The organism is Martelella lutilitoris (genome assembly GCF_016598595.1).
In the GTDB taxonomy this organism is placed as follows: Bacteria; Pseudomonadota; Alphaproteobacteria; order Rhizobiales; family Rhizobiaceae; genus Martelella; species Martelella lutilitoris_A.
On sequence record NZ_CP066787.1, the window covers coordinates 110,177 to 166,348 of the forward strand.

A 56,172-nucleotide genomic window follows, 5' to 3' on the forward strand; every position below is an offset into this window, starting at 1 on the left:
GTATCGGTTTGTATCGTTGACCTTCCGGCGCAGGAAGGCTTTAGCCCATCTCCTGTATGCTTGGAGATGCAACGAAAATGAATGAATCTGAAACTCCTGTTGAGAAATCGAGCACGATGCCGGTGATGAAATACGCCATGTGGGCCTGCTGCGCGGTAATGCTGCTTCCAATCGCAGCGTTCGTGATGACGGGGGGACTTGCGGGCGGATTGACCTCCGGGCTCTACGTCTTCGCACCTCTGCTTTTGTGCGTCGCCGCACATTTGATCATGCATCAGATGATGGGAAAATCATGCCATGATACGAAGAGCGAGCGGACCGATGATGTTGCGATCCAGGTGGATCAAAAAGTAGCCGCCAATTAGGCCGGGGTGAGATTGGGTATCGTTCGCCGTCTTCTGCCGCTTTGGGCGATGCTCTTACTTGGCGCCTGCGCCCAGACCATCGCGCAATGCGAGCGAAGCGGTGATGTCCGGCTCTCTTCGAGCGGTCAGGTGGCCGACCTGCCTGCAGGTTGTGAGGTAAAGGAAATAACGGGCAGTGGGCTGGCAGTGCTTGAATGTCGGGACGGCAGGGAGGGCTTCGCCTTCGCTTTGGAATAGTTGTGAAGGTGACGGGATATGATTGAAGGACGGCGGAATACATTGGCAGTTCTTGCGACTGTTGCGGCCGCCTACGCCGGGTTTTGGTATTTTCCGGAACTCGGTTCGACCGAACTCAACTTCGAGGACGTTCAATACCCGCGGGGCTTTCGCAGGCTGTCCGCCAGCGAAAGCTCGAGCGGCTTCGATCTCTTCATCGGAATGAACGCCATGGGTCCGGATAGTCTGGCGGATGCCGAAGCGCGGGTCAGGGCAGATATCTGCGGTGCGCTCTACGGCGATGACCTGTCTGCAACACAGCGCGTTCCGGTGGCGTTTTTTACAGAGTATTATTGCCCTTATTGCCGTGTTCAGACCAGGACGCTTGCGGCGCTCGATGCACGTCCCGACAGCAACCTGCGTGCCATCTGGCACGAATTGCCGCTTCTCGGGCAATCGTCGGAGGTCGCGGCCAAGGCGGCGCTGGCGGCGAAACGCCAGGGTGCCTATGTCGCATTTCATGAACGGCTCATGAAATCCTCGTTTGTGGCGACACCGGAATATTTACAGGCTTTGGCGCGAGACATCGGTGTCGATCACCAACGTCTGATTACCGACATGCGAAGCGCCCCTGTTACCGAAGAATTGGAAAACAGTGCTGCTCTCGCACGGGTATTCGGCATTTTTGGAACGCCCGCCCTGATAATCGGGCGAACGATCATCCAGGGCCAGATCGATGAGAAGACCATTCTGCGTGTTGCCGAGATGGAAATCGAGGAAGATTGGACGTCCCAGTGTCAGACAGCGTGATGAACAAATTCTCGCGGCTTTTCGTCGCAAAGCTGATTCTGCTGGTCTGCCTCGGTTTTCTCGGCGCGGGGCTGGCCAGTATGTCGAACGCCGCCGAATCCGGGAGCTTTTCCAACCCGGCTCTCGAGGCGCGTCTGATCGCAGCCGAAAACGGAGTCGGCCCGAACGCGACGTCCCTGTCCGCCGGGCTGCATCTGGAGTTGGGCGAGGGCTGGAAGACCTATTGGCGGTCCCCGGGCGAGGTCGGCATCCCGCCCTCGATCGACTGGGCGGGATCGGAGAATGTGGAAGAGGTCGAATTGCTCTGGCCCGCCCCGGAACGGTTCACGGCCTTCGGGATCGAGAATTTCGGATATCACGACGAGGTCGTATTTCCGCTGCGTATCGCATTGTCCGACCCCGGCGCGCCGGTGCGATTGAACGCCAATGTCACGCTTCTGACCTGCTCGACCGTTTGCGTCCCGCAGGAGTTCACACTGACCCTGTCGCTGCCACGAGCCAGCGGAATCGACGCGGATGCGGCGGCGCTCATCTCGGCCTATGCCGAAAAGGTGCCGGAGGAGGGGGCTGAGAGCGGTATCTCGATCCAGTCGGCCTATCTCGACCCGGACATGACCGCCCTGACGCTGGTCGCACACAGTGAGCGTCCCTTCGCGGGCCCGGATGTCTTTCCCGAACTGGGCGCGGGCACGGCATTCGGCAAGCCGGATATTCGTCTGGGCGACGGGGGCCGTCTGCTCTGGGCCCGATTGCCCGTTCTGAGCGCGGCCGCGGATCTGCCCGATCTGCGGATCACCGTGACCGATGGCGACCGTGCGGCCAGCCTGTTCACGGAGTTGGCCGATGCAGCACCGCAGCCGCCCTTCGCCCTGGACCGCGTGCTGCCGGGTCTGGCGGAACTGGCCTGGATCGCCGCAATCGCCTTCCTCGGCGGTCTTGTCCTGAACGTCATGCCCTGCGTGCTGCCGGTGCTCTCCATCAAGCTGTCCTCGGCGATGAAGAGCCGCGACCAGGGCGTGGGCCGTATTCGCAAGGGGTTTGCCGTCTCCGCACTCGGCGTTCTGGCGTTCATGTGGTCGCTCGCCGCTTTGACCCTCGCGGCGCGCGGTCTGGGGATGACCGTGGGCTGGGGGCTGCAATTCCAGAACCCCGTATTCTTGGCGGTGATGTTCATTGTCCTGGCCGTGTTTTCCGCCAACCTTTTCGGGGCATTCGAAATCGAGCTGCCGTCTTCCTTGCAGACCCGGCTCGCCCGCGCCGGCGGTGGCAAAGGCTATAGCGGCGACTTTGCGACAGGTGCCTTTGCCGCCATCCTCGCGACACCCTGTTCGGCGCCGTTCCTGGGCACGGCTGTTGCCTTTGCGCTGGCCGGGCGGCTGCTCGATATCGCGGTGATCTTCACGGCCCTGGGGATCGGTCTGGCCTTGCCCTATCTCATCGTTGCCGCGTTTCCGGCGGCGATCTCGCGCCTGCCGAAACCGGGCCGCTGGATGCTGTGGCTGAAGATCCTGCTGGGGCTGGCATTGGCGGGCACAGCCGGCTGGCTGTTCTGGGTGCTGATCGGTGTCGGTGGCATGACGTCCGCGCTTGCGGTTCTGACAGCCAGCGCAGTCCTCGTCGTGATTCTGTCTTTCAGTCGCCTGGCCGCAGGTGCTCGCTTGTCCGGGGCTGCGGCCACGGGCGCGTTGGCCATCTTCCTGGCGGGATTCCTTTCTGCGGCCGGCACGCCGAACGCCAAGCCGGCGACGGACTGGGCCGCATTCGACCGTCGAGAAATTCCGAAGCTCGTGTCGCGCGGAGAGGTGGTTTTCGTGGATGTGACCGCCGATTGGTGTCTCACCTGCAAGGCCAACAAGGCGCTCGTGCTTGACCGCGCGCCGGTTCGAACGGCCCTTCGCGCGCCGGGCGTGACGGCGATGCAGGCCGATTGGACCCGGCCCGACGAGGCAATCTCGCGCTATCTGGAGACCTTCGACCGCTACGGTATTCCGTTCAACGCTGTCTATGGACCCGGCGCTCCCGAGGGTATCGTCCTGCCCGAGCTCCTGTCGTCCGAAGCGGTTCTATCAGCGCTCGAGAAGGCGGCGGAGCGCGCGGTGGCGTCGGGCGGATAGGGCGCGCTCTTCATGTGGGGAGGCATCAATAAACTGCCACGGAAAGGAGGTTCGATGAGTTCCGAAACAGAATTCCATATTCGTGGACACGGATCGCACATGCCGACAAGCGGGCGGGGTATGGTCATCTCGGCCTGGCTGACCGGCGTCTATTTCATCATTGAGCTTGGTATCGGGCTCTGGACCGGATCGATCGCTGTCCTGTCGGATGCATTCCACACGTTTTCCGCCGTGGGCGGAATCCTCGTCGCCGTGGGCGCGGCCCGGCTTTCCCGGCGGCCTGCCGATGCAACATTCAGCTTTGGCTGGTACCGCTCCGAAATCCTCGGCGCGCTGGTGAATGGCGGGTTCCTGGCCGGAATGGCCTTCGTCGTTATCTATATGGCCGCGATGCGGCTGAACGCGCCCATCGACCTGCCGACAGGGCCAATGCTGCTTGCTGCAGCCGGGGGTCTTGTGACGGAGTTCATTTCGCTTGGCCTCATCTGGAAACAGAGCCGGAGCGACATGAACGTGCGCGGCGCGCTCTGGCACATCATCCAGACCTTCGTGGGCAGCCTGCTCATCATCGTCACGGCGCTGGTGATCCGCTTTACCGGTTTCCTGATGATCGACCCACTTCTGGGCATGGCTTTCGGCTTCGTGCTGCTCTGGGCCAGCTGGGGCATCCTGCGGGATGCGGCGCGGCTCTTGATGGAGGCAGCGCCGAGCGAGATAGATTTGAACTCGGTGATCGCGGATCTGGAAGCGCTCGACGGTGTGCACGACGCGCATCATGTCCACGCATGGACATTGACCAGCGGGCGGAACGTGTTTTCGGCGCACCTTCGCGTGGGTGACGGCGTGGACCCGCAGGCGGTGCAACGACGGGCGCACCGCTTGCTGCGCCGCGATCACGGCTTCTTCTTCGTAACGCTCCAGACTGAAACCGAGTGTCTGGACGAGTCGGGTGCCGAGACGATCGATATCACCTCGGGCCATCAGGTCGGCCATGTCTGACGGTTCGCTCCGCTTGTGGCTGGCACGCAAGCTGATCGGGCGCATCGTCGCCCGGGCGGCGGGGCGCGGCCTTGCCACGCGCGGCCTGCGCGACACGGAGGGGTGCGAGATCCGTTGGCTGACGCCCGAAATCGAGGCATTCGTGGTGGCGATGACCGCGGAAACCGTCCGCCTTCGCCCCCATGCGCAGCAGGCAGAGCTTCCGACTTTCGGTAGCCGGCTGATGGTGGAAATGGCGATCTGGACGATTGCAGCCGACCGCAGCCTGCGCGCTTGTGGCATCGCGCCCGAGACCGCGCGACAGGTGGTCGCCGATCTCGGCTGGGACATCTACCGGCGGATGCTGGCGCTCAGCGCATTGCCCGTGCGCCTGCTCACCCGCGATTCCGGCCGTCGGCTGCGCTGGACCATCCGCGCGCTGCTGGTGTTTCCCTTCGCGCCCTCCGGTGCGCCGGGTTACGCCGTTCGGGTCAGCCGGGACGGGGACGACCTGTTCACGCATTTCACCCATTGCCCGCCGCAGAGCTTCGTGCGCCGCATCGCCCGGGCGGAGGACGATCCTGAGTCGCTGGAGTCGTTCCGGCAGAGCTGGTGCCGCTACGACTGGCCCGGTGCCGACGTCATCGCCGGGGATGGCCAGCGCGGTCACTATCGCCGCCGGCGTACTCTGTCCCATGGCGACCCGGTCTGCGACATGTGCTGGATCGGGAACGCGAGCCGCGACGCAATAAGTGGCCAGGAGGACCGCGACGAGCCGGCGGCGTCCTGAGAGCGTGAACGAGAGAGGATCAGAACCGACCCATGCGCACCATCCTGTTACTGCTTCTCATCACCTTCTCGGAGGCGACAATCGGCGTCTTCGTCAAGCTGACAGGCGGTCTGATCCCGATCCACACGGTGAATTTCTACGCCATCCTCACGGCCGCGCTGTTCCTCATGATTCTGATGCCGTTCGCAACCGGGAACCCGCTTCGCGTTCCGTGGAAGAACCTCAAGGACACCGCCATCATCGGTATGCTGATCGCCACCCAGATCAGCGTCTTCAATTACGCCATGACCCTGGTGCCGATTGCCAACGCGGTCATTTTCTGGAGTATCGCGCCGTTCTTCACCTTCATATTCTCGGCGCTGTTTCTCGATGAGAAAGCAAGCTGGGGTCACTACCTGACCTTCGCGGTCGCCATCATGGGCATTGTTCTCGCGAAACCGCTGGAGGGCGGATACATGGTCGGAAATCTTGTCGCGCTTGCCGATGGGGCGATCTATGCCGCGATGATCACCTACATGCGCCACGAAGGCAAATCCGAGACCGGTAACGACATCGCCTGGTCCATGCTTGTTGCCGCCCTCGTGCTGTCGCCGGTGCTGGTGATCTTCGGACCCGGCGACATCATGGCAATGACAGTCAATGAGCGGATCGGCATTGCTGCTCCGGCCGGGCTCTGGGCGCTGATGCTGGGACTGGTCTCTACCGGGTTCGCCTATTTCGGCATCTCGCTTGTGCTGAAGACGCTGAACGCCAACGTCTATTCGCTGGTCGACATCATCGTATCGCCGGTGGTTGCGGCAACGCTGGGCTTTCTCGTATTCGGAGAGGTCCCGGCGACGGGCATGATCTATGGCGGCGCGTTGCTTCTGACGGCCGGGTTCGTCCTGACCCGTCTGACCACCCGGGACGATCCAAACCTTGCGGCGCATCCCTGTCAGTGCACCTGATCGCATTGGCAGGGAAACCATAGCGCTGTTTCGGCCTCAGCCGGGCAGCTCTGACATCGCCTGCCGGATTTCCTGCGCACGCGGGTCGTCGGGAGGCAGGGTCTCGGCGAGCCTGTTGGCGGTCAGATATGCCTCCCGCGCCTTCGCCGCCTCACCGAGGACGCGATAGGCGTTGCCCAGTCGCATCCAGCCATCCAGGTCATCAGGGTCGTCCCGCAGCCGCTCGGCCAGCCGCTCAACCATCGAGCGAATAAAGGCGGCCCTGTCGTCCTCGCTCATGTCCGCTGCGGCGGCGACATCGCCCGCGGTGGGGCCCGGCGTATCGCCGCCAGCCGTGGGCGCGAATGCCGCGAGGCTGACCGGCTCGCGGCCGAGCGTCTCGCCGATGCTGTTGGCCTGCGCGACGAACGCCTCCATCCAGGGCGCGGGGCCATTGGCCGCGTCCAGCCGGGCAATCAGCAGATCGTGGGCCTCCGCGCCGTCGCCCGCCTGATCGAGCGCGATGGCCTCGTAGTACGTGGCCGCCGGATTGGACGGATCCATGTCGCGTGCCCGTCCGATGGCCGCGCGGGCCGCGGGCGTCACGATCCCGTCATCCGCGGCGATCAGCGCCTCGGCGTATTGCGACAGGATGGCCGAACTGGCATCCGGGCGCTCGGTCACGTTCTCCATGGCGGATACCGCATCCCTGTAGCGGCCCATGCGCATGTAGGTTTGGCCAAGCAACATCCACCCCTCGGTCGGGCCACCGCCCGGATCGCTTTGCAGGCGCTCCAGCAAACGTACCGTCAACCCGGCGATTTCAACCTGCTGGTTTCGCTCCGCCTCACGCTCGGCGAACGCGATGCTCGGCATGTCGGGCGATCCCAGTTGCAGGTAGAGCGCTGCCGCGGCCACAGGCACCGTCAAGGCGGTCGCCCAGACGACGACGCCGGCGGAGCGACCCGACATGGCCGGCCGCGCGCGTTGGCCTTTCCGTTCCAGCGACAGGATACGCCGCTTGATCTCGATCCGGGCGGCGCGGGCTTCCTCCGGCGAGATCAGGCCGCGTTCCGCATCGGCGTCCACCTCCCGCAGCTGATCGGAGAGGATGGAAATGGAGCCGTCGGTTCGGTCGGAAACCTTCGATCCGAAGGACCGCAGTGGAAGCAGCAGGAAACCTGCGGCAAGCAGCGCCAGAAACGCAAAGACAATCCAGAGCATCACGGCTCATTCCTTTCGCGCTGCGCCAACAGTTCGGAAACCCGGCGCTCTTCTTCGGCGCTCAGGCCTGCCTTCGCCTTGCGCCGACCGGACCTGGCAAGGACCGCGACCACACCGCCGGCCCCCAGCAAAAAGAGTGCGAGCGGCGTCAACCAAAGAGCATAGGTTTCCGGTTTGAATGGCGGTTTCAACAGGACATAATCGCCATAGCGCGCCTGAATGTAATCCAGCACCTGCTGATCGGTGTCTCCGGCAACCAGCCTTTCACGGACCAGCAGCCGCAGATCGCGCGCAACGCCCGCGTTCGAGCTGTCGATGTCCTGGTTCTGGCAGACCACACAGCGCAAGTCTTTGGAGATCTCTCTCGCACGGGTCTCAAGGATCGGATCAGCCAGCATTTCGTCGGGTTCGACGGCATGGGAGGCAAGCGGCAAGGCGATCACGATCAGGATCGTCAGCACGACAATTCGGATCATGTTCCCGCTCCTGTTGCAGCACGTGCCTGCGCGAGCGCGGTTGCGAACTTCTCTTCCGCCTCTGCGCCGACGACCGGGCCGACATAGCGGAAAAGAACCGTGCCGTTGCCCGAGACGATGAAGGTTTCCGGCACGCCTGAAATGCCCCACTCGATCCCGGCGCGGCCGTTCAGATCGGATCCGATCCGCTCATAGGGGTTGCCCAGGTTCTCCAGCCAGGCGCGCGCGTCCTCGGGCTTGTCCTTGTAGTTGATGCCCATGAGTCGCACGCCGCCCTGTTCGACCATTCGGGTCAGGACCGCATGTTCGGCCCGGCAGGGGACGCACCAGGAGGCGAAGACATTGACCACGACCGGCGCAGGATTGTCCGTCAGGTCCGCCCGTGACAGGCCGGGCACACCCACGTGATCCACCGGCGCCAGATCGAATTCCGGTGCCGGCTGAGAGATCAGCACCGACGGGATCGCGTTCGGGTCGCGGCTTGGATTGAGGCCCCAGAGAAAGAAACCGCCGACAATCAGCGCAATCAGGATCGGCAGGGCGGCGAGGGCTCGGGTCATGGACTTACTCCGCCGGCGTTGCTTGTGGTTTCGGAATAGTAGCGCGGCGCGGCGCACCGACCCGCAGGCGCCGATCCGAAAGCGACAGACCGCCGCCCAGCACCAGAAGCGCCGCCCCGATCCAGATGAAATTGACCAGCGGCTCGTAGAGGATTCGCAAGGTCCAGGCCCCAGATTGCGCCGCGCCCTCCGCGGCCGGCTCGGCCAGCGAGGCGTAGAGGTCGCCCGCCAGCGTCGAGCGGATGGCAGATTCGGTGGTCGTGCTCTGGGCGACCGGATAGAAACGGCGCTCGGGGTAGAGTGTCGTGACGGGTGCACCATCGCGCGTGACCACCAGCGTGCCGCGGTCGGCGACATAGTTCGGACCCTGCACCCTTTGGACACCGTCGAAGCGCACGTCGAAACCTGCGATCTCGGTCACGGCGCCGGATTGGACGAAAACAATTTTCTCGGATTTCCAGGCGCTCGACCCGACGAAGCCGAAGACCGCCACGGCAAGTCCCGCGTGTGCCAGCGTCATGCCGTGGGCCGCGCGGGGCAGGTTGCGCGCCCTCCGAACAGCCTGCGCGAACGGCACATCGAAGAGTCTGATCCGGGCCGCCCATTCCCGCAATGTCGCCAGAAGGAGCCAGGTGGCTATCGCGATTGGAAGATAGGCCAGGGCGGGCCCGCCCTCGGTCAGGTACCAGACCGCAAGTGCGGCCAGCCCTGACAGCAGCGCGACAAAGCGCAGGCGCTGGAATACCCCCTTCAGGTCGGCGCGTTTCCACGACAGGAGCGGCCCGACGGCCATGATCGCCAGCAACGGCAGCATGATCGGTATGAAGGACGCGTTGAAGAACGGTGGTCCGACCGAAATCTTCTGATCGGCCAGGGCTTCGGTGAACAGCGGATAGAGCGTGCCGACCAGCACGGTTCCGGTGGCCACGACCAGCAGCAGGTTGTTGATCAAGAGGCCACCCTCGCGACTGATCGGCGCGAAGAGGCCGCCGCCTTCCATCGACGGGGCGCGCCAGGCATAGAGCGCGAGCGAGCCGCCGATGGAGAGGCCCAGCAGGCCGAGAATGTAGAGGCCTCGTTCGGGATCGACGGCGAAGGCGTGGACGGATGTCAGAAGGCCCGACCGGACGATGAACGTGCCCAGCAGAGACAGCGAGAATGTCAGGATGGCCAGCAGGATCGTCCAGCTTTTGAAGGCATCGCGCTTTTCGGTGACGATGGCCGAATGCAACAGCGCCGTGCCCAGAAGCCAGGGCATGAAGCTGACATTCTCCACCGGATCCCAGAACCACCAACCGCCCCAGCCCAGTTCGTAGTAGGCCCACCATGATCCGAGCGCGATGCCCGCCGTCAGGCTCATCCAAGCCGCCAGCGTCCACGGCCTGACCCAGCGGGCCCAGGCCGCGTCGACACGGCCCTCGATCAGTGCGGCAACCGCGAAGGAGAAGACGATCGAGAACCCGACATACCCGAAATAGAGAAGCGGCGGATGCATCGCCAGCCCCACATCCTGCAGCAGCGGATTGAGGTCGTTGCCATCCAGCGGCGGCGGGAACACACGTTCGAACGGGTTGGAGGTCAGCAGCAGGAAGGATAGGAATCCCGTGCTGATCCAGGCTTGCACGGACAGGGTCCGCGCCTTCAGCGCATCGGGAATGTTCGTCCCGAGCAGGGCGACACCTGCGCCGAAAGCCGCGAGGATCAGCACCCAGAGCAGCAGAGACCCCTCATGGCTTCCCCAGGTCCCTGCGATCTTGTAGAGCATCGGCTTGAGCGAATGCGAGTTCTCGACGACATTCGCCACCGTGAAATCGCTGACCATGAAGGAGCGCATGAGGGCGGCGAACGCGATACCGATGAAAACCAGCTGAGCGAGCGCCGATGTCCGCGCACTCCGCATCCAGACCAGATCGCCGCGCGAGGCGCCGAGGATCGGTAGAACGCTTTGCACCAGGGCAATGATCAGCGCCAGTGCCAGCGCGAATTGTCCGATTTCAGGTGTCATGTCGATTCCTCGTCAATCTCTCGTTTTGGCGGTGCATGCCGCCTTCCCGGACTGGAACGTCAAGTCCGGTATCGGCACCCGGTCTCACATTGCCGTTAGTTGGATCATTGCCGTTTACCCGGTCCGGCCTACGGCATTACGGCGAACTGATGGGCGGTACTGTTCGTGGCAATCGTCTGGCGAAGCTCCAGCGTCTCGGGATCGAGAATCCACAGTTCCGGCTTGCCGGCACTGCTCACCAGCAAGGCATCCTCAACGCGCGCCATGTGGTAAGGTTCAGGTCCGACGTTGACTTCCAGGCGTTCACCGGTCGACCGGTCGACACGCACAACGAGATTGCGTTCACGCGCGCTCGACCAGATCGCGTCCGGGTCAACCGCTACGCCATGCAATTCTCCGCCGATGTCGAACCTGTCGAGGATCTCGCCGCTGTCGGCATCGACGATGGAAACGGTTCCGTTGAAGGATTCGCTGACGATCAGTTGACGGGTATCGGCATCGAGCTGGATGTGCTTGGGTGGCCCCTGCAGCTTGAAATTTCGCGTCACGATCCCGTCCTCCGGATCAAGCACACTGATCGTTGCGTTGCCGGCGTTGGAGACAAGGAAGTTTCCGGTCTTCGGATCGGCGACCGCATATTCCGGAATCGGGCCGGTGGCGACCGTCGCGGTGACCTGGCCACTCTCAAGGTCAATTACCGAAACAGCATCGAGCCCGGGGTGGGTCACGGCGGCAAACCGTTCATCCGACGAAATCCCGACATGGTGAACGATGCCCGGCACCTCGATTCGGCGCCGAATTTCGCGACTGTCAGCGTCAACCAGCGTTACCAGACTTACCGCGTCCGGCTTGGCCGTGTTTCCACCCCCGTGATGGGCCGCGTGCTCCTCTTCCGAGACGGCGGCCGGCTTGGCCACATCGCCGGGTGTGGATTCCGACAGGCTGCCGGCCACCAGTATGCCCCGTTCGGGCGCACCGGCGAGACCGTGGACGTTATCGAGCCCTTCGATGCGACCCATCTCATTGAAGGATCGATCCAGATGAAGCACTGTTCCGAGCTCGCCTTCGGGGATGTAGACGTCGGCAATCGCGGCGCTGCCGGTCATCAAGACCGCACTGAGTGTCAGGGTCGTGATGCGCATGATGTATTTCCTTTCATGGGTGTAATTGCGTCTATCGAGAACGTACGGACGGGATTGCGACTATCAAGACAGCCTCGCGGCCTTTCATGTAAGCGTTTGTCGCAATGCCGGAGCCTGTTACAGTGAGAGACAATTTTTTCGTGTAAAGACGGGCAAACACCGACGTGCCGGGCTGACGAGGACTCCGACCGGCACTTTCAGTACCGGTCCGGTTCCGTACACATCATCGTTTTCGGGCCTCCAGTTTGGCCAGCCGCCGCTCGAATTCATCCTCGTCGATTTCGCCGCGGGCATAGCGTTCACGAAGGACATCCATCGCAGTCTGACCATTCCCGGTGTCGGAGCGGTTGGAAAAGCCGCGAACCGCAAGAAAAATCAGACCGATGATAAGTGCCCAGAAAATCACCATCATCAGGCCTCCAAAGATACCGTGCCCACCCCACATCATGTGGCCGGAGCCATCGTAGATATCGGCCATGCCCGGCGTTGCGACGAAGAGGAGCGATCCTGCAGAGATGACTGAGCCGTTGAGTTTCATGTCGTTGTCCTTTCCTGTTTCAGGGGTTCCGGTCCCAGCGGCAGCGTCACGGTCGCCACGAGGCCGCCTTCTGCCCGGTTGGTGAGGCCAATGTCCCCGCCATGCGCCCGGACGATCGTCCGGGCGATGGACAGTCCAAGTCCGGTGCCGCCGGTCTCTCTCGAGCGGGATTTCTCAAGCCTGAAATAGGGCTCGAAGACCTGTTCAAGCTCGCCGTCCGGTATACCGGGGCCATTGTCAGCGACGCGGATAATGGCGTGATCGTCCTCGCGTCCATAGCTGACATCAACCATTCCGCCATAGCGTTCGGCATTGTCGATGAGGTTGCGAAGCGCGCGCCGGACTGATTGCGACCGCAAGCGCAGGTGAATGGTTTCGCCCTCCTTCAGAGAAAAACCGTTCAGCATATCGGCGCGGAGTTGACCCAGAAACGCGCCCATTTCGACGGTCTCGTAGTCTTCCGAGCTTGTGATCCCGCGCGCGAAGGAAAGCGTCGAGTCCACCATCTCCTGCATCTCCTCGATTGAGGTTATGAGGCTGTCGCGTGTTTCCCGCTCGTCGACCATCTCCGAGCGAACGCGGAGTGCCGTGAGAGGCGAGCGCAGGTCATGTCCAAGGGCCGCGAGAAGCCGGGTCCGGTCCGCGAGGAAGCGGGTCAGCCGGGCCTGCATCCGGTTGAATGTCCGGGTCAGGTCGCGCACCTCGGCGGGTCCGATCAAGGGCAGTGGTCTGACATTTTCGCCGCGCCCGAGACTGTCGGCGGCACGGGACACGCGCAAGAGCGGGCCAGTCAGACGGGTCAGAAGAAACCAGCAGGCGGCAACAAGAATAATGGCAGCCGTGAGCCCGAAGCTCAGGAAAGAGGCCCAGGGCCATTGCAGGGGCGGGCGCTCGAACCGCGTGCCGACATTGAGCCACTGTCCGCCCGTCAGGGCGATGGACAGCTGCATCTCGATGGCCGACAGATCGCCCCGCATCATCGCCAGATGCATTTCCGCCATCTCGGGCGCCATATGCGGCATCGGAAGGATGCCGTGATCGACCTCGTGCACCTCCACGCGAATTTCACGGTTGTCCTTGGCTCCGAGAAGACCACGCACTCTTGCCTCGATAGCACCGCTGTCCGCGTGGCTGTCGTGATCGACGGTCGGTGTATCAGACAGGTCAAAGCGCACCAGCGGTGAATTCGCCGCGCGCAGAATGGCCGGTTCCAGCGTTGCCGGCGCTTCCTCGATCAACCGCGCGACGTTCGCGGCCCGCCCCGCTGCCTCGAAGCCGAGCGCGGCCCGCACGGCCAGGCCGCGCTCGTCAACGAACAACCAGAGGCTGACCGCTTGGGCGGCGGCGAGTGCCGCGATGATTAACAGGACCAGTTGGCCGCGCAGACTGTCAAAGAAGCGCCACATCAATCCAACTCCGTCACATCGGCGGCAAGGCAATATCCGCCACCGCGCACGGTCGTGATCAGCCGGGGCCTGGATGGATCGGCCTCGATCTTTCTGCGAAGGCGGCTGATCTGATTGTCGATCGTCCGATCGAGCGGGGAGGCCGCGCGCCCTGCAGTGAGATCGAGAAGCTGATCACGGTTGAGGACGAGGCGGGGCCGTTCGAGCAAGACAACCAGAAGCTTGAGTTCCGAACCGGTGAGATCGATTTGCGCACCGTTTTCATCGGTCAACAACCGGCTGTCGGTATCGAGAGTCCATTGTGCGAATGCGATGCGTCTTCCCGAGAGTTTTCCGGCATAGGTCTCGGGCAGGGATGAACGCCGCAGGATGGCCTTGATCCGCGCAAGCAGCTCTCGCGGATTGAATGGTTTGGCCAGATAGTCGTCCGCGCCGATTTCGAGCCCGACGATGCGATCCGTCTCTTCGCCAAGCGCCGTCAGCATCAGGATCGGTACGCCACCCGTGGATGACAGACGGCGGCAGACCGACAGCCCGTCCTCGCCGGGCATCATGACATCCAGAACGATCAGATCGTACTGACCCATCGCGAGCTTGGCGTCCATCTCGACCGCATCCCGCGCCGAGGTCGCACGCAGGCCGTTCTTCTCCAGATAGCGCGAAACCGAGTCTCGGATTTCGCGATGATCGTCGACGACGAGGATATGAGGCTGATCGTTCATGTTCTTCCTTCTAACGGTTGCCGCATTGGTTTCCCGAAGAGATTTGTCACGAAATGTAACAGGGGCGGCGCTTGTGACACGGCGATACAATACCGTTGTTTCCTCGCATTTCATCACGGCCTAACGCTGCCATATGAAATCTATCGAAACCGAAACATGAGGAGATAACGATGACCCGCAAAACCCTGCTCGCAGCGACCGTTTTGGCCGCAACTGCAATCGGAGGAGCCGCGATCGCGGATTCCAATCACGGACATGGGGGCCAGTCCGGCCCGAAGGATCGCGCTGGCATGATGCAGGGCGGTTCCGGAATGATGGGCAACATGGGCGGCATGTCCGATATGATGGGCATGATGAAGCGCATGCACGGCCAGATGATGGGCGGCGGCATGATGGGCGGAATGGGTCCGATGGGCGGCGGAATGATGCAGATGTTCGACGCTGACGGCGACGGCACGGTGACGCCCGAGGAAATGCGCGCCGGACTGCAGGCCAAGCTGACCGAATACGACAGCGACGGTGACGGCACCCTGTCTATCGAGGAATTCGAGGCGCTGCACAGCGCGATGATCCGCGAGATGATGGTGGATCGCTTCCAGCATCTGGATGCCGATGGCGACGGCGCCATCACAGCCGAAGAAATGGCGGCGCCGGCCGACAAGATGGAGCGCATGCAGAAGATGCGCGACGCAATGGGGCAGATGCAGCCCGGCGAGAGCCCCGGCATGGGCGACGGCGACATGATGAACAACGATTGAGCGCTTTCGGGCGTCGGCCTATGGGCCGACGCTCGTATCCGGCACCGAGGCACGGTTTGCGAAACGGTGCTGACCTTCCCTGCTTTGACGGAGGCAGACCTCATGAGCCTTGAAATGATGACCGTTTTGCTGGTTCTCGCGACAACTGCGATCATGCGGGGACGGCTCAAACCGATCAGGCAGTCGTTCGAATAACCGAAGGAGATTGAAATGAATTATACCTATGACCGCTCACTCATAGGCGTCAGCATCGACGACGCGGAAATGCGCGTTCGCGCCGCCCTAGCTGATCGGGGTTTCGGTGTTCTTACCGAAATCGACGTCAAGATGACGATGAAGCAGAAGATCGACGTCGATATGGACGGCTATCGCATCCTTGGCGCCTGCAATCCGCAAATGGCCCACAAGGCGATCGGGATCGAACCGCGCGTGGGCGCGATGTTGCCATGCAACGTTATCCTGCGCGAAACGGACGGCGGCACCGAGATCAGCGCCATCGATCCGGTGGCGTCAATGCAGGCAATCGACAACGATCAGCTCCATGAAGTCGCGTGCGAGGTGCGCGACATGCTGCGCGAGGCCGTCGATGCTGCATGATCGCCATATCGTTGACCTTCCGGTCACTGGAGGGCGTATGCATCGGGGAATCGGGTTCGAACCCCAGTAACCGGGAGACAAGGCGGTATGGTGGCTGACAGCATCCAGGATACAGAAGAATCCCCAACCTTCGGCGAGGGCTTCTGGGGGCCTGGCGCTGTGGGTGCCGTCTTGTTTCTGATCGCCGCTCCGGTGCATCTACTGGTGCCCCATCAGATATCGGTGGCGATCGCCGCGGTAACGTTGGCGCTGATCGGCGGAGCCTACATCGGATTTGGTGCGACCGCCAATTCGCTGAAACGCTTTTTGGCGGAACTGGCGGTCGCAGCCCTGTTCGCGGCGACCGCGCTGGCCGGATTGCTCTGGGCTCCATTGGCCTTGCCTGTCGGGTTCGCCGCACATGCCGCGTGGGATCTTCTGCATCACAACAGGGTGTTCGGCGCGCCGGTCCCGCGATGGTACATTCCGTTCTGCGTCGTCTTCGAGCTGTTGGCGGCAGCTTTTCTCTTCGTGCTGTATGTGCCGTGAGGCCGGGAATACCACGGTTCGTGTTCGGGCGAACCGCACAATTGGTTGCTGCGGCACTGCTAATCTTCGCCATCGTCGCCCTGGCCTTGGGTCCGCTCGCCGACGTCATCGAGAGCTTCGACGGCGAGAGAATCTCCGGCTGGATCGAGGCTGCCGGCATATGGGGACCGATCCTCATCGTCTCGCTCATGACGATCGCGATCGTCGCGACGCCTATTCCGAGCGCACCGATCGCATTGGCGGCCGGTGCCGCCTACGGGCATACTTTGGGGACCGTTTACATCGTTGCCGGAGCCGAACTCGGCGCACTTGTCGCATTCGGATTGGCGAGGGTCCTCGGGCGCGACGTGCTCGTCGGATGGCTTGGCGACAAGGTGGATGCAGGCTGGCTCGGCTCTCAGAACGCTTTGACTTTCACCGTCTTCGCCAGCCGTCTGATGCCGTTCATCTCATTCGACATTGTCAGCTACGCGGCCGGGTTGAGCCGCCTTCACTTCTGGCGTTTCGCACTCGCCACGCTTGCGGGGATCATCCCGGCCAGCTTTGTGCTCGCCCATTTAGGCAACGAGGCGGTCAGTGGGCCTTCTTCCCGCGCAATCTGGGCCGCGATCGGGCTGGGAGCGTTGACGTTTGCACCTCTTCTGATTGTCGCCGTCAGGGACTGGAAAAAGCACCGGATGACCCATGACTGATCGCCGAAAATCTCGCCTGCCGTTTCGTCGACAGGCTTCCTATCACCTCCGGCGCGCAGCCGCCGTGGCCAATCAACCGCAAACACCAGATCAGGACCTACAGATATGTTGACCGCCGCAATTCCATTTCCCAACATCGGCCCCGATCTTTTCTCTATCGAGATCGGCGGGTTCACGTTGGCGCTGCGCTGGTATGCGCTCGCTTACATCGTCGGTATCCTGATCGGCTGGCGCATCTGCGTCGCTGCCGTTGCGCGCCCTGCGCTGTGGCCCGCTGCCGGGCCGCCACTTGATCGCCGTCAGATCGAAGACCTGCTGACCTGGATCATTATCGGCGTGATCGCTGGTGGCCGACTGGGTTTCGTGCTGTTCTACCAGCCCGAATATTACCTGGCCAATCCGCTGGAAATACTCATGATCTGGCAGGGCGGCATGTCCTTCCACGGCGGGTTCCTCGGCGTCGCCGTTGCTGGCCTGGCATATTGTATTCGTCAGAACGCATCCATGCTGAGCACGACCGATCTTCTGGCCATCGCTACACCACCGGGGCTGTTTCTGGGGCGGATTGCGAATTTCATCAACAACGAACTCTGGGGGCGGCCCACGGACGTGCCTTGGGCCGTGATCTTTCCGGGCGAGGTCGCCCAGACCTGTCCGGGCATCACCTCGATATGTGCCCGCCACCCCTCGCAGCTTTATGAAGGTCTGCTCGAAGGGCTGCTGCTCGGGTTCATCCTTCTTTACCTCGCCTGGCGCCGGGGCTGGCTCAGGATGCCCGGCGCGCTGACAGGTGTTTTCCTGACCGGCTACGGTCTTGCCAGAAGCTTTGTCGAGTTGTTCCGGCAGCCCGACATGCAGTTCGTGACCTCCGACAATCCGATCGGCCATGCCCTGCACTTCGGCGATTGGGGGCTGACGATGGGACAGGTTCTTTCTGCGCCAATGATCCTGGTCGGGCTGGCGCTGATCCTTCGAGCGGTGAACGGATCCGGGGGCGCAACCGGGCAACGATCGAAAAAAACTGCCTGACCTCGGCAGCGATCTGCAACTGGTGATTGGGAAATAGGATGGCCGCAAAGTCACTTATGAATCGATTGACGGCACCCATGAACTCGATCGTCCGTGGTACCGGGTCGATGCGAAGGTGGCGGAAAACGAAGTTTATGGGTCCAGTAATGAGACAATACGTCGGGCAAATGGGGGCATGGAATCTCACCGTTCTTGCCATCATAATTGCCTCTTGGGTCATATATAGATATTTTGCACCAAGTAACTGGCGGGAGTGGGCCAGTGCCGGCATCGTGCAAGCGTTTATCATTTCACTTTACGCCGAAATGTACGGCTTCCCTCTTACAGTATACCTTGCTGTTCGATTTTTCGGAATGGACAGGGGCGATCTCACGACCAACTTGTGGTCAAGCCTTCTGGGCTTCGACGAGGCCATGGTTCTTGCAATGCTATTAGGCTATGCGCTCGCGCTGGTCGGCATTTGCCTCATAGTGGGAGGTTGGCGCGAACTCTACAGGAATCGAAAGAAAGGTACCCTTGCGACGGGTCGCCTTTATAAATTTGTCCGGCACCCTCAATATTTGGGTCTGTTTATCGTCCTATTTGGAGAGGGAGTGGTGCATTGGCCAACACTACTATCTGTTTCTTTGCTCCCGTTCATCATGTTCTTTTACATAGCATTGGCGAAAAGGGAGGAGGAGACTCTGGAACGATTGTTCGGCAAACAATATGCGCTGTATAAGCAGGATGTTCCTGCGTTTGTTCCGCGTTGGGATCAGCTTCGAGACGCTGTGATGATATGGATTTTGTTCCGAGACTAAACGACAGATGCGACCGCCCCAGCCATTCGGCGGAGCAGATGTTCTGGTCTGCGAGTCCACCTATGGCAACCGGTCCCATTCCGACGTGGACCCAGAAGCCGAACTGGCACCGATCCTCAAACGCACCTTTGCCCGCGGCGGCACGGTGCTGATCCCGTCCTTTGCCGTCGGACGGGTGCAGGGGCTGATGCTGCACATTGCGCGATTGATGGAGCGCGGCGATATTCCCTATGTCCCGGTGTTCCTCAACAGCCCGATGGCGGTGAATGCGACCGAGATCTATCACCGTCATCACGCCGAGCACCACGTCAGCCGCGAAGACTGCATTGCGATGTTCGAGATCGCCAAGAGGGTAAACACGGTCGAGCAATCCAAGGAGCTGAACACGCGCCAGGGCCCGATGATCATCGTCTCCGCCAGCGGAATGCTGACCGGCGGGCGTATCCTGCACCATCTGGCCAGCTTCGGCGGCGATCGGCGGAACGCGATCTTGCTCTCCGGTTTCCAGGCCGGTGGCACGCGCGGCGCGGCGCTGGCCGGAGGCGCGCGGACATTGCGCATGTTCGGACGGGAGTTCCCGATCGAGGCCGAAGTGGTTCAGCTCCAGTCCTTTTCCGGACATGCCGATGCCGATGAGATCCTGCGCTGGATGTCCGCCGGTCCCGCCCCCGAGATGACCTATCTCACCCATGGGGAACCTGTCGCCGCCGATACCCTGCGATTTCGCGTCGAACACGAGCTAGGGCGATCCGTGCGCGTGCCCGAACATCTCGAACCCGTCTACCTGGACAGGCCGCGATGACCGAAACGCTTGCCCTCGTTTCCTCCGGCATCGACACCTACCGGCAGCCGGTCGTCTATATGCAAGAAGACTGTCACATCTGCCGTTCCGAGGGGTTTGCTGCCCAGACACGCATACGGATCGACCTGAAGGACCGCTGGATCATCGCGACCCTGAATGTCGTCGGCCGCGGAGCATGGCTTGCCGTGGACCAGGCGGCATTGTCCGTTTCCGCCTGGGCCGCGCTTGGCGCTGAGATTGGAGACGACGCCGCTTTCTCGCACCCTGAACCGCCCGCTTCCGCGTCTATGATCCGGGCGAAAGCCTATGGCGAAAGACTGGATCAGGCCGGTTTCGCAGGAATCGTCAGCGACACTCTCAACAGTCGGCTTTCGGATCTCGACCTTGCCGCCTTCGTGACCGCCTGCGCCGGCGACAGGCTGAACGAGGCCGAAACCGTGGCGCTGACCCGCGCCATGAAGGAAGCAGGGCAGACGCTCGACTGGGGGCAGCACACTGTCCTCGATAAGCATTGCGTCGGCGGATTGCCGGGCAACCGCACGACACCCATCGTCGTCGCCATCGTCGCGGCGGCGGGGTATCTGTTCCCCAAGACGTCCAGCAGGGCGATCACCTCGCCGGCGGGGACGGCCGACACGATGGAGGTCATGGCGCCCGTCGCGCTTGACGCCGCCGCGCTGCGCCGGGTGGTCGAAGCCGAGGGCGGTTGCCTCGTCTGGGGTGGCGGGCTCGCCCTCAGTCCTGCCGACGATCATTTCATCCGTGTCGAACGCCCCCTCGATTTCGACTCCACCGATCAACTCGTTGCGAGCGTACTGTCGAAAAAGGCGGCCGCCGGTGCCACCCATGTTCTGATCGACATGCCGGTCGGACCAACGGCCAAGGTGCGGTCTGCCGGAGCGGCGGAGGCTCTCGGGATACGGCTGTCTTCGGTGGCCAAGGCCTTGGGTCTGAACCTGGCGCTGCATATCAGCGACGGCATGGCTCCTGTGGGACGCGGCATCGGCCCGGCATTGGAAGCCATGGACGTGCTGGCGGTTCTGCGGCGCGCGCCGGACGCGCCTGTCGATCTGCGCGCACGGGCGCTGGATCTGGCCGGACATCTTCTAGACCTGGCACCGGACGCCGTTGTGGGGCAGGGTCGGGTCCGCGCGCAGTCGTTTCTCGATAGTGGTGCAGCGGAGGCAAAGTTCATGGCAATTTGCGCGGCGCAGGGCGGTTTCCGCGAACCCGGAACCGCAGCGCAGCAGATCGAAATACGCGCCCCCCATGCGGGCCAGTTGACCGCCATCGACAACCGACGCATCGCACGCATCGCCAAGCTGGCCGGTGCCCCGCGTCAGAAGAGCGCAGGCGTCCGCCTTCTGGTGCGGATCGGGGATCATATGGACAAGGGCCAGCCGCTCTATGAACTCCATGCCGAGACACCAGGCGAACTGGCCTATGCCCTGGCCTATGCCGAGTCCCAGACCGGCGTGCTGACGCTGTCCGAGGCAGTGTCATGATCCTTGTCGCGTTTCCCGAGATGAGGCCGCTTGCCGAAGACCTGGCACTCGCGCTTGGGGCGGACCTGCTCGCTCTCGGCTGGCACCACTTCCCCGATGGCGAAAGCCTGATTTCGCTGCCCGGCGATCTGGACGGGGCCGATGTGGCATTTCTGGCGACTTTGCGCGATCCCGATCGCCTTGCCCTGCCCTTGCGCTTCGCCGCGGCGACGGCGCGCGAGATGGGCGCGCGTCGCGTCGGATTGATCGCGCCTTATCTTGGCTACATGCGGCAGGACCATCGCTTCGAGCGCGGGCAGGCGGTAAGCGCACCGCTGTTCGCGCAATTCCTGGGGGAAAGTTTCGACTGGCTGGTGACCGTGGATCCGCATCTGCACCGCATCGCGCGGCTGCAAAATGTCTTCCCGATGCCTGCCATTCGCGCCGTATCCGCCCCGCTGCTTGCGACCTGGATCAGCACGAACCTGCCAGACGCCGTTCTTCTGGGCCCTGACAGCGAAAGCCAACAATGGGTGGCTGAGGTGGCCCGGCTGGCCGGACGGCCCTATGAGGTCTTGCGCAAGGTGAGATCCGGTGACCGCAGTGTCGATGTCAGTGTGCCCGAAAGCGCGGCGCTGCGCGAAGGCACACCGATGATCCTCGACGACATCGCGTCTTCGGGGTCCACGATGGCTCGTGCCGTCGAAAGGTTGCTTGCGGCCGGAACCGCCGCGCCTGTCTGCCTGGCTATCCATGCGGTCTTTGCGCACGGCGCTCAGGACGCCATTCTGTCGGCTGGTGCGGCAAGGATCATCACCACCGACACCATACCCCATCCAACGAATGCGATCGGAATTGCCGGTTTATTGGCCGAAGCGATCCTTTCTGTGGTGACAGCCCTTGACCTTCCAGTTGCCGGAACAATTAGGCTGGACCCGAATCACGCCGAGAGGACAACCGAATGAACGACCAAGTAAGCCATGCTTCACATGAAACCGAATCCAACATTTACGCCTGCCCGATGCACCCTGAGGTACGGCAGAACGGTCCGGGCGATTGCCCGAAATGCGGGATGCATCTTGTGCCCGAGGCGGAGCTCGACAGCCATGCCGGGCATGATCACCACGGTCATGACCATAACGCTGGTGCCGCCCCGGCGGACGGCAGATACGATACCGTCCCGGAGGGCTATGACGGCGCCGTCTACACCTGTCCGATGCACCCGCAGGTTCGCCAGGTCGAGCACGGCTCCTGCCCGATCTGCGGAATGGGGCTGGAGCTTGAGTCCGGGGTCCCGATGGACGACGGCCCGAACCCCGAACTGGTGGATTTCACCCGGCGTTTCTGGGTTGGCACGGTACTGACCATTCCGCTTCTGATCCTCACCATGGGTCCCTATCTCGGCTTCCCGGAAGTGCGAGAGATTCTCGGCGAGCGCGCAACCCTCTGGATCGAGTTGGTTCTCGGAACCCCGGTTGTTCTTTGGTGCGGCTGGCCGTTTCTGGTTCGGGGCTGGAATTCGTTCCGGACGATGAATCTCAACATGTTCTCCCTGATCGGTATGGGGGTAATCGCGGCCTGGCTCTTCAGCGTCGTCGCCGTTCTGGCACCCGGCATATTCCCGGACGGATTTCGCGACGCCGAAGGTCATGTCGGCGTCTATTTCGAGGCGGCGGCGGTGATCGTGACGCTTGTGCTGCTTGGCCAGGTGATGGAATTGCGCGCCCGTGAAGGCACTGGCAAGGCGATCCGCGCGCTTCTCGACATGGCGGCAAAGACCGCGCGGGTCATCCGGGACGACGGATCCGAAGAGGAGATTCCGCTGGAGGATGTGCAGGTCGGCGACCGGCTGCGCGTGCGTCCCGGAGACAAGGTGCCGGTAGATGGCGTGGTTCTGGAAGGCCGGTCCTCAGTCGACGAAAGCATGATCTCCGGAGAACCCGTGCCAGTCGAGAAGACCGAGGGCGACCCGTTGACCGGTGCCACCATCAACGGCACCGGCAGCCTCGTGATGGAGGCGACGCGGGTCGGATCCGACACGATGCTGGCGCAGATCGTCGAGATGGTCTCCAACGCGCAACGGTCGCGCGCACCGATCCAGAAGTATGCCGACAAAGTGGCGGGATATTTCGTTCCGGCCGTGATCGGTATCGCGCTCCTGTCCTTCATCGCATGGGCGATCTGGGGGCCCGCGCCTGCGCTGTCCTACGCATTGATCTCGGCTGTCGCCGTGTTGATCATCGCCTGTCCCTGTGCGCTCGGCCTCGCCACGCCGATGTCGATCATGACGGCGACGGGGCGGGGGGCCCAGGCCGGGGTACTTATCAAGAACGCCGAGGCGCTGGAGCGGTTCGAGAAGGTCGATACCCTGATCGTCGACAAGACCGGCACGTTGACGATGGGCAAGCCGCAGCTTGTCGCCGTCCTGCCGCAACCCGGTCACGACGAGGCCGAGGTCCTGCGTCTCGCCGCATCGCTGGAGCGCGGATCGGAACACCCGCTTGCCGAGGCCATCGTGCGCGGCGCGGAAGAGCGCGATGTGAAGATGGCGAATGCCGACGACTTCGAGGCGGTCACCGGCAAGGGCGTCAAGGGGGTCGTCGACGGCAAAGCGGTCGCGCTCGGCAATCTGGCGATGATCCGGGACCTTGGCCTTGAGGCGGGCGACCTGACCGCCAAGGCAAATGCCCGTCGCGACGAGGGCGAGACAGTAATGTTCGTGGTGCTGGATGGCAAGATCGCCGGTCTTGTCGGGGTCGCTGACCCGGTGAAGGAAACCACACCCGCCGCCATCAAGGATCTGCATGAATTGGGGTTCCGCGTTATCATGGCGACCGGAGACAACGAACGCACGGCCAAGGCCATCGGCGCGCGTCTGGGCATAGACGAGATCCGGGCCGATGTGCTGCCGGAGGACAAGGCACGGATCATCAAGGAATTGCAGCAGCAGGGCCGCAAGGTCGCGATGGCCGGCGATGGCGTCAATGACGCACCGGCCTTGGCACAGGCCGATGTCGGCATTGCCATGGGCACCGGGGCCGATGTGGCCATCGAAAGCGCGGGCATCACACTGGTCAAGGGCAACCTCGACGGTATCGTGCGCGCTCGGCGGCTCGCACGGGCCACCATGCGTAATATCCGGCAGAACCTGTTCTTCGCGCTGATCTACAACGCCTCTGGCGTGCCTGTCGCGGCGGGGGTGCTGTTTCCGTTCTTCGGCATCCTCATCAGCCCGATGTTTGCCGCCTTCGCCATGAGCGCCTCGTCGATCTCGGTGGTGCTCAATTCGCTGCGCCTTCGCGGCGCAAAGATCTAGAAAGGAAGCCACAACGTGACCCATCAACCTGATCCATCACATGTTAATCAAAGTCAATCGGAGCATGCCCCCCGCCCGCCCTCATTCTGGCGATCACGCGCCGGCATCTATCTGATCGTTGCGCTGGCAGTTGGCGGCCTTCTCCTGGGTTACGAGCACCGGGTGCACATCCTGAGCAGCGGATTGCTGATCTGGCTGCCATTGCTGCTTTGCGTTGGAATGCACTTCTTTATGCACGGCGGTCATGGAGGCCACGGCGGGCACGGTAAGGGAGACGACCAGTAATGACCGATGCAGGTGCTTCCTATGGACTCTGGCTGCTAGTATTTATCAATTCGGCGGTGTTCATCATTTTCGCCTTCAGTTTCTTCAAGCCGCAGACAAAACGCGACTGGCGCAGTTTTGGAGCGTTCAGCGCCTTTGTCGTAGCTCTCTTCACCGAGATGTATGGGTTCCCGTTGACCATCTTCTTTCTTTCCGGCTGGCTGCAATCGACCTGGCCGGAGGTAGACTGGTTTGCCCACGACAGCGGACATCTCCCCGAAATGATGTTCGGCTGGCAATCGAACCCGCATTTCGGGCCGTTCCACCTCCTGAGCTTCGTCTTTATCGGCGGCGGCTTCTGGCTCATATCCGTGGCATGGTACCATCTGTGGAACGCGCAGCGTCAGGGGTTGCTTGCGACGACAGGCCCCTATGCCCGCATTCGCCATCCCCAGTATGTGGGGTTCGTGCTGATCATGCTGGGCTTTCTCGTGCAATGGCCGACCCTCCTGACGCTCGCGATGTTCCCGGTGCTGGTCTGGATGTACGCACGGCTTGCCCGCGGCGAGGAGGGGGACAGTCGCGCCCGTTTTGGCGAAAGCTGGGACAGGTATGCCAGCCGGGTTCCGGCTTTCATACCAAACGTCAACACTCTGCAGAATGTTGAACGCTGATTGGAAGCGAAAGCCGATCTGATGTGCTATTTGCGTGCCTAAAACATCTTTGGAAGACTGCAAACATACGGTATCTGAAACCATGATGAAAAAACCCGCCCTTCTGCGGCGCGTACTAATCATAGGAACGTCCGTGCTGACGGGATACCTGCTGCTTGCTTCGTGTGCCGAGTGGTCGGAGATGCACCGCTACAACCGAGCGCTGGGGGATCTTTCACTGCTGCTCATCGTTGCTGCAATGGCGATTGGGCCGCTCGCACGCTTGTCGTCTACGCCCTTTTTACGGAAGCTTATGCCGTACCGACGCGAGCTCGGTATTTATGCGGTTCTGGCGGCGACGGTGCATACCATCATAATACTGATCGGCTGGGTCGAGCTTGATTTTGCACGGCTGTTCGGTTTTGAGTATCACCCCCAACTGCAACGCTACGTGATGCTTCAGCACGGGTTTGCGCTGGCCAATGTGGTTGGGATCGCGGCACTGCTCTACGGCTTTGTGCTTGCCGGTACGTCGAATAATTTCAGCCAAAGGGTACTTGGCACGTCCGTGTGGAAATACATCCAGCAGGGCGCTTATGTTCTGTGGTGGCTGGCAGTGCTGCACACGGCCTATTTCTTGTTCTTTCATTTTCTTGATTTCCACCGCCAAATGCCTGAGCCAAACTGGGCGCGATGGCCGTTCGTTGCCCTTGTGGCGTCAGTTATCGCTCTGCAAGGGGCCGCCGTTGTAGTCACATGGCGTTCGCAAACTTCCCGGCGGATCTACGGCGCACCCTCGCAACGGGAGTAGTCGCGATTTCATCAGACGCCCAGGGTCGGGACTTCTGGCGGCCTGAAACCGATCGGGTGGGCATGCGCAGAGGCGTAACGACCTAAAAAGCAACCAAGGCAGATCGAAATGCAGAAACACGATAAAAACCGCGATGGGAACGACGGCTACCGTGAAGGCTCGATCAGCCTTGGCGGAGCTGTTGCCATGGGCACGGGCGTGATGATCGGTGCGGGCATCTTTGCCCTGACCGGACAAATCGCCCAGCTGGCTGGACCACTATTTCCACTCGCGTTCATCGCTGGTGCCATCGTGACCAGCTTCAGCGCTTACAGCTACATCAAGATGTCGAACGCCTGGCCCTCGGCAGGGGGCATCGCGATGATCCTTCAGAAATGCTATGGATCGGGGGCGGTCGCGGCGGGAGCGGCGCTCTTGATGGCGCTCAGCATGGTGATCGCGGAAAGCCTCGTCGCACGGACATTCGCCACTTATGTCTTGCGGCCTTTGGATATCACGGGCGGGCCACTTGTGCCCGTTCTGGCGGTTGCCGTGATCGTGTTCGCATTCTTGGTCAACATCGCAGGAAACCGCTCCGTCGGGCTATTCTCTCTAGTCATGGCGGCGATCAAGATCGGGGGCATCGCGCTGTTCGGTATCGCAGCACTCTGGTCAAGCGGGTTTCAGTTCGCCGCCGCGTCAGAAACGGCCGAGACCTTTGGAGTGACAGGCTTCATCGCGTCCGTTGCGCTGGCGATCCTTGCCTTCAAGGGCTTTACCACGATCACCAACAGCGGCGGCGAAATCACCGATCCCCACCGCAATGTGGGCCGCACTATCATGCTGTCCATCGCGATCTGCGTGGTGGTCTACCTGCTTGTGGCCTTTGGCGTGGGCGCGAGCCTGACAATCGACGAAATCATCGCCGCGCGCGACTATTCGCTGGCCCAGGCGGCTGAGCCCGCACTCGGGCAGGTCGGCTTTTACTTGACGGTCGTGTTGGCGGCCGTGGCCACAGCATCCGGCGTGCTGGCCAGCGTTTTCGCAGTGTCGCGGATGCTGACCATGCTGACGGAGATGAAAATGATCCCGCACAGCCATTTTGGCATGTCCGGGGCTGTCCAGCGGCATATGCTGGTCTATACAGTCGTTATCGCCTCGACGCTGGCCGTGCTCTTTGATTTGGGACGGATCGCATCCCTTGGTGCCTTCTTTTACCTCGTCATGGACATGATCATACATTGGGGCGTGTTCCGCTATCGTCGAACCGAAGTTGGCGCCTCCAGTATCGTGCTTTTGTCTGCGCTCTCTCTCGATGCAATTGTATTGGCAGCTTTCACCGTAATGAAGCTTCAAAGTGATCCAATGATCGTTCTGTATGCGGCTGTCGGAATGATCGCTGTCTTCGCTTTCGAGCGCGTTTACTTGTCGCGATGGTTGGCACCTCAGGCCGCGCATTCCCACGGTGAATAGCCAGCCATCATCTAGCCCTGAAGGAATGCGATGCCTTGTGCACCGATTGCGATCAATCTGAGATCGGCGGTGCAAAAGTCGGCCACGGAAGCGGCGGAATAATTCGGTCGCGGGCGGCGTAAAAACCGGCCACCTATTTTCCTTCTGCAATGAGCGCAGGAGGGACAGAGGATTTACACCGTGGATCTTTATCTGAAGGTTCGCCTGGCGGTCTCGGAAGGGATGAGCCGACGTCAGGCAGCCAAACACTTCAACATATCCCGCGACAGCGTAGCGAAGATGCTGACGTATTCGACGCCTCCTGGCTATCAGCGACAATCACCAGTCCGGCGACCGAAGCTGGACGCGTTCGTTTCGACGATCGACCACTGGTTGGCTGAAGACGCGAAGGTACCGCGCAAACAGCGCCATACGGCCAAGCGTGTGTTTGACCGGCTTCGCGACGAATGCGGGTTCACCGGCGGCTATACGATCATCAAGGATTATATCCGCGAGCGGGAACAGCGTCGCCAGGAAGTGTTCGTGCCGCTTTCTCATCCGCCCGGCCATGCGCAGGCTGATTTCGGTGAGGCGACGGTGGTGATCGGCGGTATCGAGCAGAAAGCCCGGTTCTTTGTGCTCGATCTTCCGCATAGCGACGGCTGCTACGTGCGGGCTTATCCGGCGGCGGTGGCCGAGGCCTGGGTCGATGGCCACGTCCATGCGTTCGCCTTCTTCGGGGCCGTGCCGCAGTCGATCGTTTATGACAATGACCGCTGCCTTGTGGCGAGTATCCTGCCTGACGGCACGCGCAAGCGGGCGACACTGTTCAGCGGGTTCCTGTCCCATTATCTGATCCGGGATCGCTATGGCCGACCCGGAAAGGGCAATGACACGGATGAGATCGAATAGCCCCTTCGACAGAAATTGTGGTATTTTCTTCAGGCCCACGGGCGACCACGTGGTGAACGGCCGGGCATGAGGTTCAAGCCCTGCGGCGCAGCCAGATCATCGTCGCTCCTCATTTGTGGCGTCCGTGGGTTTTGAGCGGGCCCCTCGTTGTCGCCATCCGTCGGTCATTCGCCGATATGCGCCTTCGGCCTGCTGAGCGCGGTTGCGCTCCTCCCGGCGACGTTGCGTGATGTTGTAGTCATAGCCGGCACCTTTCTGGCCGCGTCTCGGCGGATGTCCGGCGCGCAGTTCGAGGTCACGAAGTTTCTTGGCATGTAGCGAGGGGCGAACCCAGCTGTAGTCTTCACCTTTGGTCAGCAGGTGCCAGATGATTACTGCCAGCTTACGGGCAACCGCCACTGCGGCAATGTGATTGCCGCGTTTGCTCCGCACGCGCTCGTAGAAGGCACGCAACGGCCCTGGACTTCGCACGGTCTGCCAGGCCGCTTCGACAAGTAAATGGCGGGCATTTGCGCGTCCGCGTTTGGTGATCCGACCATGATGGGCGGGGCCATCACCAGATTGATGGACGCTTGGATTGAGACCGATATAGGCAACCAGCTTGTCGGGGTTGTCAAAACGCTCGATTTTGCCGATCGCCGCCATCAATCCGACAGCAACCACCATGTCGATGCCCGGGATCGTCATCAATCGTGTCACGTTCGGATCGGACAAGGCGGCGCGTGCAATGTCACGTTCCACTCCCTTCAGTGCATCGGACTGGCGGTCATATTCCTCGACGTGCCGTTCAATGGCCTCCCGCTCGTCGTCCGGTAGATACTGGGCCCGCAGCCAGATCCGCCCCTTGCCGCCGAAGAGATCGGCAAATGGGCAGGGTGGAATCAGGTTCGCGTGCAGGATCGACTGGACGATCGATTTTAGACGGGTCCGTTGCCGGACAAGTTGCGTTCGGCGCGTCACCTGACGTCGGCGAGCCAAGGCTGCCGCGTCCGGGATCCAGACCTCCGGCAGGAAGCCGGCGGCGTAGAGTTGCGCCAGGACGCGCGCGTCGATCGCGTCAGTCTTGATCTTCGCCTTGGCGATCAGATGGACCTGCAACGGATTTGCCACGGCCACCCTTGCCACGCGCGGAGCGAGAATCTCCACAACCGCGGTCGCATTGCCGGTCGCTTCCACCACGACATGATCCGACGGCAGAAGTGTTCTGGCAAAGTCTTCCAGATGCTCCCGCGTCATGCCGATCCGGCCAAGTCGCTTGGTTTCTCCATCTTCAAGGGCCACCGCTTCGGCGAAGACGCGGTGGATATCCATGCCGATGATGCGCATATCTACCTCCTTTGCTATGTCATCCCTCTTCTCAGGAACTGGCGGGCTACACGGCAACTACGGATCCGCGCTCGCAGCGCATTCGGGTAAGCCGCAGGGGCGACCATATAAAGGCTCGGGCTCGCAGCCCATGTCTTTCGCTCGGCCTGCCCGCACTCGCGTGCTCCCGACGCCCCACATCCCGAATGGTCTCACCATAGCGCCTGCCACCGAAGTGCGGCAAAGATATCGAGGCGTCAGCGTGATCATGCCAGATAAGGGCAACGTCGAGGGCCTTGTCGGTTATGCCCGGCGTAACTTCATGGTCCCCATCCCGCAGTTTGCGACCTTTGATGCGTTCAATGCCTTTCTGGAAGAACAGTGCCGCAAGCGCCAGCGCGACAGGCTGCGCGGTGAGAGCGAGACGATCGGTGAACGGCTGCAGCGTGATCTGGCTGCCATGCAGCCCTTGCCAGCGTCGCCCTTCGATGCCTGCGATCAGGCCAGTGCCAAGGTCACGGCACAGTCTCTCGTTCGCTACAAGACGAACGATTATTCCGTACCCGCCGCCTACGGTCATCAGGACGTTTGGATCCGAGGCTATGTCGATGAGGTCGTGATCGGTTGCCGCAGCGAGGTCATCGCTCGCCATCCCCGAAGCTGGGATCGGGAGGATGTCATCTTCGACCCTGTTCATTACCTGCCGCTGATCGAACAGAAGATCAATGCGCTGGATCAGGCGGCCCCTTTGCAGGGCTGGGATCTGCCGGAGGAATTCGCCACACTGTGCCGCCTGATGGAAGGCCGCATGGCAAAACATGGCAGGCGGGAATACGTGCAGGTACTTCGACTGCTGGAAAACTTCGATATGGCCGACCTGCATGCGGCGGTGAAGCAGGCCATTCATCTCGGCGCGATCGGCTTCGACGCCGTCAAACATCTGATTCTTTGCCGGGTGGAGCGCCGGCCGCCGCGACTGGATCTATCGATCTATCCCTACCTGCCGAGAGCAACCGTCGAGACGACATCGGCGAAGGCGTATATGGGCCTCCTGTCATCGGGGAAGGGAGAAGCGGCATGAGCACCGAAGCACCTGATATCCTGCTTGCCCACTACCTCAAGAGCCTGAAGCTGCCAACATTCCAACGGGAGTATCAGAAACTGGCCCGGCTTTGCGCCACCGAGGGCGTCGATCATATCGGATACCTTACCCGGCTTGCCGAACGTGAGATGATCGAACGGGATCGTCGCAAGGTCGAGCGGCGTATCAAGGCAGCCAAATTCCCGGTCGTCAAAAGTCTCGACAGTTTCGATTTTGCCGCCATCCCGAAGCTCAACAAGATGCAGGTTCTGGAACTTGCCCGCTGCGAATGGATCGAGCGTCGCGAGAACGTCATCGCTCTCGGCCCCAGTGGAACCGGCAAGACGCACATAGCGCTCGCCCTGGGCCTTGCCGCCTGCCAGAAGGGCCTGTCCGTTTGCTTCACCACAGCCGCTGCCCTGGTCAGTGAGATGATGGAAGCCCGTGACGAGCGGCGTCTCTTACGTTTCCAAAAGCAGATGGCAGGATGCAAGCTGCTGATCATCGACGAACTCGGCTTCGTGCCGCTCTCCAAGACCGGCGCAGAACTGCTGTTCGAGCTGATCTCGCAACGCTATGAACGGGGCGCCACCCTGTTCACCAGCAATCTGCCCTTTGACGAATGGACCGAAATTCTGGGTTCGGAGCGACTGACCGGCGCTCTGCTCGACCGTGTCACCCATCACGTCAACATTCTCGAAATGAACGGCGACAGCTATCGTCTCGCCCAAAGCCGCGCCCGAAAGGCCGGCTGAAACCCTTCAGAAAATCGCAACGCCGGTATGAGGCCCCCGCTCGGGCTACGCCCTCCCGCGGGCCTCATACCGGCGTCCAAAGTGGCCGACTTTTGCTCCGCCCCGTGGCCGGTTTTTACGCCGCCGTTGACAAGGGAACAGGTTCGATCGTACAAGGCCCGTCGTGTCGGCGCCGGCGAAACGAAGCGACCACGGCGCCAGAGAGCAATAGCCATGACCCCGGTGCAATGTGTCGCGCCGGGGTCGACCATGATCGTCTTGATGGCGTTTCCGCCCGGGATTACTATTCGACTATGTTCGTGCTCGCTTCGTACATCATGCGGATTGTTGCTGTTGTCACAGTGGTTCTGTCGATGACAGCCATGTCGTGGGCACAGATGTCCGGCGATGGCAGTCTCGTGCAGCACCATAAGGCGCATCAGGTCAGCGCGGATGCTACGGTTTCGATGACCGGGCACGGACCCGAGAACAAGAAGACCGGGCTGCACCACAACACGCTTTGCGCAACCGCGTGCGCCCTTGCTGGAACATTTCCAACGGCCTTGGACTTTAACTACCCACTTAGCTTAGAGCTGAAGTCTACGCCATTTAACGATATAGGCCGGCCGGCCTTCGGCCCCGAGCCGGGCCGCCGCCCTCCAAAATCCAACCCGATCCTCGCCTGAAGCTCCGCCTTGTTGGGCGGAAATGTACAGTCGCGCCTTCGCGCGCAAAGATCGGATAATTGGAATGACTATCACCTTGAACCGCCGTGGCTTTCTCACGGCGACAGCCGCACTTGCGGCATCCACTGCTTTCCCTTTTGCAAGTCAGGGCCAAGAACCTGTCCGCCGACTCGTCGCCTCCACTCGCACGATCGAGGTCAATGGAAAGACCGCCTCCGTCTATGGCATTTCCGGCCCAGATGGGCGGCAGGGGCTTACCCTCGATCCCGGCGAACGTTTCGCACTCACCCTCGAAAACAGCCTGGACGTCGAGACTATAATTCACTGGCATGGACAGCTTCCCCCCAACGCGCAGGACGGGGTCCCCGACATGCCGATGCCCAAACTCGCTAGTGGCGAAATCCGGTCCTATGATTTCGAACCTCTGGCAGGAACCCATTGGATGCACAGCCACGTGCCGATCCAGGAGATGAACCTGCTTGCCGCCCCTCTCATCGTCCGCAGCGTAGAGGACGTAGCTGAGGATCGGCAGGAGGTTGTTATGTTCCTTCACGATTTTTCCTTCAAGAACCCTGAAACGATCCTCGAAGAGATTACCAGCGGAACCGGGCATGGGGATATGAGCCACGGTTCATCGATGCCGATGGATCATGGCGGCATGGATATGGAGCGAATGGACATGAGCGACATGGAGAGCATGTCCACGATGGCCATGGACCTCAACGATTTCGATTTCGACGCGTACCTCGTCAATGATCGGACCCTGGACGATCCCGAACTCGTGCATGTCGAACGCCGAGGACGGGTTAAGCTGCGCATCATTAACGGGTCTTCGGCGACGTCCTTCTGGATCGATACCGGAGTTGATGGGCGCCTAGTAGCAGTCGATGGCCACAAGGTCGCTCCCATCACCGGACGTCGGTTCGGCCTTGCTATGGGACAGCGTCTCGACATCGACCTTGATCTGCCCACAGAGTCCCGGGCGTTCCCCATTCTGGCGCTGCGCGAAGGTGAGCGGGAACGCACCGGTCTGATCCTCGCACCGCGAGGAGCAGCAGTCCCGACGATGTCAGGAATGAGCGATACTGCTGCCCCGGCGTTCGACGTCGATTTCTCGCAAGAGGCAGCTTTACAGGCTCTCGACCCTCTGCCCGAACGGACGGTTTCCAATAGTCGGATGGTGATGCTGGAAGGGACCATGTCCCCCTATGTCTGGACCATCGACGGTCGCGGCTGGGGCGAACATGAACCGATCGTCGCCAAAAGCGGTGAGCGTGTCGAACTCACTTTCCACAACATGTCGATGATGGGCCACCCGATGCACCTGCATGGCCACGCCTTTCAAGTCGTGGGTCACGGATCGCGTCGTTTTTGGGGCGCGGTGCGCGACACAGTTTACGTGCCGCCGATGGCGAGCGTGACAATCGCCATTGATGCGGGCGAAGCGGCAAGGTGGATGCTCCATTGTCACCATATGCCTCACCTCTCAACGGGCATGATGACCGAATTCCGCGTCGAGACTTGAGCCGAAACCAGCCGGCCTCGAACAACGGGGTCGGCACTGACATTTGAGGAGATGACCATGTCATTTTTCAAGACTGCTTCGGTCGCATTGGTCGCCGCGTTGCTGGTTTCGCCACACATCGCACTGAGCCAGGAAGCCCGCCCGCTGAGCGAAGTCCTTAAGCAGACCCACGTTCACGGCCTGGCACCTGAGCTGAATTCGAGCCGTATCCTGATGGCGACGCACCACGGCTTATGGGCTGTCAATCTCGATCAGGAGACAGCACATCTGCTGGGAGACAGCCGCGACGACTTCATGGGCTTCTCGCACCACCCTGCCGATGCTGGAAGGTTTTGGGCAAGTGGCCATCCGATTACAGGTGGCAATCTCGGTGTGATCATGAGTACGGATGGTGGTGAGAACTGGACGAAAGTTGCCGAGGGTGTCGGCGGCCCCGTCGACTTCCACCAAATGACCGTTAGCCAAGCTGATCCAGACGTACTTTACGGCGTTCACCACGGCGCAAGCCTTCAGAAGAGCGACGACGGTGGGCGCAGCTGGGACGAAGTCGGGCTTCTGCCCGACGGCATTATCGATCTAGCTGCCTCCGCGATCGCGCCAAACGCTCTATTCGCGGCCACCAACACGGGACTTTTCAAGAGTGAAGATGCAGGCCGGACGTGGATTAGGAGCTATGAGAGCAGCGCCCCGGTTTCTTCGATTCACGTAGACGAGACCGGTGTCGTCGCCTTCATCCTTGGCGTCGGGATAGTCACGGCGAGCGAGAACGACCTCGCCTTTTCTGTTGTCGCCGATGGCTTTGGCGACACTTACCTGTTGCATCTGACGTCCATCGAGGAAGGGTTCGTGGCCGTGACGGATCAAAACGCCCTTGTCGTCCTGTCACCCGAAGGCGAACCGGTAAAATCGATTTTGTGACGAAGAGCATTGGGGGCGCATTGGCGCCCCCAAGGCAGGGGTCCTACCATCGAAGTTCGATCTGTCCGAACTCATCAGCGAATCGAATTCGAACCTCCCAGATCCCAGCCATGGGAAGAATGGCACTCGCTTGGTAAGCTCCTGGCCCGGCAGACAGGATCTCGACCGGGACATGTCGATTTGCCTTTGAAACCGGGACTCGCGCCTTGAGCGTTTTCAAGGATTTGCGTGAGACTGAAGTGTAACGCCTTTCACTTCAAACGAGACTCCAGGGGGCTTTTGTTACACTCAAATTGGGATTGATCGACCGGTCGATCGACCGTAATGTCGGTGTATGATTTCACCCCTCGAAGACCCCAAAATCGGCCAGGACACTGGGGACGACGGTCCACAAGAATTCCTGCGAGATCTTTTGCGCCGTAGCGGTGGAACGGTAAATGCTGAGGTGGTCGCAGAGGCACGTGAAGAATATGGTATTCCGCGCTCGACGTTATTTCGGCTCGTTGCGCGGTTTAGAAAAACGCAGCGCACCTCAAGCCTCAAACCCAAAAAACGCGGGACGCAGGAAGGCGTGACCCGTCTGGACCCGAGAACGGAGCGGGTTATTGCCGAACAAGTGGATGACTTATGGCTCAAGAAGGAAAGGCCGAGCTTTGCTGCACTATTACGACGAATCCGGGAAGTCTGCCTTGCAGAGGGCCTGTCTGCTCCGGCCCGTAGAACAGTGCAACGGAGAGTTTCGGAACTGATCCCGATTTCCGCGGCCCGCAAGCGCGGGGAACGAGAGATCGAAGCTGCATCAACGCCAAGTCCTGGCCAGTTATCTGTTGCCAAGCCGAACGCTCTTTGGCAGATCGACCACACAATCGTCGATGTCATCGTTGTCGATGAACAGTATCGTCAGCCCATCGGACGGCCAGTGCTGACAATTGCTATTGATGTTTGCACCAGAATGGTCGCCGGTTTCCATTTGTCATTGGAAGCCCCGTCCAGAACGTCTGTTGGCCTTTGCCTCCTGCACGCGGTTTACGACAAAACGGCATGGCTGGACGAGAGGGGCATTGATATTCCCTGGCCCGTCGCCGGACTACCCACGGTTCTCCATTGCGACAATGGCGCCGAATTCAGATCGCGCGCGCTCGCCGACGCTTGCAAGGAATATGGCATCAAACTGCAGTTTAGACCGCCAGCGACACCGCGCTTCGGTGGACACATCGAGCGGCTGATCGGAACGATGATGGGAGCTGTTCATCTGCTGCCAGGGACAACGTTCAGCAATGTGAAAATCAGGGGTGATTACGATTCCGAGGACCGTGCGACCTTTACATTACGCGAACTGGAAAAGTGGATCGCACTGGAAATCGTTGGGAAATACCATCAACGTATTCACGCCTCACTGTTGCGCCCTCCCCTGGCCCTATGGCGCGAACGGCAAGGTGAAGTCGATTTCGACTTGCCGCCGGACCGAATGGCGTTCTGGACCAGCTTCCTGCCAGGCGACCGGAGGCGCCTGCTGAAGGACGGCATTCACCTGGAGAAGATTCGCTACTGGTCGGACGCCCTATCACGGGATGTCGGCCGGGGTGCAGAGCTTGAGATCAAATATGATCCACGAGACCTTTCCCGGATATTCGTTCGCCAGTCGGACGGCCGGTTTGTAGAGGCGCGGTATCGAAATCTCGCCTATCCGCCGGTCTCATGGTGGGAATGGAAACACGCCAAGAAAAGGCTGCGAGACCAGGGACGGCGTGAGTTACAGGAAGACGTTATTTTTGCAGCGATCGCAAAACAGCGACAGATTGAGGACATTGCCGCATCCTCAAGCGCTAAAGCGCGCCGGAGTACCGCGCGAAGACCTGTTAAACAGGACCAAAAGGAAAGCGGCCATGTCACGACCATAGATATGACCAAACCAACTGCTTCAGGCGACGACACGGAATTTTGGGATTGATGATTGAATTCACGCATTTAGCGCCCGGCGCCGCAGCACTTGCCAACGCACCAAACGAAACACGGATTCGTGCCATTCGATCTGATCGTTGGGTCGGTTTTGATCGCGCCCGTCGTGTGTTGCGGCATCTTGATGGACTTTGCGACCATCCACCATCAACGCGTCCGCCGGGGCTTGCAATTTATGGCCATAGCGGCATGGGCAAAACTATGCTGGTGGAAAAGTTCAAACGTGATCACCCACCAGTTATTAATCACAGCACCGGTGTTGAGAGTATGCCAGTGCTGGCAATCACACTGACGTCACGACCTACGGAACGCCGAATATATGGGCAATTGCTGATGGCCATGGGAGCGAGCATCAACGAACGCCTGACGCTCATGGAACTTGAGATAAGGACCGTTCTCCTCCTGAAAAGCAATAACGTTCGCGTTCTGGTATTCGATGAGGTTCACAACCTGCTTGCGGGAACCCCGAGAGAACAGCGTGTGATCCTCCAACTGTTGCGATATCTCAGTAACGAGACCAAAGCCTCGCTCGTCTGCCTTGGTGTGTCCGAAGCCCGCGACGCGATTGCCGGCGACACTCAACTGGCACGGCGCCTGGATCAGTTTGTGCTGCCTAGATGGAATGCAAATGAGGAGTTTCAGGAACTGGTCACCGCAATTCTGCGCAGTCTACCGCTCCAACTTCCGTCCGCCTTATCGAGCCAAAGTCTGCGACACCTCTCCCGTCTCGGCGACGGCATAACGGCACGTGTGTTTGGGATACTCAACGAACTCGCAATTGAAGCCATTCAGGATGGCACAGAGCGGATCACCGATGAAAACATTGAATCCTGGAAGCCTTCCTTGGAAAAAGAAGCGGCATTCGCCTAGCCGACAAAACGTTACACTTCAATTGAGACTTTTCGGGCTTGAGTCTCAATTGAAGTGTAACGTTTTGGTATAAACTGACCGAGTCTCAGTTTGGAGTGCAAATCGATAGCCGCTGCCAGAACGCCAGCCCCGGCGAGACTCAACGCAATCTGCGGGTTTAGGCGGCTGAGCATCTTATGTAGATCCGAGGTCATCAGCATGAGCAACACCAGCGTGATGCAAGCATAAGCAGCGGACCCGAGTTGGAACGTCAGTGCGGAGGCAGTTCGCGTCGCCCTACGTGTGATGATCATGTTCAGCGCATAAGCGACTGCGGCAGCGACTGGCAGAAAAACTGTTAGACCAAAGGTTGCAAAATTTGGTCGCAGGATCAGAAGAACACCTAACATCCCGATTCCGATCGCAGCATAGCGATGCGGTCCGGGTTTTTCTCCGAGCAGAAATCCTGCGAGAAGTGTTAAGAGCAACGGCTCAACGAAAAAAATTGCGATAGCCGTCGCAATGGGCATGGTTTTGAAGGCTGTAATCAGGCTCAGGCTGATAACCGAAACACATTGGCCTGAGAGAAACGACCATATCGAGAAAGGACGCCCTGAGAGGCGATGACGCATCAGCATAAAAGCCCCAGCTAGAAAGCCAGCCTGCACAAGGGCTCGGACCGCCGCAATCTGTGACGGTGGCAGAGCGCTCGTCAGGGATTTTGTGATGGCATCCCCTGCCGGTAGAAGAAGCATTGCAAGTGACATGGTGATCATGCCGAGCAGAGGGGGGTAGGACTGGCGCAGCGGCGCCTGAACGATAACAGACATCTCGAACTCCTTCGCCGTAGCTTTGCTACGGCTCAAGATCCGGGCGTGCAGGACTGAATGATGAAAGTGCTTCGCGACGCCATCGCAAGCAGACAGTCTGCCTAAGGGAGATAAGAGGCCACTGTCAACGGCGTGAGCGGCATATCTTATCTTCTGGTTGACACGACGCGGCCTCTGGCCATGTCTGAACGGGGCGGTTGTTGTTCATGACCGACCTCTTCCCTGTTGGACTGGCCGGCGACCCGGATGTCGCCGGCCTTTTTCTAAATCAAACTGCTGCCCTTGCTGCGGCCTTTGCGCCATTCCTTCCAGAATGCGCTGACCAGTACAAAGAGGACGCCTGCGACGATGAGGGGCTGAGCTACTCCCCATCTCTTGGACAGGATCTGGCGTAAATTAAGCTACTCGTTGCACCTGCTGATCGGGTTGGTTGATATCATTTCTCTGCCAGTAGACCAGCGCCGGGGGCTGGCCGCCCAAGGCTGAATGCGGGCGCTGGCCGGGTTCTCCGTGGGGCGGTGGCGAGGTTGCCCGCTACATGCCCCCCACACGGTGGCCGCAACGTCGCGGAGGCAGGGTCCTGACCCGTCAAAGGCTAAGATTGAAACCGGACCACACAAAAGGGCATGCCAATGTGAATCCCCGACAGGCTTCGTGAAACAAGGCCATTTCGAGACGCCTCCCGCTTAAAGGCACTCAGCCGAGAACCGCATGATGGATGGGGCTGCGCCCTTACTTGCGGCTGCTAGGTCAATGCTCCTGGGGGATGTCTCCGTCTGGCACCGTAAACTTAACACCCGATAGGCTCTGGTTTGCCCGGTTGCTCGACTTGTCGACTAAATCCGAGCGATTTCCGCCCATATGCTCATGGCTGAGGCGCGCAGTTCGCGATGGTGGCTGGTGGAAATGTCGTGGCGAGGGATGTGGAAGAGGTTGGCGATCGGATCGTGAATGGAAACGAAGCGTTGGAGATGTCGCTTTGACTTGAAGCGCTTCATGATCCGCTCTCGCCGTCGGACTGGCTGGTGGGAATTCTCCGCCCGATTGTTCAGGCCCTTATGCGAGCGGTGCTCGACGCCGTGCATGATTTTCTGCTTTGCGGCTGCATAGGAGCGAAGCTTGTCGGTGATCATCACGCGCGGCGATCGTCCCTGGCCTTTCAAAAGCTTGCGCATCAGGCGCTTGGCCGCCTTGGTGTCGCGGCGGCTTTGCACCAGGACCTCCAGGACGAAACCGTCCTGATCCACGGCGCGCCATAGCCAATGCTTCTTGCCCCGGATCGAGATAACGGCCTCATCTAGGTGCCACTTATCACCAAGCCGCCCGGATGACCGGCGACGGATCTCGTTGGCGAAGGTCCGGCCAAACTTCTCCGCCCACAGTCTGTCGGTCTGATGCGAGACAATGATGCCACGCGCCGCCAACAAATCCTCTACCATCCGCAGGCTCAGGGGAAAGCGGAAATAGAGCCACACCGCATGGGCGATGATTTCGGGTGGAAAACGATGGCGGCGGTAAAGAGGATCTCGGTCAGTCATGGCCGAGCATCCCACATTCAGGTCCAAGCTTCGTTAAGTTGACGATGCCCTCCTGAGCCTTCGGCGTGGCATCCGACGTTCTACTGTGATAGGAATGTGACATGAACAACACGAGGTTTTTGGGCGGGCTCGTAGAGCGACTGCAGAGAATGGGGATCAGCGCGGACACGCTGCGTGCCACCGGCGCGCTGCTTTGGCGTAGCGTTCTGCTTGGAACCGCACTCTATCTGCTTCTCGGCAAGGATCCTGAAGCCAACCTCAAGCTCAACGGCGTATCCTACATTGTTGCCCTCGTCTGGTCCTACTATGATGGCATGTTCGCCAGACGGGTTTGGTCGATGGCGTTCGTGGAGGCGATCTTCCTGCATCTGCTGGGGATCCAGGTCGGTAACCTGCTCGCGGCGATCTTTGGCAATCCGCTACTCGGCACATGACAGGCGGCGGCGGAAGACAGTTCCACGCGCCTCACCGCTCGTTGACCCGCATCAGGACGCTGCACGAACGGTCGCGCGGTGAAGGCGGCGCATCGCGGCATGAGAAGTGGTCCCTTGTGGAGGTGGACGGGGAACGTAGGGTTCTCTTCGAGGCTCACAGCCCCGATAAAGGCGGCGTTTCGCCGCCCCTCGAACAACGCCTCATGACCTTGCAGGAGGCGCTCCGCGGACCGCGGACGGTCGCACGGCAAATCTGGTTGGCACTCGAAGACTGACCCACGACCCGCACTCGGCGTCGCAAGAGTTGACGCGTGCCTCATTCCCCGCGTTGCGGGGGAATGGCTAGGACGTCGATCTGTGCCGTCCTGAGCACCTGCTCCGTTACGCTGCCGATGAGCATCTTGGCCAGTCCGCTTCGGCCATGCGTCGACATCACGATCAGGTCCGCCTGCTCTTCTCCGGCCGCTTTCAGGATTTCGTGCGGCGCTGGCGTCGCCTCGTAGCGCACGATCTGTCTCGGATGGCCCAGACCTGCCGAGGAGAGGAAGCGAACAAGATTGAGGGAAGCATCGCGCTGTTCTTCCTCGAGGTAGTGCTTCTGATCGTCCTTCGGAATCGAATGACTGAAGACAAGACGGAGCGCAGGAGCATCAAAGATATGGAGCAACGACGTCCGGGATTGGTCGGCAAGCCCCAGCTCTTGGAATCGCAGCAACGCGTCGCGGGAGCTGTCGGACAGGTCGGTTGTCTGCAGCACATGGCGATAATGTCCGACGGGCGTGGCATTCACGATCAGGACCGGGCAATCCACCGACCGGATCGTCCTCTCCGCCGTTGTGCCGACGAACACGTCCCTGAGCACCTGGCGTCGATGCGGGCCGATGACGAGAAGGTCGGGCGTCACGTCCTTCACGGCTTGGGCGATGCCGACAAATGGGGACGCGAGTATGACCCGCGTCTCGGTGGTCACACCGTCCACGTCGCTCAGTGTGGCGGCCATCTGGCGAAGAAGCGTCGTGGCCTCGTCGCGCTCAGCGTCCACGATCCGGCGCGGCTGATCGTCGTCGACCACATGAACGAGCAGGATGGCGGATTCGAATTGACGGGCCAGGAGGGTGGCACGCCGCAGCGCCCGATCCGACCGTTCCGAAAAGTCCGTCGCCACCATGATTGTCTTCATCGTTTCCGGTCCCGGGCCGTGGCCTCTCATTTGCGAGCGACACGCTGCGACGCATCAAGCTCTGTCTGAATCAAATCATCTGTTCTATACTACGCTATATTAAGCCAAACCCGGTGAAAAGGCGTTCAACATGCCACGCGAGCAATATCAGACCGTCAAGGAGATTGCAGATCTTCTGAAGGTCAACGAGGCCACGGTCAGACGCTGGATCAAGGACGGCGAGCTTCGGGCGATCGATATCGGTAAGGGATGGCGAATCGGCGGGGATGACCTTGATGCCTTTATCGAAGGTCACGCGACGCGGCCCGCTGCCAGGCCAAATGGGGACGCGAATACTGCCCCGGACTTGACCGAAGCAAAGAACACGAAGGAACAGAAGAATTGATGGAAGTTATTGTTCAGTCGCCGTTTGCGGAGATTGCTGCACTGCTCGTGCTGGCGGCGGTGATCGGGTTCTTGGGGATTATTTTGCGCCAGCCGCTTATCGTCAGCTTCATCGCCGTTGGCCTGATCGCGGGGCCCTCGGCGCTGGACCTGGTGCGGTCCGACGAGCAGATCAGCCTTCTTTCGGAACTCGGGATCGCGGTGCTGCTGTTCCTCGTCGGCATCAAGCTCGACGTGAAGCTTATTCGCTCCCTGGGGGCGGTCTCGCTTCTGACCGGCCTCGGCCAGGTCGCGTTCACGTCGATCTTCGGCTACCTGATCGGGCTCGCGCTTGGACTTGGTCATATCACCAGCCTTTATATCGCCGTGGCACTCACCTTCTCCTCGACCATCATCATCGTGAAGCTCTTGTCGGACAAGCGCGAGATCGACAGCCTGCACGGCCAGATCGCGCTTGGTTTTCTCATCGTGCAGGACCTCGTTGTCGTGCTGGCAATGATCGTGCTCTCGACCATCGGCATCGGTGCGGCAGGTGACGGCGGGCATGGCGGCGGGTCTGTCTCACTAGTGCTGGCCTCAGGCGTCGCGATGGTGGCGCTGGTGGTGCTCTTCGTGCGCTACGTCGCCAATCCGCTGACCGAGCGGCTGGCCCGGGCACCCGAACTTCTGGTGATCTTCGCCATCGCCATGGCCGCGATGTTCGCAGCGGTGGGCGACATCGTGGGTCTCGGCAAGGAGGTGGGCGGCCTGCTGGCCGGCGTCGCGCTTGCCTCGACGCCCTACCGGGAGACCATCGCAGCGCGCCTCGCGCCGCTGCGGGACTTCCTGCTGCTGTTCTTCTTCATCGCGCTCGGCTCTGCGCTCGATCTTTCGCTTCTTGGTGCGCATGTCAGCGGGGCCATTGTCTTTTCGCTCTTCGTGCTTATCGGCAACCCGCTCATCGTGCTCACGATCATGGGGGCGATGGGCTACCGCAAGCGTACGGGCTTCCTCGCAGGTCTGACCGTGGCGCAGATCAGCGAGTTTTCCCTGATCTTCGTCGCTATGGGCGTGTCGCTCGGCCATGTGCAGGAAGACGCGCTCGGGCTCGTCACCATGGTCGGTCTCGTGACCATTGCGGCCTCGACCTACATGATCACCTATTCGCACCAGCTCTACGCCGTCTTTGAGCCGCTGCTCGGCTTCTTCGAGCGCCAGGGCACACCGCGCGAGCCGTCGGAAGCCGGGGCGCACCGCGAGGACGGCTTCAAGGTGATCGTCTTCGGACTGGGGCGTTTCGGCACTGCCATTGGGATGCGCCTGAAGAAGCGGGGTATTCGGGTGCTTGGGGTGGATTTCAACCCGCTCGCGGTCCGGCGCTGGCGGGAACTTGGGCTCGAGACCGAGTTCGGCGATGCCACTGACCCGGAGTTCGTGGCCGAGCTTCCTCTGTCGCGGGCGGAATGGATCGTCTCAACCGTGCCGATTCACCCGACCGGCCTCAGCCACGAGGACACGCGCACGACGCTGATCCAGCTCACGCGCACTTCTGGTTTCCGCGGGCGCGTGGCCGTCGCGTCTCATCACCCCAAGGACACCGAGGAACTCTTCGCCTCCGGCGCGGACATGGTGCTGGAGCCGTTCCAGGACGCGGCCGACCGCGCCGTCGATTTGCTATGTGGCGCGCCTGAGGAAGAGCGGACCGAGATCCCGTCCATCGAAACGGAAGAGGCTCAAGGGGCATCATGATCGTGGCTGTGGTGGAATAAGAACCTTCTGCCAAAAAACGTCGTGAGTTTTACTGTGCTTTGATGGCATCAGCAGAATGAAGCCGCTAACGAATTCCTAGGCAGTGTGGACGGATTTTATGAGGTTGAACGCTGTAGCGATTGACACGATGGCTGAGAAGTTGCGTTTGGTTTTCTCACAGCGCAGAGCCACCCGTTTGAAGCGCTTGAGCTTTCCCACAGCCTGCTCGATGCGGGCGCGACCTCGGTAGATGGCCTTGGCAAAGCGGGCAGGTTTGCCTTTCTCGTTGGCTTTATGCGGGATCACCGGAATGGCACCGCGAGAACGGGCTGCGTTTCGGTTAGCCTTGCTGGCATACCCCTTATCCGCGACAACCGCGCGGGGTGTTACGTCGGGACCGAGGTCCAACAGGATCCGGAAATGCGGAGCATCGCCTTTTTCTCCGCCGGTCAGATCGAATGCGATTGGCAGGCCGTCGAAATCCGTCTTCAGATGGATCTTGGTCGTGAAACCGCCGCGTGACCGGCCGAGCGCCTGACCTTTCTGCCCCCCTTTGCGCCAGCAGCCGAAAACATGAGCGCGGAGGATTGTGGAATCAAACATCTGAACCAGACTGGCCGTGGAGGACAGAGAGGCCAGATGTTCGAAGAAGAGATCGAAGGTGCCGCCCTTGCTCAGTCGGTCGAACCGTTTCCAGACGCTATTCCATTTGCCGAAGCGCTCCGGCAGGGCGCGCCAAGTGATATTGTGAACCGCGAAATAATGCAGGGCCTCCAGAAAAAGTCGGTCATCCCGGCCTTTGTCGCCCCTGCGGGGCAGTGACGCCCGGAAAACCTCAAGCGCGACATCCCAGTCGTCTTCTGTCATCTTCGTGCTCATGCCGACCTCCAATCAGTCGACATCCCATGAATCAGACAAAGCTCAGCAGGGAAATCTCATTTCTTCAAACTGCGGCAATCCGTCCACACCGCCTAGATGTGGAGCCTCAAGAGGTTGTCTCGATCCATCCTTCATCTTGGCGTTCATAATCAACTGTGCCGTTCCGTACGGGCGCGACGATCGACATGAACGGACCCGACAGCCTCAGGGTAAAGCCGTCATCGCTCCAGCGCGTCTGGAGGCTGGCCGGATTGTCCAGTTCGGGGCCGTAGACGGGAAACACGAGAAAATCGTCGCGGCCCGTATCGGCCAGACGATTGTCAAAGTGAGTCGATGCATACGCCCCGGCTGGCGCGTTCTGAAGCTCAAGACCGTGGACTGCCCGAACTACCCTGCCCTCCGGGCCGCAGGGGATAGAGCCGATGTGAATCTCGGAGTAGTCCACCCCGTCGCGATGACGATGGTCATGCAGCACAATACCGAAATCGTTGCGGCCCTCATAACCACGCCGCACGAACACCGCCTGGCCTGCCATTTGCCCGTCGGCCTGCGACACCGAACTTCCGCTGATCGTGCCCTGCCACGTCCCCACAAGCTGGCCGCGGGTCAGCACGTCATAGGCGTCCTCATAGGGCGCGTTTGGATCGACGGTCCGCGCTCTGGCCTGCGGGACGAATGCGAGGGCCGGCAGGACGAGCGCACAAATGAGCGCGCACCGCATCAACCACGGCATCGCCGTCCGATAGCCTACCATGCTTTCCCCCTCTTCCAGAGCGCCGATACCGGGGCGCCCGAAAATTCCCGCCTCAATCGGCCTTGCGCAATGCGGTATCGAAAGTGCCCTCAATGGGCAGGCAGTCGCTTGTGTCGGCGTCCGCAAACATCCCATCCCTGCGGCAGACGACAGCCGAAAAACTGCCCTGAGCGGCGGCAGCCCCGTCTTCCAGAGAAATCGCATCAAAGACGATCTCGGGGGCCGTTCCGCTATCCTCACTGAGATAGAAGGGCTCGCTCATCCCGTCCGGCCACCAGGAAACGGACACATCCATGATGGAGGCCGACGCGTCACTGCCCATCAGCGAGACCTCGACAGACAGAACGTTGCGCATGATGCTTTCAGCTTGAGGATCGTGCGCCTGGATGGAGAGAGACGTTACCGGGCCAAAGGATCGGAATTCGGCCGTCGTTGTTCCCTCGGATGGAACGTCGAGCGTTTCGCCTGCATAGGGTGTGCCATCGATGGTGGCATTGACCGCGCCGACCGGCGTTCTTGCGATTTGAGCCAGCGCAGGTTGCGCCAGGCACAGGGTGAGTCCGAATGCAGCCAGGATCGGCGCTTGATCCAGTTTCATTGAAGAAGTCCTTTTATGCACTTACGGGTACGACCAGCCGTCGTGTTCGATGCGGAAAATGCGCAGCGGCGCGTCGGGCCGGGTGGTGTCTCCGCGCAGGCGGAAGACGGCCGTGTGCGTCTGGCCGAAATTCTCGACCTCGACATTGATCGTGATCATGCCCCGAAACATGGGCTGACCAGGGTCAGGCACCGGCTCGGAAACCCTGCCCTGGAAATCCTGCGCGCCAATGAGCAGGTCCGCGCCGGGCGGGCGGGATCGCAGCGCCTCCCTGAATTCGGTGGAGAAAAATACATCGGGCGCCGCCGGATCGCGATGGCTCACCCCCCGAGCAGGGTCATCATAGGCATAAAGCGCCGCAACGAGCCCACGCGCGTGTTCGATCAGTTCGTCGCTTGACCACGCGTGAGGACCGGTCGTGGGGGCGGGAAGGATCTTTTCGACATCCACCACCTCCTCAGGTTCATCATACGCTCCGCCATTCCCGAAAAGGACGTCATCATCGAAATCGGCGATCAGGTAGCGTTGCGCCACCCAGCCTGCCTTGCTCAAATCGGCTGAACGCATCAGGCACCAACTCGGCGGAAGGGAGTCGATCTCCGCGTTGGTCATCACCGAAAAATGCGCCATTGTGTAAAACGGAACGCAGGTGATCTGCTGCAGGCCCCGCTCGTCATGCGCGAAGGTTTCGATAACGGGATAGTTGGTGCCGGGTCCCATGCGAGCATTGAGCACATCGTTGGCCCCAACGTCTATGACCCGCCACGCGTCGGGACCGTGGCCGTCGATCTGGGCGTGAGCAACTGAAGCAAAGAAGCAAAGCGCCATGGCAACGGTCGCCATAGCAAGTCCGCGAGATTGTCTACCCCCAGGCATGGTTATTCCACCTCCACGATGGCGCGGCCGAGAACGGCCTGCCCGCTGATATCGAGATACCGGACCTCATAGCGGCCCGGTTCGTCCGGCATGGACAATTCGAGTGTGGTTTCCTCGCCGATACGATGGGCTTCGATCCAACTGAAATCGGCCTGATCGGCCCGGGCGAGCGAAACACGCTGGTCGGCGCTGTCGGCACCACCGGACCAGGAAACGGTGATGGTCTCGCTGGGGCGGGCCTGGACAGGAACGACCAGACCCACACCGTCATCGAGCGGAGCGTCAGCCCCGACGACTTCCAGCATGCGGCTGGAAACCGTGCGGTCGCCTTCTTGCAGAACATATCTGATCTCGTAAAGGCCGGGCTCGGCAGGTGCGTTCATGTCACCCTCTAGGTCAGTCCTGACGCGGATATAGTCCTGATAAGTGCCCTCATCGGCTCCGGCCGAGACGATGGTGATATAGTCCTGGGGGTGAATAGCCATAGACCAGCTGATGCGCAGCGGTGATTGTGCACGCGCCATGTCCGGAGCGTCCAGGGCAACCTCCGCCGCGACGACCTCCACAGGCCTTGAAGCCAGGGTCCTCGATCCCTCGTCCAGCACATAACGGACCTCGTAGAGACCGGGTTCGGCCGGGGCGGTCAGACTGTTTTCCGTGTCGTCACGCACGCGCTGGTAATTGGTATAGCTCCCGTCATCGGCGCCAGCAGGAACGATGGTGACGTAGTCCTGCCGATGGACCGAGGATGACCAGGAAACAGTGAATCTGGCTCCCGTCGTGACCTCATCGGGTGCAGATATGGTGACTTCGGCCTCGACCACCTCCACCGGGGCGGAGCCCAGCACACGTGTGCCCTCGTCCAGGAGATAGCGCACCTCGTAAAGGCCCGGATCTGCTGGAGCGATGAGGCTCGCTTCTGTTTCGTCCCGTACGCGCTGGTAGTCACCATAGGTGGTGTCATCCGCCCCAACGGGAACGATGGTGACATAATCCTGCGGATCGATCGCAGACGACCACGAAACGGTGAAGCTGGCACCGGTGAGCACTGTAGCGGGCACTTCAAGCTCGATCTCGGCATCGGCCTGCTGTTCCGGTTCGGGTTCAGGCTCCGTCACGGGCTCGGGCGGGGAGAGCGGCTGAAGGTCCACCACATTTTGCACATGAGCCAGCGCATCACGCAGCTCATCGGCATCTTGTGCGGGCACAAACACCCCGCCCGTGTTTTCCGCAATACAGGCAAGGCCGGCATGTTCTTCTTCGGTCAGATCAAAGCCGACCACATGGGCGGTGAAGTTGACGCCTTGCTGCGCCAGTTCCGCCGACAGCGCACAAGGATCGGCCTGGCAGGTTTCCAGTCCATCCGAAATCAGGATCACGGTAGCCTGCGTGTCGCGATACGAAAGAAGTTCGGCGGCCTGACGAACCGATTCGGTGAGCGGCGTGCGCCCGCGCGGTGTCACCTCGTTGACTGCCGAAATGAAGGCCGGCTGGTCCGGCGGGGACGGTACAATCAGGGTCTCGATGTCGGAGCAGTCTGCTTCGCGCCGGTGCCCATAGGCCATGAGCCCCACATTGGCCCCTTCGGGCCAGGTCGCGATGAGGTCACTCATGACATCGCGCGCGATCTCGACCTTGGAGACGCCGTCGATCTGCCCCCACATCGAACCTGAGCCATCATAAACGACCATCACATCCTCGGCGACCGCGATGGACGGCGTGCAGGCCGCGGCGAGCGTCAGCAACAAGACGGCAAAGGGTCTCATGATCAACTTCCTCGTATTGTTTCCCATCAGGCAAGTTCGGCGCTGGCATCTGGCCGTGCCCGCTCGCCGAAGGCACGCGCCTTGAGCTCGCGGAACTTGCCCGACATCTGCTCGAGCCGCGCATCCCATTCGGGATCGGGCCGCTGGCCTTCGATGGACTTGAAATAGACCTGCATCAGGCAGGTGATGGCGAAGGGTTCCAAAACTGCGGCCTTGACGGCCCAGGCGAACAAAAGCGCGAACACGAACCCGCCAGCCGACCATGCGCCCGGCATCAGGTAGACGATCAGCGCCGCGGGCGCGAGCATCACCAGAAAAACGACAAAGCTCAGGAGATAAACGATGATGGCCAGCCAGGCGGCGTTCTTGAGCATCACCTTGTAGTTCTGCCCATAGAGCACCAGCGCGTCCTTGGCCGAACCGCACGGATTGGTCGAGCCGGTTCTGATGGCGTAGGCCAGGATCACCTCGTCGATGAACCCGACCGCTACCCTCAGGAAGGCATGCAGGATGCCGGTCAATTGCCGGGCGCCGGGTATCGGCAATATGGTCAGAATACCCCGGACCAGCCCCGTGATCGCCCGCAACACGCCTTTGATGAGCTGGTCGACGGCGAATAGCACGCTGGCCTGCGCGAACCGCTCCGTCACGACGACTCTGCCATGCCCGACCTGCGAGCGCCCCGCGGGCATTGGCTTGCCGTCCATCAACTCGACCAGCACGGCAATATGCCCCGCCTTGACGATGTAGAGGATGTATTCGCGCGCCCAGTACATGACGGCTCCGACAATACCGAAGCCGATCAGGCCGCCCCAGAAGGTCGAACCGGCCTGAAAACCGGCATCGCCCAAAGCACCAACGCCAAATCCGATTCCCGCGCCAGCGCCGGTCACAAGAATATAGGCCAGCGTGATCCCGAAATAGACCGCCATCCTGAGCACGACGAAAGGCAGGGTCTGCATCATCAGACCCATCGCCCTGCCAACACTAAAATCCCACATGCACCCTCCGGTTACGCCCGCTCTCATCTGGCAGGCTACCCAAGGTATACCGAGTCCAGGCTCGATTGAGAATAGAGCATTTGCCCTATTGACAGCGCAGCACGGGCAGTTACTTCCCGCCAGCAAGTGTCGCGAGCTGCGCTTTACTGGAAATACCGAGCTTTTCGTAGATGTGTACAATCTGATTGCGAACGGTGGAGGGCGATGTGCCCAGGGCACGCGCGACCTGCTTGGTGGTCATGCCGGATGCGAACAATCGAGCGACTTCGCGTTCACGCGGAGACAAGCTCGAAAGGATCGGATGGATCGACAGGTGAACGAAATAATTTCGGCCGAATGGAGACAAACGCATGTCCAGCATTTGTCCCCGCCACCGTCGGCCGCGCTTGAGCGCGCTCATAACGTGGGCGGGAAGCTGTGCGACACGCGCACCCCATTCGTTTGCGGTAAAATCATGGAAAGGCCCATGGACGCACAGCACCCAACCTTCCCCGTCGATCAGCCCGACAGCTTCATGGCCTATCGCGGCGCGGCCGGTCCACAGTTCTCGGTTCATGCGCAGCGCCTGGGACAAGTGCGGCATAAGCAACTGCTTGAACATGCGCTCGGTGTCGGAGAAAGTCATCGGCCTGTCATCCGCGCAAAGTCCCACGAAGCTGACATAGCCGTCGGTTTTTTCACCGACGATGGTGGCCATCATGTGCGAAGCGTCGAAGCGTCGCCAATGCTCGTTGTAGGCCAGACTTGTGCGATAGTCCGGAACGTCATCGAAGCGGGCCGTCGCGCCCAGACGATTGAGTGTCAGATCGCAGAAGGCGTCCTCCCGGGCGACAGATGCCCACTCGCCCAATATCGCCTCGCTTTGGTTGAGAACGGTCAGGTCCGTGACCAGCCGGCCATCCGCCCAGCCGCCACCCCACACCCCGAAATCGAAGGGAATGAAGCGCTGCAGGTTTTTCAATACGCGGAGGCGGAGTACGTCGGGCGTACATTCCGAGGCGTCATGGTAAAGTTCCAGCAGAAAATCGCTGACTCTCAGTGCGTTCTCCGTTTCCCCCATCGCGACAGGCGCCTCTCCCTGTAAATGCTCCGTGCCAGCAAGCATATACAGAAGACGAGCAAATCTAAATGCTCAAGGGGAACAATACCAGTGCGTTAGGCATCGTCAACTTAACGAAGCTTGGACCTGAATGTGGGATGCTCGGCCATGACTGACCGAGATCCTCTTTACCGCCGCCATCGTTTTCCACCCGAAATCATCGCCCATGCGGTGTGGCTCTATTTCCGCTTTCCCCTGAGCCTGCGGATGGTAGAGGATTTGTTGGCGGCGCGTGGCATCATTGTCTCGCATCAGACCGACAGACTGTGGGCGGAGAAGTTTGGCCGGACCTTCGCCAACGAGATCCGTCGCCGGTCATCCGGGCGGCTTGGTGATAAGTGGCACCTAGATGAGGCCGTTATCTCGATCCGGGGCAAGAAGCATTGGCTATGGCGCGCCGTGGATCAGGACGGTTTCGTCCTGGAGGTCCTGGTGCAAAGCCGCCGCGACACCAAGGCGGCCAAGCGCCTGATGCGCAAGCTTTTGAAAGGCCAGGGACGATCGCCGCGCGTGATGATCACCGACAAGCTTCGCTCCTATGCAGCCGCAAAGCAGAAAATCATGCACGGCGTCGAGCACCGCTCGCATAAGGGCCTGAACAATCGGGCGGAGAATTCCCACCAGCCAGTCCGACGGCGAGAGCGGATCATGAAGCGCTTCAAGTCAAAGCGACATCTCCAACGCTTCGTTTCCATTCACGATCCGATCGCCAACCTCTTCCACATCCCTCGCCACGACATTTCCACCAGCCACCATCGCGAACTGCGCGCCTCAGCCATGAGCATATGGGCGGAAATCGCTCGGATTTAGTCGACAAGTCGAGCAACCGGGCAAACCAGAGCCTATCGGGTGTTAAGTTTACGGTGCCCCTTGATGGCCCCATCAATGGCATCGCCTTCACAGCATGGGTCCAGCAATGCCTGGTGCCAACGCTGAAGGCTGGCGATATCGTCATCCTCGACAATCTGGGAAGTCACAAAGGAAAGCCGGCCCGCGATGCGATCCGTGATGTCGGCGCGCACCTCTTCTTCCTGCCGCCATACAGTCCAGACCTCAATCCCATCGAGATGATGTTCGCCAAGCTCAAGACGCTCGTCAGAAAGGCGGACGAAAGAACCGTGGAAACAACATGGAGACGAATAGGTGAACTCCTGAAGGCGTTCAGCCCGCAGGAGTGTTCCAACTACATCAGACATGCAGGATATGGCTCAAAGTAAACCTGACAGACTCTAGGTTTGCTACTTCCTCGACTGTTGCCGTGCGCTGGATGATGGATGTGGGACGATGCGCCATGACGAAGTCGCGGGCGACATCTTCTCCGACAGGCCCGGTGCCCACCTTGCGCTCAACGAATACGGCAGCTCATTCTCCACCGCCGTTTCCGCCTCAATGAGCCTCCGGAATTACACCACGTGCGCGGACGCTACCCTTTTGTTAGATCCAGTGAGATCGCTGTCCTTGCCGTTGGGATGCCGTCCTCGGTTTGGTGCACGCCGATGAGCGACGCGGTGCCCGCTCTCGCCAAGTCCGATAGAAAAGACCAAATGATGGGGTGCAGCGGTCGATCGAGCGAGGCGAAGGGCTCATCGAGTAGAAGTATTCGCGGTCGCCGCAAGGCGGCGAGCGCGATGTTGAGACGTTGCTTCTCTCCACCGGACCAGGTCACGGCAGGCAGGTCCCAGATATGTGGCGGCAGCGCCAACTGCTCAAAGAGCCCTTCTATTTCGGTGAGGCAAGTGCCGGGCGCGGCCATCTCTCGGGCAAGGTCGAGTCCGGACTTGCCCGGAATAGCTGTCAGAAACTGCGTGCAATAGCCAATGGTCGAACGCCTGATCGAGATCAGTTCCACCACGGAAAGGGTGAGAAGATCGCGCCGCCACCCGCCGGTATCCAGGATCGCCGTGCCCGCGCTCGCCACGCGAGTACCGTAGATAAGGTCCAGCAGCGTCGATTTTCCCGAGCCCGAGCCGCCGACGACCAGTCCCACCTCGCCCGCCGTCAGCGTGAAGGTCGCCGGGCCGATTGTCCGGTCGCCATAACGTTTCGCAAGGCCTTCGACACACAGGATCGTCATTCGAACACTCAAATCATCGACGCGACGAGATCGCGACTTGCTGGATGGCAGGGATCGGCAACCAATCGGTCCGGCGGCGCTTCCTCGACGATCCGCCCCTCGTGCAGAACGATGACGCGGTGCGCGAGGAGTCGGGCTATGCGCAAGTCGTGGGTCACGAGCAGCATCGCCACGTCCGTCCGGCGCTGGAGTTCGGACAAGAGCCTCAGGAGCCGCGCCTGGGCGGACGTGTCGAGGCCCGTCGTTGGTTCGTCCAGGAGCAGGATGTCCGGCTCGTGCACGAGCGCGCGAGCGATTTGCAGCCGCTGCTGCATGCCGCCGGAAAAGGCGCCTGGCAGGTCCCGCATCCGCGCTTCATCAAGGTCCAGTGCCCCAAACCAGTGCCGTGCAGCCTCCAAGGCCCGGCCGAAGTGGCGTTCGCCATTGTCGAAGAGCGTCTGGGCGATGTTGGCGGCAGCGCTCGCGGCCAGGTCGAGCGTATCGCGGGCATCCTGTGCGACGAAGCCGAACCGCCGGCGGCGGAGCGGGACGAGGGCCTGCTCCGGCAGATCGTAGAGAGACAGCGGCGTCCCGTCATCGACGGAGAGCAGGACCTGACCCTTCGTCGGAGGCAGGCATCCGGCCGCCGTGCGCAGCATTGTCGACTTTCCCGCGCCGGATTTTCCAACGAGACAAAGAACCTCGCCTGGATAGAGCGAAAGCGAAGCACCTCGCACGATGCGCCCGCCGAAGGAGATGTGGTCAAGCGTCAGGAGGGGCTGCGGTAGGTCAGGCACTGGCGGCTTCCTCCGCACGCTCGGCACAGCATTCCGTGTCGGAGCAGACCCATTCGCTCGTTCCGTCGTCCTTGAGGAGAAGGTGGTCGAGATGGCTCGTGGCGCACCCGCATATCACGCATTGCCGTCCGTCCGAGGGATGACTGGTGTTAAAGGGAACGTCCTCGAAGGCGATGCTTTCCACGCGCGTATAGGGTGGCAGCGCATAGAGTCGGCGTTCGCGTGCCGCGCCGAAGATCTGGATGGCCGGTGAATTGTCGAGGCGGACATTGTCGCGCTTGGGGATAGGAGAAGGTGACATCAGATAGCGACCTTCCACCATGACGGGATAGTCATAGCCGGGCTGGGCGACGCTTCCGCTTCCCGCCCTCTCCTCGAAGAGCCGCGTATAGACCCGACCGTAGTCAGATGCCGCGTGCATGCGGGCCGCCTCGCCGGCTGAATTGACGAAGGCGCGCAGCGGGTCCGGCCGCGGCACCTGGTAGACGACGACCTGTCCCTCTGCGAGCATCGCCTCGGGCACGCGCTGGCGGACCTGGATCAGCGTTGCCTCACGGGTCCGGGTCGTGGTGGCAACGAAGGCGGTGCGCGTGAAGAAGGCGCGGATATTGACGGCATTCACGGTCTCGTCGGAGCCGTGGTCGGTCACTTTCAGACGGTCGTCTGCACCGATGAGGCTTGCGGTCACGACCATGCCGCCAACACCCCAACCATAGGCGATCGGCATTTCCGGCGCGATGAAGGGCACCTGGTAACCGGGAACGGCTAGTGCCTTCAGAATGGTACGACGGACGGAGCGTTTGCTGTCTTCATCGAGATAGGCGAAGGTCTCAGTCATCGTCGGCAAGCCTCCGGATCGTTTCGAGATCGGCCTGGAAATCGGAGTAGTGCGGCAGCTTGAGATGCGAGACGTAGCCGCTCGCCTCGACCCCGTCGCCATGCGTCAGCACTAGGTCCGGGTCGAGCCCAGATTTCATCGCCTGATCGACTGTCGCCATCGCCACGGCCTTGCGCTCGTTGGCGCCGAAGGCAACGCCGAAGCCCGGGGACAGATGCGATTGCCGCCCGTCGAGTACCGGGGCCACCATGCGGCAGGCCGTCACCTCGATATCGCCAACAGAGACGGTGAGGCCGAGCTCCTCCAACTCGACGAAAACCTCGACTTCCCCTGCGGAAAGCTCCTCGACATAGGGATGGGACGCGCCGGCGGTGCGAAGGCGCGTATAGGCAATGCCCGTCAAGAAGCCTTCCTCGCCCCGCACCAGATGGCCGAGCGTTTCGGATGCACCGTAGGGAGGACGCAGCGGCACCCGCGTGATGTCGACCGGCGCCTCCTCCCGCTCCTGACTCTCCCCGGGAAGGCGATCGCGGCAGCGGGATGAGGGAGGCGCGCATGGAGTGCTCGCAACCTCCTCGGGAAGAGGAAAAAAAGCCGCCTCCTCCATGAGCGAGAAATCGAGCAGCCGGTGGGTATAGTCGTAGGTCGCCCCCAGAATCTGGCCGCCCGGCAGTTCCTTCACCGCGGCTGAGATATGCCGGTCGTGACGGATGGCCGAAAAGTCGATAGGCGCGCTATGGCCCATACGCCGCAAGGTCGCACGATGGGCGCGCAGCAGGAACGTCGCCTCTGCCACGTCGCCCTGTGCCTGTTTAAGCGCAAGGGCTGCGAGGTCCCGATCGTAAAGCGCACCTTCGGTCATAACCCTGTCCACTGCACCGCGCATCTGCTCACCTATCTGGGCAACCGTGAGTTCCGGCACGGAGGGATCACCCCGACGCCTGCGCGCCAGCGCATCAAGACTTGCAGCGATAGCGGCCTCGCCGCCCTTAACGGGAACGTACATCGGATATCTCCAGCCTCACGCTACGGGGAAGGCAGGCGCACCAATCTCCCGCCGTCAGGATGAGGTCGACGCCGAGCGGATAGGCAGCGTTGTTGCACGTCCATTGCGCGAGAAACGTCGCCGGCAGGCCAAGGGGGGCGAGGGTCCGACCCCCGGGTCCGATTCCCGGCCCCGAAAGGTTGAGCGCCGGACCGCCCGAAAGGCCCGTGACCTCCGCAATGACCGTGGCGGAAAGATGCGGGTCGGCCGGGCTTCCCTTCGGAAAGATATCGATCCGATCCAGCATCTCGCCACGACAGAGGGCAAAGGTGCAGGACTTTCTATCCACCATCGGCCACCGCGCCGCGATTGCGCGATCCCGAATATCCACGAAGCTTTCGTCGATCCAGAGCGGTGTCGTAGTGTCGGCCAATGTTGACAGAACGACCGCGTGCGCCGCCTTGCCTTCAGCAAGGACCACGACTTTGCCGGGGTAGGAGAAGGCTTCCAGAAGCCGACGGAATACGCGCTGGTCCTCGTGGATACGATCCGTGCCACGCCGGTCGATCTCGATTTTCACGGTGCACTTCCTTGTCTCGTCGCGGTGAAGAAATGCGCCGCCGTCTTCTGCGCCTCCTCGGCCTTGCGGCATCGCCGCGCCATGATGGCGTCTTCGGCCGGCTGCAGCAGCTCCAATGCGAGCAGGGCGTGCGACTGCGGATCCTGCAGCAGCGCGTCGAAGAAGGCGGCGAGTTCAGCCCGCTCCGGATCGCGGCCGAGCACCACGGCATAACCGCGCCGACCGTCGATCTCCACGATGCAGCGCGTCATGGTCGCCTCGCCGAGATGGAAGGGCGTTCCCGTCACGGGCGCTTTCGCACACAACTGAAGAAGGCCGACCTCCGGTCCGACAAACCGGCGCGCCGCATGGCGCTGCCGGCTGCCGTCGAAGGCCGATCTCAAGAGGTCGATAGGGGCGCGGGCAAGCACCCCCATCCATTCACGACGCCCGCCCTCGGTGGAACA

55 protein-coding genes and 4 pseudogenes are annotated in these 56,172 nt (G+C 61.1%); 33 read left to right on the plus strand and 26 right to left on the minus strand.

Going from position 1 to position 56,172, the window contains the following annotated elements; all coding sequences use genetic code 11:
• The first annotated feature begins 77 nt into the window (after window positions 1-77).
• The 6 genes from JET14_RS21265 to JET14_RS21290 all read left to right on the plus strand — a co-directional run bounded on the left by JET14_RS21265 (window position 78) and on the right by JET14_RS21290 (window position 6,220).
• Complete coding sequence (locus JET14_RS21265; RefSeq protein ID WP_207903861.1) at window positions 78-365, plus strand: DUF2933 domain-containing protein; 288 nt, start codon at window positions 78-80, stop codon at window positions 363-365.
• A gap of 255 nt (window positions 366-620) precedes the next feature.
• Window positions 621-1,391 (plus strand): DsbA family protein, encoded by a 771-nt coding sequence (locus JET14_RS21270; protein ID WP_018065813.1) that lies wholly within the window; start codon window positions 621-623, stop codon window positions 1,389-1,391.
• A complete protein-coding gene (locus JET14_RS21275; protein WP_018065812.1) occupies window positions 1,391-3,505 on the plus strand; it encodes a protein-disulfide reductase DsbD family protein in 2,115 nt (704 codons plus the stop codon). Before JET14_RS21270 ends, JET14_RS21275 begins: the two co-directional genes overlap by 1 nt.
• Before the next feature lie 120 nt (window positions 3,506-3,625).
• Entirely contained in the window at window positions 3,626-4,504 is an 879-nt protein-coding gene (locus JET14_RS21280) for a cation diffusion facilitator family transporter (RefSeq protein WP_018065811.1), read from the plus strand.
• Entirely contained in the window at window positions 4,497-5,273 is a 777-nt protein-coding gene (locus tag JET14_RS21285; protein WP_018065810.1) for a hypothetical protein, read from the plus strand. The genes JET14_RS21280 and JET14_RS21285 overlap by 8 nt, the downstream gene beginning before the upstream one ends.
• Before the next feature lie 32 nt (window positions 5,274-5,305).
• Window positions 5,306-6,220, plus strand: a complete 915-nt coding sequence (locus JET14_RS21290) for an EamA family transporter (protein ID WP_018065809.1) — start codon at window positions 5,306-5,308, stop codon at window positions 6,218-6,220.
• A gap of 36 nt (window positions 6,221-6,256) precedes the next feature.
• Here JET14_RS21290 and ccmI read toward each other — a convergent pair whose 3' ends face one another.
• The 8 genes from ccmI to JET14_RS21330 all read right to left on the minus strand — a co-directional run bounded on the left by ccmI (window position 6,257) and on the right by JET14_RS21330 (window position 14,272).
• On the minus strand, window positions 6,257-7,423 hold the full coding sequence (ccmI, locus tag JET14_RS21295) for a c-type cytochrome biogenesis protein CcmI (protein WP_018065808.1): 1,167 nt from the start codon (window positions 7,421-7,423) through the stop codon (window positions 6,257-6,259).
• A complete protein-coding gene (locus JET14_RS21300; RefSeq protein ID WP_018065807.1) occupies window positions 7,423-7,899 on the minus strand; it encodes a cytochrome c-type biogenesis protein in 477 nt (158 codons plus the stop codon). Before JET14_RS21300 ends, ccmI begins: the two co-directional genes overlap by 1 nt.
• Complete coding sequence (locus tag JET14_RS21305; protein ID WP_018065806.1) at window positions 7,896-8,459, minus strand: DsbE family thiol:disulfide interchange protein; 564 nt, start codon at window positions 8,457-8,459, stop codon at window positions 7,896-7,898. Before JET14_RS21305 ends, JET14_RS21300 begins: the two co-directional genes overlap by 4 nt.
• 4 nt (window positions 8,460-8,463) lie before the next feature.
• The gene (locus JET14_RS21310; protein ID WP_018065805.1) at window positions 8,464-10,464 is read right to left on the minus strand and encodes a heme lyase CcmF/NrfE family subunit; all 2,001 of its coding nucleotides are present in this window, start codon (window positions 10,462-10,464) and stop codon (window positions 8,464-8,466) included.
• A 128-nt stretch (window positions 10,465-10,592) separates the two neighbouring features.
• Window positions 10,593-11,606 (minus strand): hypothetical protein, encoded by a 1,014-nt coding sequence (locus JET14_RS21315; RefSeq protein ID WP_200338216.1) that lies wholly within the window; start codon window positions 11,604-11,606, stop codon window positions 10,593-10,595.
• Between the two features lie 223 nt (window positions 11,607-11,829).
• Entirely contained in the window at window positions 11,830-12,144 is a 315-nt protein-coding gene (locus JET14_RS21320) for an SHOCT domain-containing protein (protein ID WP_018065803.1), read from the minus strand.
• Entirely contained in the window at window positions 12,141-13,550 is a 1,410-nt protein-coding gene (locus JET14_RS21325; protein ID WP_018065802.1) for an ATP-binding protein, read from the minus strand. Before JET14_RS21325 ends, JET14_RS21320 begins: the two co-directional genes overlap by 4 nt.
• Complete coding sequence (locus JET14_RS21330; protein WP_018065801.1) at window positions 13,550-14,272, minus strand: response regulator; 723 nt, start codon at window positions 14,270-14,272, stop codon at window positions 13,550-13,552. Before JET14_RS21330 ends, JET14_RS21325 begins: the two co-directional genes overlap by 1 nt.
• Window positions 14,273-14,442: 170 nt before the next feature.
• Here JET14_RS21330 and JET14_RS21335 point away from each other — a divergent pair, with 170 nt between their 5' ends.
• The 15 genes and pseudogenes from JET14_RS21335 to istA all read left to right on the plus strand — a co-directional run.
• Window positions 14,443-15,030 (plus strand): EF-hand domain-containing protein, encoded by a 588-nt coding sequence (locus JET14_RS21335; RefSeq protein WP_018065800.1) that lies wholly within the window; start codon window positions 14,443-14,445, stop codon window positions 15,028-15,030.
• Between the two features lie 210 nt (window positions 15,031-15,240).
• A complete protein-coding gene (locus JET14_RS21340) occupies window positions 15,241-15,627 on the plus strand; it encodes a DUF302 domain-containing protein (RefSeq protein WP_018065798.1) in 387 nt (128 codons plus the stop codon).
• Between the two features lie 87 nt (window positions 15,628-15,714).
• On the plus strand, window positions 15,715-16,155 hold the full coding sequence (locus tag JET14_RS21345; RefSeq protein WP_018065797.1) for a DUF6010 family protein: 441 nt from the start codon (window positions 15,715-15,717) through the stop codon (window positions 16,153-16,155).
• Between the two features lie 20 nt (window positions 16,156-16,175).
• Window positions 16,176-16,847, plus strand: a complete 672-nt coding sequence (locus JET14_RS21350) for a TVP38/TMEM64 family protein (protein WP_051085130.1) — start codon at window positions 16,176-16,178, stop codon at window positions 16,845-16,847.
• Window positions 16,848-16,952: 105 nt separating this feature from the next.
• Window positions 16,953-17,876 (plus strand): prolipoprotein diacylglyceryl transferase, encoded by a 924-nt coding sequence (lgt, locus tag JET14_RS21355; protein WP_018065795.1) that lies wholly within the window; start codon window positions 16,953-16,955, stop codon window positions 17,874-17,876.
• Window positions 17,877-18,022: 146 nt separating this feature from the next.
• On the plus strand, window positions 18,023-18,676 hold the full coding sequence (locus JET14_RS21360; protein ID WP_018065794.1) for a methyltransferase family protein: 654 nt from the start codon (window positions 18,023-18,025) through the stop codon (window positions 18,674-18,676).
• 7 nt (window positions 18,677-18,683) lie between these two features.
• Window positions 18,684-19,478, plus strand: a pseudogene (locus tag JET14_RS21365) (MBL fold metallo-hydrolase RNA specificity domain-containing protein); the annotation flags it as partial.
• Window positions 19,475-20,983: a thymidine phosphorylase family protein gene (locus JET14_RS21370; protein ID WP_018065792.1), complete on the plus strand. Its 1,509-nt coding sequence runs from the start codon at window positions 19,475-19,477 to the stop codon at window positions 20,981-20,983. The pseudogene JET14_RS21365 and the gene JET14_RS21370, both read left to right, overlap by 4 nt.
• Complete coding sequence (locus JET14_RS21375) at window positions 20,980-21,927, plus strand: ribose-phosphate diphosphokinase (RefSeq protein WP_018065791.1); 948 nt, start codon at window positions 20,980-20,982, stop codon at window positions 21,925-21,927. The genes JET14_RS21370 and JET14_RS21375 overlap by 4 nt, the downstream gene beginning before the upstream one ends.
• A gap of 56 nt (window positions 21,928-21,983) precedes the next feature.
• The gene (locus tag JET14_RS21380) at window positions 21,984-24,278 is read left to right on the plus strand and encodes a copper-transporting P-type ATPase (RefSeq protein WP_235726838.1); all 2,295 of its coding nucleotides are present in this window, start codon (window positions 21,984-21,986) and stop codon (window positions 24,276-24,278) included.
• Window positions 24,279-24,440: 162 nt separating this feature from the next.
• Window positions 24,441-24,563 carry a DUF2933 domain-containing protein gene (locus tag JET14_RS23075; protein WP_230802127.1) on the plus strand — a complete coding sequence of 41 codons (123 nt, stop codon included), beginning with the start codon at window positions 24,441-24,443 and terminating at the stop codon, window positions 24,561-24,563.
• Window positions 24,563-25,216 carry a methyltransferase family protein gene (locus JET14_RS21390; RefSeq protein ID WP_018065789.1) on the plus strand — a complete coding sequence of 218 codons (654 nt, stop codon included), beginning with the start codon at window positions 24,563-24,565 and terminating at the stop codon, window positions 25,214-25,216. The genes JET14_RS23075 and JET14_RS21390 overlap by 1 nt, the downstream gene beginning before the upstream one ends.
• An 85-nt stretch (window positions 25,217-25,301) precedes the next feature.
• A complete protein-coding gene (locus JET14_RS21395) occupies window positions 25,302-26,006 on the plus strand; it encodes a ferric reductase-like transmembrane domain-containing protein (protein WP_155122304.1) in 705 nt (234 codons plus the stop codon).
• Window positions 26,007-26,114: 108 nt separating this feature from the next.
• On the plus strand, window positions 26,115-27,458 hold the full coding sequence (locus JET14_RS21400; RefSeq protein ID WP_018065787.1) for an APC family permease: 1,344 nt from the start codon (window positions 26,115-26,117) through the stop codon (window positions 27,456-27,458).
• Window positions 27,459-27,638: 180 nt separating this feature from the next.
• A pseudogene (istA, locus tag JET14_RS21405) lies at window positions 27,639-28,346 on the plus strand (IS21 family transposase); the annotation flags it as partial.
• A 99-nt stretch (window positions 28,347-28,445) separates the two neighbouring features.
• Here the strand turns inward: istA and JET14_RS21410 are convergent.
• The gene (locus tag JET14_RS21410) at window positions 28,446-29,675 is read right to left on the minus strand and encodes an IS110 family transposase (protein ID WP_018065785.1); all 1,230 of its coding nucleotides are present in this window, start codon (window positions 29,673-29,675) and stop codon (window positions 28,446-28,448) included.
• 253 nt (window positions 29,676-29,928) lie between these two features.
• Here JET14_RS21410 and JET14_RS21415 point away from each other — a divergent pair.
• From JET14_RS21415 to JET14_RS21445, 7 genes and pseudogenes are all read left to right on the plus strand, one after another.
• Window positions 29,929-30,735 (plus strand): annotated as a pseudogene (locus tag JET14_RS21415) (Mu transposase domain-containing protein); the annotation flags it as partial.
• Window positions 30,732-31,490: an IS21-like element helper ATPase IstB gene (istB, locus tag JET14_RS21420; RefSeq protein WP_026173652.1), complete on the plus strand. Its 759-nt coding sequence runs from the start codon at window positions 30,732-30,734 to the stop codon at window positions 31,488-31,490. The pseudogene JET14_RS21415 and the gene istB, both read left to right, overlap by 4 nt.
• 293 nt (window positions 31,491-31,783) lie before the next feature.
• On the plus strand, window positions 31,784-32,155 hold the full coding sequence (locus JET14_RS21425) for a hypothetical protein (protein ID WP_200338217.1): 372 nt from the start codon (window positions 31,784-31,786) through the stop codon (window positions 32,153-32,155).
• A 64-nt stretch (window positions 32,156-32,219) separates the two neighbouring features.
• Window positions 32,220-33,680 (plus strand): multicopper oxidase family protein, encoded by a 1,461-nt coding sequence (locus JET14_RS21430; RefSeq protein WP_018065782.1) that lies wholly within the window; start codon window positions 32,220-32,222, stop codon window positions 33,678-33,680.
• A gap of 57 nt (window positions 33,681-33,737) precedes the next feature.
• Window positions 33,738-34,598 (plus strand): F510_1955 family glycosylhydrolase, encoded by an 861-nt coding sequence (locus JET14_RS21435; RefSeq protein ID WP_200338218.1) that lies wholly within the window; start codon window positions 33,738-33,740, stop codon window positions 34,596-34,598.
• Between the two features lie 334 nt (window positions 34,599-34,932).
• Window positions 34,933-36,549, plus strand: a complete 1,617-nt coding sequence (locus JET14_RS21440; RefSeq protein WP_200338219.1) for a Mu transposase C-terminal domain-containing protein — start codon at window positions 34,933-34,935, stop codon at window positions 36,547-36,549.
• Entirely contained in the window at window positions 36,549-37,427 is an 879-nt protein-coding gene (locus JET14_RS21445) for a TniB family NTP-binding protein (RefSeq protein ID WP_246750655.1), read from the plus strand. Before JET14_RS21440 ends, JET14_RS21445 begins: the two co-directional genes overlap by 1 nt.
• An 11-nt stretch (window positions 37,428-37,438) precedes the next feature.
• Here JET14_RS21445 and JET14_RS21450 read toward each other — a convergent pair whose 3' ends face one another.
• The 3 genes from JET14_RS21450 to JET14_RS21460 form a co-directional block, all read right to left on the minus strand.
• Window positions 37,439-38,236: a DMT family transporter gene (locus tag JET14_RS21450; protein ID WP_200338221.1), complete on the minus strand. Its 798-nt coding sequence runs from the start codon at window positions 38,234-38,236 to the stop codon at window positions 37,439-37,441.
• 263 nt (window positions 38,237-38,499) lie between these two features.
• The gene (locus tag JET14_RS23000; protein WP_210342054.1) at window positions 38,500-38,622 is read right to left on the minus strand and encodes a putative transporter small subunit; all 123 of its coding nucleotides are present in this window, start codon (window positions 38,620-38,622) and stop codon (window positions 38,500-38,502) included.
• A 450-nt stretch (window positions 38,623-39,072) separates the two neighbouring features.
• On the minus strand, window positions 39,073-39,774 hold the full coding sequence (locus JET14_RS21460) for an IS6 family transposase (protein ID WP_200338300.1): 702 nt from the start codon (window positions 39,772-39,774) through the stop codon (window positions 39,073-39,075).
• Window positions 39,775-39,875: 101 nt separating this feature from the next.
• Here JET14_RS21460 and JET14_RS21465 point away from each other — a divergent pair, with 101 nt between their 5' ends.
• Window positions 39,876-40,208: a hypothetical protein gene (locus JET14_RS21465; RefSeq protein WP_200338223.1), complete on the plus strand. Its 333-nt coding sequence runs from the start codon at window positions 39,876-39,878 to the stop codon at window positions 40,206-40,208.
• A gap of 316 nt (window positions 40,209-40,524) precedes the next feature.
• Here the strand turns inward: JET14_RS21465 and JET14_RS21470 are convergent, their stop codons facing one another.
• Window positions 40,525-41,388, minus strand: coding sequence for a universal stress protein (locus JET14_RS21470; protein ID WP_200338224.1), 864 nt, complete (start codon window positions 41,386-41,388; stop codon window positions 40,525-40,527).
• Between the two features lie 130 nt (window positions 41,389-41,518).
• Between JET14_RS21470 and JET14_RS21475 the strand changes: the two genes are divergently transcribed.
• Entirely contained in the window at window positions 41,519-41,773 is a 255-nt protein-coding gene (locus tag JET14_RS21475; protein ID WP_200338225.1) for a helix-turn-helix domain-containing protein, read from the plus strand.
• Window positions 41,773-43,500 (plus strand): cation:proton antiporter, encoded by a 1,728-nt coding sequence (locus tag JET14_RS21480; protein WP_246750656.1) that lies wholly within the window; start codon window positions 41,773-41,775, stop codon window positions 43,498-43,500. Before JET14_RS21475 ends, JET14_RS21480 begins: the two co-directional genes overlap by 1 nt.
• A gap of 96 nt (window positions 43,501-43,596) precedes the next feature.
• Here JET14_RS21480 and JET14_RS21485 read toward each other — a convergent pair whose 3' ends face one another.
• The 7 genes from JET14_RS21485 to JET14_RS21515 all read right to left on the minus strand — a co-directional run bounded on the left by JET14_RS21485 (window position 43,597) and on the right by JET14_RS21515 (window position 50,434).
• Complete coding sequence (locus JET14_RS21485; RefSeq protein WP_200338227.1) at window positions 43,597-44,379, minus strand: IS5 family transposase; 783 nt, start codon at window positions 44,377-44,379, stop codon at window positions 43,597-43,599.
• A gap of 106 nt (window positions 44,380-44,485) precedes the next feature.
• A complete protein-coding gene (locus tag JET14_RS21490) occupies window positions 44,486-45,133 on the minus strand; it encodes a hypothetical protein (RefSeq protein WP_200338228.1) in 648 nt (215 codons plus the stop codon).
• A 52-nt stretch (window positions 45,134-45,185) separates the two neighbouring features.
• Window positions 45,186-45,752, minus strand: coding sequence for a hypothetical protein (locus tag JET14_RS21495; RefSeq protein WP_200338229.1), 567 nt, complete (start codon window positions 45,750-45,752; stop codon window positions 45,186-45,188).
• Window positions 45,753-46,574, minus strand: coding sequence for a hypothetical protein (locus JET14_RS21500; RefSeq protein ID WP_200338230.1), 822 nt, complete (start codon window positions 46,572-46,574; stop codon window positions 45,753-45,755).
• A 35-nt stretch (window positions 46,575-46,609) separates the two neighbouring features.
• The gene (locus JET14_RS21505) at window positions 46,610-48,373 is read right to left on the minus strand and encodes a vWA domain-containing protein (protein WP_200338231.1); all 1,764 of its coding nucleotides are present in this window, start codon (window positions 48,371-48,373) and stop codon (window positions 46,610-46,612) included.
• Between the two features lie 26 nt (window positions 48,374-48,399).
• Window positions 48,400-49,374, minus strand: a complete 975-nt coding sequence (locus tag JET14_RS21510; RefSeq protein ID WP_200338232.1) for a hypothetical protein — start codon at window positions 49,372-49,374, stop codon at window positions 48,400-48,402.
• A 109-nt stretch (window positions 49,375-49,483) separates the two neighbouring features.
• Entirely contained in the window at window positions 49,484-50,434 is a 951-nt protein-coding gene (locus tag JET14_RS21515) for a helix-turn-helix transcriptional regulator (protein WP_200338233.1), read from the minus strand.
• 147 nt (window positions 50,435-50,581) lie between these two features.
• On the opposite strand from JET14_RS21515, the gene JET14_RS21520 reads away from it, so the two are divergent.
• On the plus strand, window positions 50,582-51,283 hold the full coding sequence (locus JET14_RS21520) for an IS6 family transposase (RefSeq protein ID WP_200338300.1): 702 nt from the start codon (window positions 50,582-50,584) through the stop codon (window positions 51,281-51,283).
• Window positions 51,284-51,342: 59 nt separating this feature from the next.
• A pseudogene (locus JET14_RS21525) lies at window positions 51,343-51,690 on the plus strand (transposase); the annotation flags it as partial.
• Between the two features lie 206 nt (window positions 51,691-51,896).
• On the opposite strand, the gene JET14_RS21530 reads toward JET14_RS21525, so the two are convergent.
• Genes JET14_RS21530 through phnG form a run of 6 tightly spaced genes read right to left on the minus strand, consistent with a single transcriptional unit; the run spans window position 51,897 to window position 56,142 of the window.
• Entirely contained in the window at window positions 51,897-52,547 is a 651-nt protein-coding gene (locus tag JET14_RS21530; protein ID WP_106313131.1) for an ATP-binding cassette domain-containing protein, read from the minus strand.
• A gap of 8 nt (window positions 52,548-52,555) precedes the next feature.
• Window positions 52,556-53,350, minus strand: a complete 795-nt coding sequence (locus tag JET14_RS21535) for an ATP-binding cassette domain-containing protein (protein ID WP_348648110.1) — start codon at window positions 53,348-53,350, stop codon at window positions 52,556-52,558.
• Window positions 53,316-54,161, minus strand: coding sequence for an alpha-D-ribose 1-methylphosphonate 5-phosphate C-P-lyase PhnJ (locus tag JET14_RS21540; RefSeq protein ID WP_180902375.1), 846 nt, complete (start codon window positions 54,159-54,161; stop codon window positions 53,316-53,318). The genes JET14_RS21535 and JET14_RS21540 overlap by 35 nt, the downstream gene beginning before the upstream one ends.
• Window positions 54,154-55,167, minus strand: a complete 1,014-nt coding sequence (locus JET14_RS21545) for a carbon-phosphorus lyase complex subunit PhnI (RefSeq protein WP_200338235.1) — start codon at window positions 55,165-55,167, stop codon at window positions 54,154-54,156. Before JET14_RS21545 ends, JET14_RS21540 begins: the two co-directional genes overlap by 8 nt.
• Complete coding sequence (phnH, locus tag JET14_RS21550; protein WP_200338236.1) at window positions 55,151-55,726, minus strand: phosphonate C-P lyase system protein PhnH; 576 nt, start codon at window positions 55,724-55,726, stop codon at window positions 55,151-55,153. The genes JET14_RS21545 and phnH overlap by 17 nt, the downstream gene beginning before the upstream one ends.
• A complete protein-coding gene (gene phnG / locus JET14_RS21555) occupies window positions 55,723-56,142 on the minus strand; it encodes a phosphonate C-P lyase system protein PhnG (protein WP_200338237.1) in 420 nt (139 codons plus the stop codon). Before phnG ends, phnH begins: the two co-directional genes overlap by 4 nt.
• Window positions 56,143-56,172 lie beyond the last annotated feature (30 nt).

Bases quoted from the DNA above. Each gene is read 5' to 3' on its own strand.
- JET14_RS21285 (WP_018065810.1), top strand. From the start codon at position 4,497: ATGTCTGACGGTTCGCTCCGCTTGTGGCTGGCACGCAAGCTGATCGGG.
- JET14_RS21515 (WP_200338233.1), bottom strand. From the start codon at position 50,434: ATGGGGGAAACGGAGAACGCACTGAGAGTCAGCGATTTTCTGCTGGAA.
- JET14_RS21470 (WP_200338224.1), bottom strand. From the start codon at position 41,388: ATGAAGACAATCATGGTGGCGACGGACTTTTCGGAACGGTCGGATCGG.
- JET14_RS21435 (WP_200338218.1), top strand. From the start codon at position 33,738: ATGTCATTTTTCAAGACTGCTTCGGTCGCATTGGTCGCCGCGTTGCTG.
- JET14_RS21375 (WP_018065791.1), top strand. From the start codon at position 20,980: ATGATCCTTGTCGCGTTTCCCGAGATGAGGCCGCTTGCCGAAGACCTG.
- JET14_RS21505 (WP_200338231.1), bottom strand. From the start codon at position 48,373: ATGAGACCCTTTGCCGTCTTGTTGCTGACGCTCGCCGCGGCCTGCACG.
- JET14_RS21440 (WP_200338219.1), top strand. From the start codon at position 34,933: ATGATTTCACCCCTCGAAGACCCCAAAATCGGCCAGGACACTGGGGAC.
- JET14_RS21380 (WP_235726838.1), top strand. From the start codon at position 21,984: ATGCACCCTGAGGTACGGCAGAACGGTCCGGGCGATTGCCCGAAATGC.
- JET14_RS21425 (WP_200338217.1), top strand. From the start codon at position 31,784: ATGTTCGTGCTCGCTTCGTACATCATGCGGATTGTTGCTGTTGTCACA.
- JET14_RS21485 (WP_200338227.1), bottom strand. From the start codon at position 44,379: ATGAGCACGAAGATGACAGAAGACGACTGGGATGTCGCGCTTGAGGTT.
- JET14_RS21445 (WP_246750655.1), top strand. From the start codon at position 36,549: ATGATTGAATTCACGCATTTAGCGCCCGGCGCCGCAGCACTTGCCAAC.
- JET14_RS21325 (WP_018065802.1), bottom strand. From the start codon at position 13,550: ATGTGGCGCTTCTTTGACAGTCTGCGCGGCCAACTGGTCCTGTTAATC.
- JET14_RS21320 (WP_018065803.1), bottom strand. From the start codon at position 12,144: ATGAAACTCAACGGCTCAGTCATCTCTGCAGGATCGCTCCTCTTCGTC.
- JET14_RS21400 (WP_018065787.1), top strand. From the start codon at position 26,115: ATGCAGAAACACGATAAAAACCGCGATGGGAACGACGGCTACCGTGAA.
- lgt (WP_018065795.1), top strand. From the start codon at position 16,953: ATGTTGACCGCCGCAATTCCATTTCCCAACATCGGCCCCGATCTTTTC.
- JET14_RS21390 (WP_018065789.1), top strand. From the start codon at position 24,563: ATGACCGATGCAGGTGCTTCCTATGGACTCTGGCTGCTAGTATTTATC.
- phnG (WP_200338237.1), bottom strand. From the start codon at position 56,142: ATGGGGGTGCTTGCCCGCGCCCCTATCGACCTCTTGAGATCGGCCTTC.
- JET14_RS21545 (WP_200338235.1), bottom strand. From the start codon at position 55,167: ATGTACGTTCCCGTTAAGGGCGGCGAGGCCGCTATCGCTGCAAGTCTT.
- JET14_RS21345 (WP_018065797.1), top strand. From the start codon at position 15,715: ATGGTGGCTGACAGCATCCAGGATACAGAAGAATCCCCAACCTTCGGC.
- JET14_RS21265 (WP_207903861.1), top strand. From the start codon at position 78: ATGAATGAATCTGAAACTCCTGTTGAGAAATCGAGCACGATGCCGGTG.
- JET14_RS21270 (WP_018065813.1), top strand. From the start codon at position 621: ATGATTGAAGGACGGCGGAATACATTGGCAGTTCTTGCGACTGTTGCG.
- JET14_RS21510 (WP_200338232.1), bottom strand. From the start codon at position 49,374: ATGTGGGATTTTAGTGTTGGCAGGGCGATGGGTCTGATGATGCAGACC.
- JET14_RS21460 (WP_200338300.1), bottom strand. From the start codon at position 39,774: ATGACTGACCGAGATCCTCTTTACCGCCGCCATCGTTTTCCACCCGAA.
- JET14_RS21300 (WP_018065807.1), bottom strand. From the start codon at position 7,899: ATGATCCGAATTGTCGTGCTGACGATCCTGATCGTGATCGCCTTGCCG.
- JET14_RS21465 (WP_200338223.1), top strand. From the start codon at position 39,876: ATGAACAACACGAGGTTTTTGGGCGGGCTCGTAGAGCGACTGCAGAGA.
- JET14_RS21335 (WP_018065800.1), top strand. From the start codon at position 14,443: ATGACCCGCAAAACCCTGCTCGCAGCGACCGTTTTGGCCGCAACTGCA.
- JET14_RS21480 (WP_246750656.1), top strand. From the start codon at position 41,773: ATGGAAGTTATTGTTCAGTCGCCGTTTGCGGAGATTGCTGCACTGCTC.
- JET14_RS21310 (WP_018065805.1), bottom strand. From the start codon at position 10,464: ATGACACCTGAAATCGGACAATTCGCGCTGGCACTGGCGCTGATCATT.
- JET14_RS21275 (WP_018065812.1), top strand. From the start codon at position 1,391: ATGAACAAATTCTCGCGGCTTTTCGTCGCAAAGCTGATTCTGCTGGTC.
- JET14_RS21280 (WP_018065811.1), top strand. From the start codon at position 3,626: ATGGTCATCTCGGCCTGGCTGACCGGCGTCTATTTCATCATTGAGCTT.
- JET14_RS21530 (WP_106313131.1), bottom strand. From the start codon at position 52,547: ATGACGATCCTGTGTGTCGAAGGCCTTGCGAAACGTTATGGCGACCGG.
- JET14_RS21410 (WP_018065785.1), bottom strand. From the start codon at position 29,675: ATGCGCATCATCGGCATGGATATCCACCGCGTCTTCGCCGAAGCGGTG.
- JET14_RS21315 (WP_200338216.1), bottom strand. From the start codon at position 11,606: ATGCGCATCACGACCCTGACACTCAGTGCGGTCTTGATGACCGGCAGC.
- JET14_RS21395 (WP_155122304.1), top strand. From the start codon at position 25,302: ATGAAAAAACCCGCCCTTCTGCGGCGCGTACTAATCATAGGAACGTCC.
- JET14_RS21475 (WP_200338225.1), top strand. From the start codon at position 41,519: ATGCCACGCGAGCAATATCAGACCGTCAAGGAGATTGCAGATCTTCTG.
- JET14_RS21290 (WP_018065809.1), top strand. From the start codon at position 5,306: ATGCGCACCATCCTGTTACTGCTTCTCATCACCTTCTCGGAGGCGACA.
- JET14_RS21520 (WP_200338300.1), top strand. From the start codon at position 50,582: ATGACTGACCGAGATCCTCTTTACCGCCGCCATCGTTTTCCACCCGAA.
- istB (WP_026173652.1), top strand. From the start codon at position 30,732: ATGAGCACCGAAGCACCTGATATCCTGCTTGCCCACTACCTCAAGAGC.
- JET14_RS21305 (WP_018065806.1), bottom strand. From the start codon at position 8,459: ATGACCCGAGCCCTCGCCGCCCTGCCGATCCTGATTGCGCTGATTGTC.
- JET14_RS21500 (WP_200338230.1), bottom strand. From the start codon at position 46,574: ATGGCGACCGTTGCCATGGCGCTTTGCTTCTTTGCTTCAGTTGCTCAC.
- JET14_RS21430 (WP_018065782.1), top strand. From the start codon at position 32,220: ATGACTATCACCTTGAACCGCCGTGGCTTTCTCACGGCGACAGCCGCA.
- JET14_RS21490 (WP_200338228.1), bottom strand. From the start codon at position 45,133: ATGGTAGGCTATCGGACGGCGATGCCGTGGTTGATGCGGTGCGCGCTC.
- JET14_RS21340 (WP_018065798.1), top strand. From the start codon at position 15,241: ATGAATTATACCTATGACCGCTCACTCATAGGCGTCAGCATCGACGAC.
- JET14_RS21330 (WP_018065801.1), bottom strand. From the start codon at position 14,272: ATGAACGATCAGCCTCATATCCTCGTCGTCGACGATCATCGCGAAATC.
- JET14_RS21450 (WP_200338221.1), bottom strand. From the start codon at position 38,236: ATGTCTGTTATCGTTCAGGCGCCGCTGCGCCAGTCCTACCCCCCTCTG.
- ccmI (WP_018065808.1), bottom strand. From the start codon at position 7,423: ATGCTCTGGATTGTCTTTGCGTTTCTGGCGCTGCTTGCCGCAGGTTTC.
- JET14_RS21370 (WP_018065792.1), top strand. From the start codon at position 19,475: ATGACCGAAACGCTTGCCCTCGTTTCCTCCGGCATCGACACCTACCGG.
- JET14_RS21360 (WP_018065794.1), top strand. From the start codon at position 18,023: ATGAGACAATACGTCGGGCAAATGGGGGCATGGAATCTCACCGTTCTT.
- JET14_RS21540 (WP_180902375.1), bottom strand. From the start codon at position 54,161: ATGACTGAGACCTTCGCCTATCTCGATGAAGACAGCAAACGCTCCGTC.